Below are 56,384 nucleotides of genomic sequence, written 5' to 3'. Positions count from 1 at the left end.
CCGTCGATCCCGGCATTGTTGGACGCGATCGTCAGGTCCTTCACGCCGCTGTCGCGGATCGCGTCGATCAGACGCTCCGGTATCCCGCACAGGCCGAAACCGCCCGCGCAAATCTGCATGCCGTCGAACAACAACCCTTCAAGCGCCGAGGACGCGTCGGAATAAAGCTTTTTCACCATATCAGCACCTCTTCCTGCGGCGCCAGTCTGACCGAGGGAATTGATTATTTCTAATGATTTGTTTTTTGCTATAATCATCACCGATGGCTATCAATCGCGTTGCCCTTTATCATATCGAGACGCTGCTGTGGATCGACCGGCTGGGCACCTATGCCGCCGCCGCCGCGCGGCTGAACACCACCCAGCCTGCGATTTCGGCCCGCATCCGCGAGCTGGAGGCGCATGTCGGCGCGGAGCTGTTCCGCCGCGAAGGGCGCAGCATGTCGCTGACCCCCGCCGGGCGGCAGCTGGTGCGCGAATGCGGGCGTCTGTGGGGCGACCTGCAAAGCGCGCTGCTGGCATGCGGCGGCTTCGGCGAGGTCAGCGGCGTGATCCGCATCGGCACGGGGGAGATCGTCGCGGCGAGCTGCCTGCCCGCCTTCCTCTCGCAGCTCAAGGCGGACATGCCGCAGGTGACGCTGGAGCTGGAGATCGACCTGACCGCGAACCTGATCCAGCAATTGCTGACCGGCCGCACCGACATCGCCTTCGCCGCCGGGCCGGTGACGCACCCCGCGCTCAAATTCCGCTCGATCGGCGCGGTGTCGCTGGTCTGGCTCGCCAATCCGGAGGTCGCCGCCGCATTCCGCGAGGCCGCGCCCGACCGCATGGTGCCGATCTGGTCGCTGGCCAGCCATTCGCCCATCCATGGCCGCATGCGCGACGCGATCGCCACCTCGGCCCTTCCCAACCGGCCGCTCAACCTGTGCAACAACGCCCAGATGATGATCGACATCGCCAAGGCGGGCGGGGGGATAGGCATCTTCCCCGAATCGATGGTCCGCGAGGACATGGCGAGCGGCGCGCTGGTCGCACTGGACGGTATGCCGCCGCTGGAGCCGGTGATGTTCCATGTCGCGATGCGCGCGGCCGACAATGAGCCGGTGACGACCGAGATATTCCATCGCGCGGGCGCGCTGCGGCTGGACGCGCGGGGCGCTCAGCCCTCGAAGCTTTTCTTTTCGTAGACCGTCCGGATCGCGCCGCCGTCCCACACATAGCAGAGATGCCGTTCCTGCCGGCAGTTGGACAGCAGCCGGGGCCGGAAAACAGCGGCGCACTCGCCCCCGTCATGGCGGACGCTGCAATAGACGATGCCGTCCGCCCCGGCGTCCCGCACCTGCCCGGCGAAGCGTTGCGAGGCGGCATAGCTGTCCGGGTCGTAGAGATCCGGCCGCCCGGCACGCAGCGCCCGGATATCGTGGAGATCGGCGGCGAGATCGACCGCATAGACGCGCATGTCGATTTCCTGCGCCGGTTCGTCGGTGGCTTGCAGGAAGGCGGCGCGGTGATATTTCGTCTCCTCGATCGCGGTTTCGAACGCGCGGGCGGCGTAGAAGGCGCCGAAGCTGCCGTCGGTGAAGCGGTCGCCGTCCGGGTTGGGATGGGTGAAGGCCGCCATGATCGGCGTGGTGCCGGGGCCGGAGATGCGGTCCTCCGGCGGAACGAGCGCCAGTTCGCCTGCCTCCTCGCGCAGCCGGTCGTTGGTCATCGCCTCCACCTGGAACACCGCTTCGAGGTCGGCGGAATCGGCCACCTTCTCGAACAGGCCGATCGGCGGGAAGCGGCTGGGGATGATGCGATAGCCGGGCGTCCAGGCCACGGCGGTCACGGGCACGTCCATGGGCATGGGCATGGGCATGGGCATGGTTCAGCCGCGCTGGCTGTCGACATATTGCCGCACGACGAAAAGGTCGGCGACATTGCCCGAAACCATGCGGTCGAGCGCCGACCGGCCGCCGAACAGGCGCGCCTTGTTGGGTTTCCTGACCCATTCGTCGGCGGTCTTGGGCAGCAGGATATGCAGGCCCTTGTAGATGCCGAGGATGTAGGAAATGCGTTCCAGCGCATCCTTGGAGATGCTCGACACCGCGCCCCGCTTCCAGTTTTGCAGCGTCGAGCGGCTGTCGAGGCCGAGGATCTGCATCTGCTCGCCCTCGGTCAGCCGCCATGCGTCGGCGATGCGGAAGAAGGTCCGTAGCGCGGGGCCGGTCAGGCTCTTGCGGTCGAGCGCCTTTGCGGGTGCGGATGCTGCCATGCGATATGTCTCCTGCCCGCAATATGGGCCTTATATAAACAATAATCAATAAATGATCCTGAAAAGAACTACCAGATCGGATCAAGCCCTCCCGACCGATAATATAACCTGATTGACTAACATGATAGTTAGCCATACTCCTTCGCCGGCAGGGGCAGGAGAGTGGGGATGGACGGCATGACGGCATCGCGCGGGCGGGAGGCGCCCGGCTATCTTCCGCTCACCCTGCTGGTCGGCGGGGTGCAGATGATCCTGACCATGGATCTGGTCACGATGGGCATATTGCTGCCGTCGATCGGCCGCGACTTCGCCGCCGGGCCGGTGATGCTGAGCGGCCTCGTCAGCTTTTCCTCGCTCGTCTTCGCCAGCATGATGCTGGTCGGCGGGCGGCTGGCCGACATGATCGGTCAGCGCGGCTGCATCGCAGCGGGTCTGGCGATCGGGGCGGGCGGGGCGCTGGTCGCGGGCATCGCCCCGCATTTCGCGCTGCTGGTCACGGGCAGGCTGCTGTTCGGGCTGGGCGCGGCGATCATGATCCCGGCCAATTTCTCGGTCATCAACACCGTCCTTCCCGAAGGACCCGCCCGGCACCGCGCCTATGGCATTTTCGGCATGGTGCAGGGCATCGCGCTGTTCCTCGGCCCCGGCCTCGGCGGCCTGCTGGCGGGCGAATTCGGCTGGCGATCGGTGTTCCTCGCCACTGCGGCGATCATGCTCCTGCTGCTGGGCGCAAGCCGCATGCTCGTGCCCCATGGCGCGGGGGAGGCGGCGCGCCAGCGCTTCGACCTTACAGGCGCACTGCTGTTCGTGCCGGGGATCATCGCGCTGGTGCTCGCGATTTCCGGCGGTTCGGGCCTGCTGGCCGATGCGGGCGCGCGCCTCGCGCTGGGCGCGGCGGGCCTTGCGCTGCTGGGCCTGTTCCGGCGCGGCCAGTCGCGCGCCGCCTCGCCGCTGCTGCCACCCGACGTGCTGCACCGCAGCGGCACGGTGCCGGGCATCATCGGCATGACGGCGATCATGGCCGCGTCCTCGGCGCTGTTCCTGCTGCCCGCGCTGGTGATGCAGCGGGCGATGGGGTGGACGCCCGCCCAGTCCGGCATGGGCATGATGCCGCACGCCGTCGCCGTCATCCTGACGGGGCAGATGCTGGGCCGGATCATGGGCCGCTATCCGCTCCGCCGCGCGCTGCTCGGCGCCGCCATATTGCTGATCGCCGGGCTGGCCCTCAACGGCTTCATGCGGCCGGACCGGGGCTATGCGATGAACGTGATGGCGCCGATGCTGCTGGGCGCGGCGGGCAGCATCGCGCTGCTCACCGTGCTGATGGCGATGCTCGCGGCGCGGCAGCCCGCCGGGCGGCAGGGCGTGATTTCCGCCGCGATGTTCACCAGCCAGCAGATCGGCGTGTCGCTCGGCGCGGTGGCGCTCCTGTCGGTGGCGGCGAGCGATCCCGATCCGTTCACCGCGCTCAACCGCGCCTTTCTCGCCGCGGCGGCGATCGCGCTGGGCGGGGTGCTGGTGCTGCTGCGGGGCATGAGGGAGAAGGCCGCGCCACCGCTCACCGGGGTCGCCAGCCCGGCCCCTTAGGACATCGCGCTGCATCTCCCCTCTTGCGTTCCGGCCATAGCTCAACACAATAGGGGGTATGGACAGCATGAACGACAAACTGATGTCCGCCCTTGTCGGCGGAGGCACGGGCCTTGCCGTCGCCCTGCTGGTGGTGGCCTTTCACAACCGCACGAGGCTGGACGCGGGCGATGTGATGGGGTTCCTCGGCGCGCTGTGCGGCACCGGCCTCGCCGTTGCGGGAGCGGTCTGGATCGAGGACCGCAAGCGCAAGGCCGATGCGGCCGAAAAGGCGGAGCCGGTGCTGCACGCGCTGCTGACGCTCGAAACCGCGTCGCGGCCTTTCTTCGGCGATCCCGAGCGCCGCCGGGAAACGGCCGAGCATATCGACCTCGCGCTGCACCGCCTCGACCTGCTGCTGGAGCATTATCCGCCCCAGCGGGTGAACCTGATCGCCCTGTTCGGCGAATTGCGGCTGGGCGCGGATATACTGACCGGCGAGCATTTTCTGGAGGAAAACGAAAAGGCCCCGATGGTCGCGTGCCCCGAACGGTCGAATGTCGAGCGAAAGCTCGAATATTTCGACAGGCCGCTCAAAAAGCTCATCATCGCCTATAGCCGCATCGTCGACCCGAAGTCGGACCGGGCGGTCCCGCACCTCAAGCTGCCCGACCTCTGATCCGCGCCGCGCCCTTCAGCCGGGGGAGGCGGAGGGCACGGGCGGCTCCAGCCCGTTGTCGAGCGCATCCTCGACCTTTTCCAGCCAGATGAACTCCAGCCTGTCGCGCGCGCTGGCGGGAATGTCGTCATAATCCCGCCTGTTGCGCGCGGGCAGCATCACGCGGGTGATGCCCGCGCCCGCCGCCGCGACGACCTTTTCCTTGATCCCGCCCACCGGCAGCACGAGGCCGCGCAGCGATATCTCGCCGGTCATCGACGTGTCGCTACGCACCGTGCGGCCGGTCAGCAGCGACACCAGCGCCATGAACATCGCGACGCCCGCGCTCGGCCCGTCCTTGGGCGTCGCGCCTGCGGGCACATGGACATGGATGTCGTTCTTCTCGAACAGCCCGGCATCGACGCCCAGCGCCCCGGCCCGGCTCTTCACCAGACTGAGCGCGGCCTGCGCGCTTTCCTTCATCACGTCGCCCAATTGGCCGGTCAGGATCAGCCGGCCGTTGCCGGGCATCCTGGTCGCCTCGATGAACAATATGTCGCCGCCCACCGGCGTCCACGCCATGCCGGTGGCGACGCCGGGCACGCTGGTGCGCTGCGCCACCTCATTTTCGAAGATGCGGCCGCCCAATATCTCGTGCAGGTCTGCTTCGGCGATCGCGACATGGGCGGCCGATCCCTCGGCGATGCGCACGGCGGCATGGCGGATGGTCTTGCCGATCTCCCGCTCCAGATTCCGCACGCCCGCCTCGCGGGTGTAGAAGCGGATGATCGCCTCCAGCGCTGCGTCGTCGATCTCGACCTGCTCCGCCGTCACGCCATTGGCCTCCAGCTGCCGCCGCACCAGATAGCGCCGCGCGATGGCGAGCTTCTCCTCCTCGGTATAGCCGGGCAGGCTGATGATCTCCATCCGGTCGCGCAGCGGGCCGGGAATGGTGTCGAGCATGTTCGCGGTGGCGATGAACACGACGCGGCTGAGGTCGAACGGCACGGCGAGATAATTGTCGCGGAAGGTGCCGTTCTGCTCCGGATCCAGCACCTCCAGCATCGCGGCGGAGGGGTCGCCGTGCACGCCCTGGCCCAGCTTGTCGATCTCGTCCAGCATCATCACGCAGTCGCGCGTGCCCGCCTTGCGGATCGCCTGGATGATGGTGCCGGGCAGCGCACCGATATAGGTGCGGCGGTGGCCGCGTATCTCCGCCTCGTCGTGCACGCCGCCGAGGCTGACGCGCACGAACGGCCGGTTCATCGCCCGCGCGATCGACTGGCCGAGCGAGGTCTTGCCGACGCCCGGAGGTCCCGCGAAGCAGAGGATCGGCGCCTTGCCCTCCGGCGCCAGCTTGCGCACGGCGAGATATTCGACGATCCGCCGCTTGATCTTGTCGAGGCCGTAATGGTCGGCGTCGAGTATGCCCCGCGCCTCGGCGATGTCGATCGGCTTTTCCTCCGGCAGCCGCCATGGCAGCTCGGTCAGCCAGTCGAGATAGGTGCGGATGATGCCATGCTCGGCCGCGCCGTCGGGCATGCGCTCAAGGCGGCGCAATTCCTTGCGCGCCTGCTCCTCGACCTCGGCGGGCATGTGCGCCTGCTCGATCTTTTCGGTCAATTCGGCGATCTCGGCGGTCTTGCCGTCATCCTCGCCCAGCTGGCGCTGGATCGCCGCCATATGCTCGCGCAGCAGGGCTTCGCGCTGGCGCGAGCCCAGCGTTTCCTGCACGTCGCGGCCGATCTCCGCCGACAGGCGCAGCACCTCCAGCCGCTCGCCCAGCAGGCGCGACACCCGGTCGAGCCGCGCGTCGAGCGCGATGGTTTCGAGGATCTCCTGCTTCTGGTCGGCGGTGATGTCGAGATAGGCGGCGACCATGTCCGCGAGGGTGGCGGCGGAGGAAATGGTGCGGATCGCCTCGGCCAGCCCCTGCGGCGCCTGCGGCAGCAGCTCGACCGTTTCCAGCGCCTGCCGCCGCAGGTTGATGAGCCGCGCCTCGATCTCCGGGCCGGTCGCCTCCGGCTCCTCGATCCGCGTGATGCGGGCGACGAGGAAGGGCCAGCCGTCGAGGAACTCGACGATGCGAAAGCGCGTCTCGCCCTGCACGATCAGATGGTTGGTGTCGTCGGGCGCCGTCACATAGCGCAGCACATTGCCGATCGTGCCGACGCGGTGCAGATCATTGGCGGTCGGGTCGTTGACGGCGGCGTCGCGCTGCGCCAGCACGCCGACCGGCAGGCTGCGCCGCACCGCCGCCTGCGCCGCATTGATCGATCCGGGCCGCCCGATCGTCAGCGGCATCACCACATCGGGGAACAGCACGAAATTGCGCACCGGCACGATGATGATCGCATCCTCCGGCAGGTCGGGCAGCGCGGGGGCCGGGTCCGGGGCCGCGCTTTCCCGCGCGACGTCCTGCGCTTCGGTCGGGAGCGGAGTGTCCATCACCATTGCCCTCCGCCATCGGCCTTGTGCAGCGACACCAGCAGGCAGCCGTTGACGCTCGACCGCCGCACATCCTGATAGCGCCCGGCGGGGAGGGACAGGCGCCGCTCGAACCGGCCCTGCGGCAGCTCCAGCCGGTGGATGCGCGCGGTGCGGATTTCCGGCGGCAGCACGCGCTGGCCGCGCACCACCAGCACGCCGTCCTCGATGAACGCCTCGGCATGCTCGGGGTCGACGCCGGGCAGGGAGACGAGCACCAGCACCTCATGATCGGTCTCGATGATGTCCACCGGCGGCTCCCAGCTCGCCATGCCGCCCCCGGCGCGGGCAGGGGAATAGCCCTGCTGGTGCAGCCGCTCCATCCTGTCGATCAGGCCGACTGCGTCCGCCCACATCCATCGCCGCGATCGTCCCGAATTCATGTCCTCACCTCGCTTTTCAGCCGGCCCGGTCGATGCCGGCGGGCGCTGCTCTAGACTATAAGGAAGTTTGCCGGGCGCTTTTCAAGGTGGCAAGTCGCAAATGACGGCCGACCGGTCCGGCAGGCGGGCGGGCGGGCGGGCGGGCGGACCATGCATTCGGGCCGTCGATGCATGGCTATCGATATAATCGGTGTGACCGCCGCCCGTCCTTTGTCTAGCCCGGACCGGAAATGAACACGCGCGCAAAAGGACAAAGGGCATGACCGACAGGACTTTCCTCGTGATAGGGGGCGGCGTCGGCGGCATGTCGGCGGCGATCTCGCTGCGGCAGGCGGGGGCGGCGGTCGACCTGATCGACATCGACCCGCACTGGCGCGCGCTGGGCGCGGGGATGACCATCACCGGGCCGACGCTGCGCGCCTTCGATCGGCTCGGCGTGCTCGACGGCGTGCGGCGCAAGGGCTATCTTTCCGACCGGACCCGCTTCTTTTCCGCCGACGGCACCTTCCAGCGCGAGATACTGGCGCCTTCGCTGGAGGAGAATCTGCCGCAGGCGGGCGGCATATTGCGGCCGGACCTGCACGCGATCTTCTCGGCGCGGGTCACCGAGATGGGCGCGCACGTCCGACTGGGCGTCACCGTCGCGGAGTTGGAGCAGGAGCCGGACGGGGTGAGCGTGCGCTTCAGCAACGGCGAGACGGGGCGCTATGACGGCGTCGTCGGCGCCGACGGCTTCCATTCGGCCACCCGCGCGCTGATCCGCCCCGATGCGCCCAGGGCCCGCTTCACCGGGCAGGGGTGCTGGCGCCTGCTCGCCGACCGTCCGGCCCATGTGACCTGCCCGGAAATCTATTTCGGGCGCGACTTCAAGGTCGGCATCAACCCCTGCTCGCCCGACAAGATGTATCTGTTCGCGAATGTCAGGATGCCGGGCAACCCCTTTATTCCCGAGGAGGAGCTGATCCCCCGGATGATCGACCTGCTGGAGCCGATCGGCGGAAACATCCGGCTGGTCCGCAATGGGATCGGCCCGCATTCATCGGTGGTCTACCGCCCGCTGGAGGCGCTGCTCGTCCCGCTGCCCTGGCATGCCGGGCGGGTCGGCCTGATCGGCGACGCGGTGCACGCGACGACCCCGCACCTCGCCTCTGGGGCGGGGCTGTCGGTCGAGGACGGGCTGCTCGTCGGGCAGATGCTGGGCGATGCCGACGACATCGAGCAGGCGTGGAAAGCCTTCGGCGAGCGCCGCTGGCACCGCAGCCGCGTGGTGGTCGAAAACAGCGTGCTGATCGGCGATCTGGAGCAGCAAGGCGGCAATGACGAGCGCATCGCCGCGATCATGGGCGAAAGCGTGGTGGAGCTGTCCAAGCCCTGGTGAAGGCGGGGAGGGGGAGGACCCGCCCGTCAGTAGCGATCGGGATAATGGTTCCTGACCGGTTCCGACAGGCTGTCGGGCGGATAGGGCAGCATCCCCCGTTCCCAATCGGCATGCAGCGCCTTCAGTTCCTCCAGCAGCGCGGGATGCTCGCCGGAACGTTCCGCCCGCTCGCGCGGATCGTCCTTCAGGTTGAAGAGATGCTCCTTCCCGCCCAGCTTCAGATATTTCCAGTCCCCCCGGCGCACCGCCGCCTGTCCGCTCGCCTTGAAGCGCCAGAACAGCGTGCGCTCGCGCGGCGGCTCCCGCCCCAGCAGCACGGGCAACAGATTATCCCCGTCGAACCGGCCCGCCTTGTCCGGCTCGCCGCCCGCCGCGCCCAGCAGCGTGGGGAGGAAATCCATCGACGCCATCACCTGGCCGGAGCGCGCGCCCGCCTTCAGGCGGCTCGGCCAGCGCATCAGCAACGGCACCCTGATGCCGCCTTCCAGCAACTCCCCCTTCACGCCGGTGAAGGGCCATGTGTCGGAAAAGCGCTCGCCGCCATTGTCGCTGGTGAAGACGACGATGCAATTGTCCGCCCGGCCGCTGCGGCGCAGCGCGGCCAGCACCTCGCCGATCGCGCCGTCCATCGCCTCGACCATCCGGGCATAGGTTGCGAGCGAGCCGCCGGACCAGTGGCTGATCGATGTGAGCGACCGCGACACCGCCTCGTCCTCCGGTCCTTCCCACGGATAATGCGGCGCGGTGAAATGCAGGCTGAGGAACAGCGGGCGCGGGTCGCGCGCCTCGATGACGCGGACGGCCTCCTTGCCGAGCAGCTCCGTCATATATCCGGCGGCCTCGACGGGCCGGTCGTCGCGGTGCAGCCCGTCCCCCGGCGCCTGCCGGTCGAGAGCGTAGCGATGCCGGAAATAATCGGCGGCCCCGCCCAGCAGCCCGAAATAGCTTTCATATCCATGTTGCAACGGTCCGTGGAGGGGCGGGAGGCCCATATGCCATTTGCCGACCAGCGCGGTGCGATAGCCCCGGTCGCGCAGGACCGAGGCGATGGTCGGGCGGTCGGCGGGCAGGCCGAGATGGTCCTTGCGGCCCGACAGCGGCTCCTCCAGCCCGACGGCGAAGCGCCCCTGATAGCATCCCGTCGCCAGCGCCACACGCGTGGGCGTGCAGCTTGCCGAGCTGGAATAGCCCTCGGTCAGCAGCAGGCCGTCCTTCGCCAGGCTGTCGATATGCGGGGTGCGGATATGCCGCGCGCCATAGACCCCGATATCGGCGATGCCTAGGTCGTCGGCCATGATGAACACGATATCGGGGGCGGCCGCGCGGCCGGAACCGATCTTCGCCCCCAGCGGCGCGGCGGCGAGGCCCGCCGCCAGCCCGCCGATGAAATGCCTTCTGCGCATTGAGCCGAACCCTCCCGTCCTTGCGTTGCGGGCCGCCGCCGATGCAGTGGCCCGCCCGTGCGTCAGAACGCGAATTTCAGCGTCGCGCCGAATTCGCGCGGCCGACCGAGATCGTATTGGGCCGTGCCCGTCGCCGCGTTCGAATAATCGTTGCCGCCGATATAATAGACCTTGTCCGTCAGGTTGGTGACGAACAGGCCGAGCGAAAGGCCGCTGTCCTTGTGCGACAGGTCGACCCTCGCGTTCAGCACGCCATAGGCCGGGATCACCGGCTGGATGGGCACGCTGGGCGCGCTGTATTGCTTGGCCTGATAGCTCCAGTTCAGCGTGGCGCGGGCATGGATGGCGTCGCCGACATCGGCATCATAGGTCGCGCCGAGCGAATAGGTGACCTTCGGCGCGCGCACGAACTTGGTGTCGAGCGTGATCGCCGAAATCGGGCCTATGCTGGTATATTTGGTATCCAGCAGCGACAGTGCGCCGAACAGGCGAAGCTGCCGCGTCGCCGCAAGCTGCGCTTCCAGCTCGAAGCCCTGGCTGCGCGCGCTCGCCGCGTTGTCGACATAGATTTGCGCGCCGCCGGAACCGGTGGAGGGCACGACGCGCTGCACCTGAATATCCTTCCACCGCGTATGGAACAGGGTCGGATTGAGGCGCAGCACGCGGTCGAACAGGTCGATACGCGCGCCGACCTCATAGTTGGTGGCGGTTTCCGGCTCGAAGCTGTCGAGGATCGGGCTGGCATTGTTGATCTTGCCCACGCCGCCGGCGCGGAAGCCGCGCGAGATCGTCGCATAGGTCATCGCCTGCGGCGTCCATTGCATCTGCACGCCCGCGCGCCAGGTCGTGCTGGGGAATTTGTCGTCGATCGTGGCGATCGTCGCGCCCGCCGCGGAGCGGACGATGGCGCGCTTCTTGTCGACGCTGTAGCGGATGCCGCCCAGCGCGGTGAAACGGTCGGTGACCTTGAAGGTGGCATCGAAGAACGCCGCCTTGGTCTTGGTCCAGCCGGTGAGAAGCGCCTGCGGTATCGTGCTGCCGAGATTGGTCTGGTTGCCGTATTTCGGCGGAAGGTCGACATGCTTCTCGTCATAATAATAGCCGCCGAAAACGGTGTTCAGGCGCCCGTCGAGAAAATCGCCGTTCAGTTGCAGTTCCTGCGAGAAGGCGCGGTCGGTGCCGCTGCTGACGCTGTCGGAAATGGGCAGCGGCGACGCGTCGAGATCCTTGATGTAGCTGCTCTCGACCTTCTGCCAGCCGGTCAGCGACTTGACCGAGAAGCTGTCGGACAGGGTCCACGCGATCGATCCGGTCACGCTCTTGTAGGTGCCGTCGGACATTTCGCGCCGGTTGGTGCCCGCCTGGCAATAATCGCATTCCGACGCATAGCGGTCGTCATAGGGCCTCGCCGCGCCGTTGGCCGATCGGTTCCACGCGCCCGGCAGGCCGATCGACGTGTTGACCGGACGGGGCACATAATAGGGGAAGCCGTCTATCTCGCTCTCGGTATATTGACCGGCGAGGTTGATCTCCAGCGTCTCGGTCGGCGCGACGCGCAGTTGGCCGCGCACCAGATCGGTTTTGGTCGCGCCCGCGTCCTTTCCTCCGTTCTGCTGGTGGACATAGCCGTCGGTGCGCAGGCGGCCGCCGGTCATCCGTATCGCCACCTTGTCGGACAGCGCGACATTCAGGCTGCCGGTGAGGTCGAAACGGTCATAGCTGCCGACCGTCCCCTGCACATAGCCGGTCGTTTCCTTGAAATCCGGCTTCTTGGTGGTGTAGCGGATCGCGCCGCCGATGGTGTTGCGCCCGAACAGCGTGCCCTGCGGCCCGCGCAGCACCTCGACCTGCTGGAGATCGAGGATCGCAAAGACCGATCCGTGCAGCGAGGGGTAGTAGAAATCGTCGACATAGATGCCGACCGCCGGGCTGGTGCCGTTCGCCGAGCGCTGCTGCCCCATGCCGCGCAGGAAGTAGGTGGCCGATCCGCCGCTGTTCCCGGCCGTCTGGGTGTTGACCTGAAGGCCCGGCGTCACCTGCATCAGGTCGCGGGCGGACTGGATGTTGCGCGTTTCCAGCTCCGCCGGGGACAGCGCCGTGATGGCGATCGGCGTGCGCTGGAGATTGTCCTCGCGGCGCTGCGCGGTGACGACGATATCCTCCAGGCCTATATTGGCATTGGCATTGGCACCGCCCTGCGCCCAGGCCGGGCCGCTCAGCGCGGTCGAAGCCAGCAGGCCCCCGGTCAGCATCATGGTCATTCCAGATGAAACAGACATCCTTTTTCCTCCCCGTTATACTGGTCCGTTATATTGGCGCGCGACTGCACGTCGCGCTTCGCATCATTCTGTTAGCCCCGCCTTCCCGCCGCTTTCAGTATGGCAGAATGATTTCGGCGATAGCGTTTCAGCATAGCGCCTCCTCCGGTTCCTCCCGCCGGGCGACCAGCCCCGCCGCCGCCCGGCGCAGCATGTCGCTGAAATATTCCGCCGCCGGGGTCAGCGGCAGGCGCGCGCGCCGGATGAGGCAGATGGACGGGCCGGGCAGCTCCTCCCGGATCGGGATGCAGGTCAGCATCTCCCGCGTGATCGGCGCGTTGAGCCATTGTTCGGGCAGCATCATCAGCAGGTCGGAATGGGCCGTCGCGACGGTCATGCTCAGCGCCGAGGGCGCATGCATGCCGATGCGCGGCGGCGGCAGGCCGTGGCGCTCGAACACCGGCACCAGCTCGGCGGTGTCGAAGGAGGTCACCTTGGTCGATATCCATATCGCATCGGCCAGCTCGGCGAGCGACCGGGCCTGCGCCAGCGGATGGCCCTTGCGGCAGAAGACGCGGCGCGTGTTGGAAAACAGCTTCTCGACCAGAAATTCCTGCGCGGGCGGCGTTTCGGCCATCGGCCCGACATAGAAATCCAGCCCCCCGTCCTTCAGGCTCTTTTCCAGCGCCGTGAACAGCCCCTCGTTGATCCGCAGCAATATATCCGGGAAGCGGCGGCGGAACGGTTCGATCGCGCGGGGCAGCAGGGACAGCAGCGACGCGGTGGAAAGGCCCGCCGACACGGTGCCGGTGCCGACCCCGCGATGCTGGTCGATCTCCTCGCACGCCTGCCGCAGCTCATGCTGCGCGGCGCGGGCGCGGCGCACGAACAACTCCCCCATCGGCGTCAGGATGACGCCCCGCGCGCTGCGCTCGAACAGCGTCACGCCCAGCTCATGCTCCAGCTCGCGGATGCTGCGCGACACGGCGGGCTGGGCCAGGCCGAGATGGCGGGCGGCGGCGCGCAGGCTGCCATGTTCCACTACGGCGGTGACATCGCGGATGTGCGAAAGCTTCATTGCTATGCCCGTTTCATATCACTGGAACGATCTTGCCATCCTCTCCTCCCCTTCGGCCGAAGCTAGGAGAGGGCGGCGGGAACCGGCGGGTCCGGGGCCCGCCAGCGACTGAGGAGGTTGAATGACGGATGCGATTGCAACGCGGGTATTGATCGCCGGGGCCGGGCCTGCCGGCCTTGCGCTGGCCATAGAGCTTGGTTCCCGGTCGATTCCCTGCCTTCTGATCGAGCAGAACGACCGGGTCGGCTATGCGCCCCGCGCCAAGACCACGCATATCCGCACGCGCGAGCATCTGCGCCGCTGGGGCATCGCCGATGCGCTCGCGGCGGCGTCGCCCTTCGGCTGCGACTATCCGTCGGACGTGGTGTTCGCGACGCGGCTGGGCGGGCGGCTGCTTACCCGCATTCCCAACGCGTTCAACTGCGACCCGGCGCCCGACCCCCGCTATTCCGAACATGCGCAATGGATCCCGCAATATCTGCTGGAGGAGGTGCTGCGCCGTCACGTCGCGACCCTGCCCACGGTCGAGGTGCGCTTCCGCCACGCGTTCGAGGGCTTTGCCCGGCGGGAGGACAAGGTCGTCAGCACCGTGCGCGATCTGGCGTCCGACACCGTCCTCACGGTCGAAAGCGAGTATCTGGTCGGCGCCGATGGCGCGCGCAGCCTTGTGCGCGAGTTGATCGGCGCGCGGTTCGAGGGCGAATACGGGCTGTCGCGCAACTATAATGTGGTGTTCCGCGCGCCCGGCCTCGCCGCCGCGCACAATCTCGGCCCCGCGATCATGTACTGGCAGGTCAATGCCGACACGCCGAGCCTGATCGGCCCGATGGACAGCGGCGACCGCTGGTTCTTCATGCCGACGGCGGTGAAGGAGGGGATGCGGCTCAGCAACGAGGAAGCCGCCGCGCTGATCCGCGCCGCGACCGGCATCGATCTGCCCTATGAGATATTGAGCACCGACGAATGGGTGGCCAGCCAGTTCATCGCCGACCGCTATCGCGACGGGCGGGTGTTTCTGGTCGGGGATGCGTGCCATCTGCATCCGCCCTTCGGCGGCTACGGCATGAACATGGGCATCGCCGATTCCGTCGACCTCGGCTGGAAGCTGGCCGCCGTGCTGCAAGGCTGGGGCGGGGACGCGCTGCTCGACAGCTATCAGGGCGAGCGTCGCCCGCTGCACCGGCAGGTGATCGACGAGGCGGTCGAGAACCACAAGACGCTCGGCAACCAGCTCTACCGCCCCGGCATAGAGGATGAAGGCGCCGAGGGCGACAGGCTGCGCGCCGAGCTGGGCGAGACGATCGCGCGCGCCAAGCGCCGCGAATTCAAGAGCCTCGGCGTCGTGCTCGGCTATTGCTATGCGGGCTCCCCGGTGATCGCGGCGGAAGGAACCGCGCCCCTGCCGCTGGCGGCCGACTATGTGCCTTCGGCCCGGCCGGGCTGCGTCGCGCCGCATGCCTGGCTGGCCGACGGCCGCTCCCTCTACGATCGCTTCGGGCAGGGGTTCACGCTGCTGAACTTCGGCGAGGGGCTGGAGGAAGAGGCGGCGCGCGCGACGCGGGATGCGGAGGAAACCGGCGTGCCGATCGAAATCGTGTCGATCCCGGATCCCGCGCTCGCCGCTCTCTACGAGGCGCCGCTGGCGCTGGTCCGCACCGACCAGCATGTCGCGTGGCGCGGATCGCGCTGGCCGGGGGCGGAGCTGCTCCATCTGGTGAGCGGCCGGAGCGGCGAAGGGCGCGCCACCCTGCGCGCCGCCGGATAGGACGCCGCCGGAGGGGGCGCGATCGGCGGCAGGCGTGGATGGGGCGCTATCGACCATTCACGCCTCCTCCTCCCCGACGGCCTCATAATTGTGCACGAAGTCGTGCGGGACGGGCGGGCCCCAATTGGCGAGGCTGTCCTCCATCGGATAGTTGGTCGGCGTCCAGGCCGAATAATCCTCGATAAAATCGATGTCCGAATAATATTCGAACCATGATCCCCAGGGGTCCTGGATATAGTGGAAGAAGTTCGACCCGATCGTATGGCGGCCGAAGCCCCAGTCGCCCTTGCCCGCCTGCTCCACGAGCGCGCGGCCGCCACGGCCGACCTCGTCCGGGTCCGCCACCTGAAAGCTGGCATGGTGGAAGCCGATGCCCGGCGATTTGGCGAAGGCCACCACATGATGGTCGCTTCCCTGCCGGGTGCAGCAGAAGGCGATCACGTCCTGCGCCCGGTCGGCCAGCCCCATGCCGAGCGCTTCGGTCATGAAGAGGACGCTGACGGGAACGTCCGGGCTGAAGAGCAGGACATGCCCCAGCCGCAGCGGCCTGACCGGGCCATAGCTCGCCTGCGGCAGCATCGCGGAGCGGTTGCTGCGCACGATGTCGCCCGGCCCGTTGACGGCGAACCGGGGGCGCGCGGCCAGTGGCGCATCGGGCGCGCAATCGATCAGATGGATCAGCATGCCGTGCGGATCGCGCACCCACAGCCCGCCATCCTCGAATCCGGCGGGCGCGGCCACCACCGTGCCGCCCTGCGCCGGAACCGCCTTCGCGATCGCCTCCAGCCCGTCCGCCCGCAGCGTGACATGGTGCAACCGCTTGCGCGCCGCGCCGCCGCGCAGGACGATCGAAGCCCGGTCCTGCCCCTCGCAGCGCAAATGCGCCTGCCGGCCCTCGACGCTGGCGACGAGGCCCGCCGCCGCATAGAAATCCAGCCCCGGCGCGATATCGGGGACATCCAGCGTGACCGACATTACATTCAAAACCGCCATCCGCCTCTCTCCCTCTTCCCCGTCAGGCCGCCGCGGGCAGCCCCCATTGGTCGCGCCACAAGGCCCAGGCGCGGCCGATCTGGCCGTTGGTCGTCGCGTCGCAGGCCGCCGCCTCCTCGTCGGTGAGGAACAGCGGCTCGCCCAGCATCCGGGCCTCCCGCTCGATCCGGCAATTGCGCGCGGTGTAGACGGCGCGGAACGTCGCCTGCTCGATGGTTTCGCCCACCGCCGTGAAGCCGTGCCCGCGCATCGGCACCACCGCCTTGTCAGCGAGATGGCGGGCCAGCGCCGCGCCCGTGGCCGATTCCCGGATCAGCAGGTCGGTGCCCGGCCCCGCATGATCGGCGACGTCGAAGGGCGCGGGCGTCCCCGCCAGAAAGCCGCAAATATGGCATATCGGCCGCATCCGCGCCGTCGGCACCACGGTGAAGGGCAGCACGTCCGGGCTATGGCTGTGCACTACCGCACCCACATCGGCGCGCAACCGGTAGAGTTCGGCATGGATGAACCGTTCGAGGAAGGGCCGCGCCGCCGGATCGGAAACGCAGTTGCCGTCGAGGTCCAGTTCGATGACGTCGCCCGGCCCGACCAGCGCAGGCGCCAGCGAGCGCGACATCAGGAAGCGGTCGGCCCGGCCGGGCGAGCGGACGCTGACATGGCCGAAGGCATCGAGAATGCCGAGGCCCGCGAGGATCCGGCTCGCATCGGCGATCCCGGCGCGCAACGCCTCTCCGGCCGCTTCGCCGGTCATTGCCCGCCCGCGAGATGCCGGTCGAAAAAGCCATGGGTCGCGGCATCGGCGCGGTCGGCGCAGGCCGGATCGCACGTCGGCGCGCCGCGCCGGGCGAAGGCGTGCCCTGCGCCCGGATATTCCTCGATCCTCACCCGGTCGGCCAGCGGCGCGAAACCGGCGCGGATCGCGTCCTGCGCTTCGGGCGGGCAGAGAGTGTCCTCCAGCGCCAGATGCAGCAGCAGCGGGCAGGCCACCTCCGCCGCCTTGTCGAGCGAGGCATGGATGCCGGTGCCGTAATAGGAAACCGCGGCGTCCACCGCCCCGATGGTCGAGACGAGATAGGCCAGCTTGCCGCCGAGGCAATAGCCGACCGCCCCGACCTTGCCCGACGCGCCGGGCAGGCCGCGCGCATGGGCCGCGACGGCGGCAATGTCGCGCAGGGCGGCGGGCGCGTCGAAACGCTGCATCAGCCCCATCGCGCGGTCGCGCGAGGCGGGATCGGAGGGATCGAGATCGACGCCCGGCTCCAGCCGCCAGAACAGATCGGGCGCGATCGCGATGAAGCCCCGCGCCGCATAGCCATCCGCGATCGCGCGGATATTGGCGTTCACGCCGAATATCTCCTGCAGCACGATGATGGCGGCGGCGGGCGCCTTGCCGGGGGAAGGCAGCGCGCAATGGGCGGGAATGGCTCCCCCGTCGGAAACCGGGATCGATAGGGTCGATGAAGTCACGGCAGGAAGGCTCCTTTTTCTTCGTCTGGTCAATCGTCGAGGGAGGCGAACCATTGCTCCGCCCAGTCGGCGGCGGCATCCTCCGGATAGACGCCGCTGCGCGAGTCATGCTCGAAGCGCTCGCCGATCCGCCGCGCGCCGAGCGAGGAGAGGAGGGCGTCGAACTTGCGCCCGCCGAAGCAGAAGGTCTGCGGATAGACGCTGTCGCCCAGCGCCACCACGCCGTAGCGCACGCCCGACAGGTCGGGCCTGCCGGCCTCCAGCGCACCGTAAAGCGCCGCGCCATTATCCGGCACGTCGCCGGTGCCATAGGTGGAGGAGCAGATGAGGAGCGGCCCTTCCGCATCCTTCAGCGTACCGATATCGGCTTTTTCCATGCGAAGGATGCGCGCCTGCGCGCCCGCATCCTCCAGACGCCCCGCGATTTCGTCGGCGACCATTTCGGCGGTGCCGCTCATCGTCGCAACCAGGATGGTGATATCGGTCATGCTGTCTCTCGTGCTGGCAGAAGCCGCCGCAGCGGCGTGTCGGGATCGGCGAGCGCCTGCGGGTCCAGTTGCAGGGTCGGCAGCGCGAGCATCCGGCGGATCATCGGCATGTCCTTGCCGCGATTGACGGTCACGCCGCCCACCAGCTGCCCGTCCTGAAACTGGAAGAGGGTGATGCCGCCCTCGCCATCGGGGTCGCCGCGCATCACCACGGTGTCGACCCGTTCCGGCGCGCCCGCGACCTGAAGGTTGAGATCGCCCTGATCGGACCAGAGCCATGGAATCTCGGCGCTGACCGTCGGCACGCCCACCATCGACCGCCCGGCCGCCTCCGCCTGGACATTGGCGTTCTGCCAGGATTCCAGCCGGATATGCCGACAGAGCAGCGGATGGCGATGGCGCGTCACGTCACCGGCCGCGAAAATCGCCGGATCGGACGTGCGCCCATATTCATCGACGATGATGCCGTCGTCGCATTCCAGCCCGGCGGCCTCGGCCAGCGCGGTGTCGGGGGACACGCCGATCCCGGCGACGATTACTGTCGCGGGAACGGAACTGCCGTCGGAGAGTTCCAGCGCCTGCCCGTCACCGTGCTTCACCGTCGTCGCCAGACGGATATCGATGCCCGCACGGCGATGATGGGCGAGGACCATGGCGCTCGCTTCCGGGCAGCCCAGTCGCGGCAGCAGGCGGTCGGCGGCCTCCACCACCGTCACCCGGCACCCCAGCTTCGCGGCGCTGGCCGCGACCTCCAGCCCGATGAAGCCGCCGCCGACGACCGCGATGTCCGACCCGGCGGCGAGCCGCTCGCGCAGCAGCCGGGCATCGTCGAGCGTGCGCAACGTCATGATCGATTGCGGCGGCACGCCGTCGATCGCCAGCGGGCGCACCCGGCTTCCCGTCGCCAGCAGCAGCCTGTCCCAGCCGAGGCGTTCCCCATCGGCCAGCACCACCTCGCGCGCGGCGCGGTCGATGGCGGCGACCGCACGGCCGGCGCGCATGTCCAGATCCAGCGCCGCGCAATCCGCCCCGGTCAGCACCGAGGGCGCCTGCGCCGCCGGATCGAGCAGCACCGCCTTGGAAAGGGCGGGCCGCTCATAGGGCAGGTGCTCTTCCTCGCCGATCAGGACGACGCGGCCGGAATAGCCCGCCGCGCGCACGGCTTTCGCGGCGCGGCCGCCCGCCTGACCGGCACCGACGATGATGACGCTATGGATATCCTCCATCCGGCCTCTCCCTCTTTCGGATATTATTTATGACAATGTTTTGTCATAAAGACAAATATAAGTCAATCATGCGGATGGCGATTCAGGAGAGGCCCGTTTCCTGAAAATAGCGGAGCGCGCCGGGATGGAGGGGAACGCTGGTCCGCGCCATTTTCGCCGGGTCGAGCGGATAGCTGAGCGGGCTGCGCTGCGGCGGCAGGTGCCGATATTGCCGCTCCATCCCCTCGCGCCGCTCGACAAGGCACCAGGTCAGCAGGTGCGCGACGTCCTCCGGCATGTCGCTGCGGACGAGGACGAGGAAATCGGAGAAATCGAGCGCATCGAGCGGCCCCTCAATCGTGCTCCAATAGCCGGAGGGCAAGGGGTTGGCGGGCAGGCCCAGCGCCTCCAGCCGGGCCAATGCGTCCTTTTCGGCGGGCAGCGGGATCGCGCGGCGCTGCTCGACCAGTTCGGTCCAGCCGGGCGACATCACCGCTTCCTGCAACAGCCCGTCCACCTCGCCCCGCAGCATCCGCCCGATCGAATCCATCGGGTGGGTGTCGTAGACGAAATCGCCGCCCCACCGGTTCAGCGTATCGCGGCCGATGCCGTGCGCTTCCGAGAACAGGCGCGCCACATGGCCGATGAAATTGGTGTCGTCATCGGGCGAGGTGGCGATGCGCAGCGCCGGGCGCCGGGCGCGCAGCTCCTCGAAGCTGGAAATGCCCAGCGCCGGATCGAGCGCCAGGATCATCCGGTCGTTCTGCGGCATGGCGACCAGCGCGCGCAGATCGGGCGCGGGCCGCTTTTCGAAGATCAGCCGTCCGTCGAGCGCGGCGGGCATCAGCATCGCGGGGGTGACGATGCACAGATCGGCCTCGCCATCCTGAACCTGATCGATCGCCTCTATGCCGCCTTCCCGAATATTCCAGATCGCCACCCGGCTGCGCGCGCCCGCGCGGCGGCAGAATTCCTGCGACAGCCAGGAACAGACGCGATGGAAATTCGCCTGCCCCCAGTCGCCGACGAAATGCAGCGTCAGCGATCGATCGATCCGGGGTTCCGTGCCAGCCATGAAAATGTCTCCTCTCTTCTCGTGAAGAGAGAATGACAAACTATTGTCATTATGACAATGATTTTCACACAGGCGAAATCACTCGCCCTCTTCCTCCTCGGCGACCACCGCCTCGGCCAGCCGCGTCAGCAGGCGCGTGCCTTCCTTCAGCTCCGCCTCCGAAAAGGGGGAGGCCAGCTCGCTCACCCAGCGCCGCTGCCGCGACGTGATTTCGCGATAGATATCCGCGCCCGCCTGCGTATGGCGGACGAGCTTGGCCCGGCGATGATCGGGATTGTGGATCAGCTCGACCAGCCCGTCCTTGACCATCGCCTGCACCACCCAGAGGATGCCCTGCCGCGTCAGCTCGTTCTGGCGCGCGATCTGCGCGATCGTCCTGGGCTGGCTGGCGATCGCGCCCAGCACCTGCCAGCGCGCCGATGTCAGGTTCAGGTCGCGCGACAGCGCATCGCCCGCGCGGTTGAGGCGCCCGCTGACGCGGAAGATGGTCAGGATCAGGTCGTTGAGCGCCTCGCCCTGGGCGGTGCGCTCGACGACGGCTTGCGGTTCGACCGGATTCGATTTCATCGCACATTCTCCGCATCCGGCCACATTTCTTCGATGGCCTTCCGCCCTTTACGAACGCGCGCGCCGCAAGTCACCCCAGAATTCCAGCAAGACCGCCGCGACGAGCGCGATCGCCGCCGGGATGAGGGCGATCATGAACGACCGGCCCGATCCCTGGAACAGCCCGATCAACGCGCCCGCCGCGATCGGCGTCGCTATCGCGCCCGCGCGGCCGATGCCGGTGGCGAAGCCCGATGCGGTCGCCCGGATCGCGCCGGGATAGGCCTGCGCCACCACCGCGCTGAGGCAGAATTGCGAGCCGACCACCACCACGCCCGAAACCATGAGCGCGAGATAGAAGGCGATGCCCGCGCCGACGCCGACCGCCAGCGCGCTGGTGGCGGCGATCGCCAGCAGATAGGCTGCGGCCAGCACCCGCACCGGCCCCAGCCGGGGCAGCAGGAAGGCCAGCGCCAGCGCGCCGACCGCGCCGCTGGCGCTGAACAGCGAGGTCGCGAGGATCGCGTCCCGCGCCGTCAGCCCGCTGGCGACGATCAGCGACGGCAACCAGCTGAAGAAGAAATAGACCAGCGCGACATTGCCGAGGTTCATCATCCACAACAGCGAGGTGAGCCGCCGCCGCTCCGGCGCGAAGATGGCGGCGATGCGCGCGCGGAAGCCCTCGATCGCCTCTACCTTGCGGTGCAGGCTCTCCGCCGGGATGCGGCGGCCGAGGCGGGCGAGAACCCGCTCCAGCTCCACCGCCCGGCCCGGACGATGCGCGAGGAAGGACGGCGATTCCGGCAGGAACAGCGCGCACAGCAGCAGGGCGATCGTCGTGCCCGCGCCGCCGACGAAGAAAACCGCCGCATGCCCATGCGCCGGCACCAGCGCGCTCGCGAAGGCGCCGCCCAGCGCGGACCCCAGCGGATAACCGCAGCTGACGATGACCACCGCGAAGGTGTGGACGCGGCGCGGCATCAGTTCCATCGCCATCGCCAGCACATTGGGCAGCGCAAGGCCCAGGCCCAGCCCGGCAACGAGGCGCGTCACCGCCAGCCAGCGGAAATCGGGCGCCAGCGCGCCCGTCCCGGTGCCGATCGCGGCGATGAACAGACCGAGGAGGATGGCCGGCCGCCGCCCCAGGCTGTCGCCCAGCGGCGAGAGCAGGAAGCTGCCGAGCACAAGGCCGATGGCGGAAATCGACAGCAGCGCGCCGATCTGGTTGAAGCCCAGCCCCCAGCCCGCCTTGACCAGCGGCGCGGCGAGAGCCATCGCCTGCACGTCATAGCCTTCGGTCGCCCCCACGAACAGGCACAGCGCCAGCATGGTGGCGGCATAGGCCGTGATCGGTGTGCGGTCGCGTTCTTCCGGCCCGTCCATGGCCTCGCCATTCATCATCGCCATGCGGCGTCCTCCCCGTCCTTGATTTTGCCTTGTTCTGTCGTCGTCACGCATGCGGCGCGCGGCCGCGGGCGATGGCTCAGCCCGCTTCCCCGGCCTGTTCCAGATCCCGTATGGCTTCCCACCCCCGCTGCGCGATCCGGGAGTTGCGGACATATCGGCTCCAGCCCCAGATGGCGATCGGGAACTCCGGGTTGACATGGCCGCACGCCTTGCAGGTGCGCGCTTCGGCCGAGGCATTGAGCTGGGCCACCGCCTGCTCGTTCATCAGGTTGGACGGCAGCGCTCCATAGCGGGGGCCTTCCCCGTCATGCGCCATGTTGACCCGGTGATGCAGCAGCTCCGCATTGCATTTCTCGCACTGGAAGCTGACCTCTTCGGGCTGCTCCCCGTCCTCCAGCTGCCGCTGCGTCACCACGCCGACGCGGAAGAAGGCGGCGGTCGAGCCGCCGCCGCCCACGCCGTGGGAGCGGGGACCGACGACGACCTCGCCGGTGCGCTGCGGCCCGTTGGACGCCAGCGTGACGGCGATCTCGTCCACGCTGTTGGTATGCACGAAATAGCCGATATTCCGTCCGCTGCCGTCGGTTTCGAACGCCACGCTGCACGGCACGATCGCCCCGCGATGGACATAGGGGAAGAGCGGCAGCAGCTGGGTGCTCGACCGCTGGGTCATATCGAAGGCGTTCGCCTTCATCGGAACCACTTCGGAACTCATGACGAAAACTCCCGGTCTGGCGGGCGGGGCATGATCCCTCGCCGCAATATTGACAAATTCTGTCTTATAGACAAATATCTGTCAAGTGAGCATGGAATGTCCGCGTACCGGATCGGTCCCCGGCGCATATCCGGCGTTGAGACTGGAGGGAAAGCATGACGCAACCGGTACGCACCCGGCGCAAGAACAAGTTCAATTTCATCAAGGAGGCCGAGCGGCTCGAATCCTTCGATGAATTTCCTATGCTGCGGCCGGAGGTCGACCCCCAGTTGCATGTCAGCCGCAACTCGGTCGACCAGCCCTTCTACCTGCGCTGCGCGAAGGATTCGGTGATCGCCCAGCCCACCGGCGCGTCGCGGGTCGAGTTCGTCGACGGCCCGGTGCGCCATTTCGACACGGAGCCGGGGGATTATGTCTATGTTCCCGCCGGTTATGCGCACCGGGTGCGGACGATCCGCAACGGCATCCTGCTGCGCTACAAGGCACGGGATCATGGCGGCGAGACGGTCGAATGGCGATGCGAGGGCTGCGGCGAAACGCTCCATTCCCGCCATATCGCCGAAGGCCCGGTTCAGGCGGGCTATGCCGCCGCCTGCGCGGAATTCAATGGATCGGAGGAAAAGCGCCGCTGCAAGCAATGCGGGGCGGTTCATCCGGCGATCGACCTGTCGCCGTTCCGCTGGGCGGAGGTGGCGAAGGCGATAGAGGCCGAGGCCGCGGACGCGGCGGAAGGCTGATCCGCGCCCGGCGGGCGCCTCACCCCCGCTTCGGCGCGCGGCTCAGTTCGTTGTTGGCCTCGATCGCCTTGCGCAGCAGACGCGTCAACCGGGCCGCCTCCTCGCCGGAGAGGCCCCGCACCATCAGCGCCTGCGCCGCGTTGACGGCGGGCGCGATGCGGTCGAGCATCGCCTGACCTTCCGGCGTGACGGCAAGTTCCCGCGCGCGCCGGTCCTTCGCATTCACCTGTCGCGTGATCAGCCCCTTGCTTTCCAGCCGGTCGACCACGCCGGTAGTGGTCGTGCGATCGAGCGCGATCTCGCCCGCCAGCGTGATCTGGTCGATCCGGGGACGGCCGCGAATCGCGACCAGCGCCGCATATTGGACCGGCGTCAGGTCGCACCCCGCCGCACCCACTTCGGACTGGAAGATGGCGACGGCGATCTGCTGGAAACGGCGCGCCAGATGGCCCGGCATCTCCTCATTGCCCCGGATGTAGTCGTCCATTGATGCCTCGCGATTGACAGGTCGAAAATTAATAAGTATGCATTCTATCAGTATGCTGAATTTATAGACCGTGGGCGTCGAAGGCAATAGCGATGCCGATGCCGCCGGCGGTTTCCGCGCCAAAGCCTGCAAATGCCAAAATCCGCAAATGATGGAGAAGCCTGATGCAATTTCATTCCAACGGGTTCCGTACCGGCGATCCCGACCTCCAGCCCGCCTCGCCGCGCGGCGAGGCACGGGCGCATGAGGCGGGTCCGCCCGCCGAGGTCGATGTGCTGATCGTGGGCTGCGGCCCGGCCGGCCTGACGCTGGCCGCCCAGCTCGCCGCCTTTCCGGAGATCGAAACCTGCATCGTCGAGCAGAAGCCGGGGCCGCTCGAACTGGGGCAGGCCGATGGCGTGGCCTGCCGCACGGTGGAGATGTTCAACGCCTTCGGCTTTGCCGAGCGGGTGCTGCGCGAGGCCTATTGGGTCAACGAGACGAGCTTCTGGCGCACCGACGCGGACCCGGCCAAGGGCATTTTCCGCGGCGGCCGCGTGCAGGATACCGAGGACGGCCTGTCCGAATTCCCGCATGTCATCATCAATCAGGCGCGCGTCCATCAATTCTATCTGGACGTGATGCGCCAGTCCCCCAACCGGATGGAGCCGTGGTACGGCCGCAGGCTGGTCGACCTGCATATCGATCCCGCCGCCGACCGCCCGGTCACCGCGCGCTTCGAGGTCGATCTGCCGGGCGGCGGCGTGGCGAGCGAGACGGTGCGGGCGCGCTACGCGGTCGGCTGCGACGGCGCGCGCAGCGCGGTGCGGGCCTCGCTCGGCCTGAAGCTGGAAGGGGATTCGGCCAATCAGGCCTGGGGCGTGATGGACGTGCTGGCCGTTACCGATTTCCCGGATATCCGGCTCAAATCCGTCATCAACTCGGCCAATGGCGGCAGCGTCGTCCTCATTCCGCGCGAAGGGGGCCATCTCGTCCGCATCTATGTGGAAATGGACAAGCTGGGCGAGCATGAGCGGGTGACGGCGCGGAACATCACCGTGGACGACGTGATCGCCGCCGCCAACCGGGTGTTCCACCCCTATCATATCGATGTGAAGGAAGTGGCCTGGTGGTCGGTCTACGAGATCGGCCAGCGCCTCTGCCACCGGTTCGACGACGTGCCGGAGGAAGAGGCCGGAACGCGCCTGCCCCATGTGTTCATCGCGGGCGACGCCTGCCACACGCACAGCCCGAAGGCCGGGCAGGGCATGAACGTGTCGATGCAGGACAGCTTCAACCTGGGCTGGAAGCTCGCGGCGGTGCTGAGGGGGCAGGCCGAGCCGAAGCTGCTGCGGACCTATTCGGAGGAACGGCGCGCGATCGCCAAGGAACTGATCGACTTCGACCGCGAATGGGCGGCGTTGCTGAGCGCCGCGACGAAGCAGGTCGACGCGGCCGAGGTCCAGTCCTATTTCGTGCGGCACGGCCATTATACGGCGGGAACGGCTACCCGCTACCTGCCTTCGACGCTGACCGGCAGGGGCGAGCACCAGCATCTCGCCACCGGCTTCCCGATCGGCAAGCGGTTCCATTCCGCGCCGGTGATCCGCCTTGCCGATGCGAAGCCGATGCAGCTGGGCCATGCCGCCCGCGCCGACGGGCGCTGGCGCCTGTACCTGTTCGCGCGGGCGGGGGATGCGGAGGCATCGCTGGCGAGCATCGCGCCGCTCTGCCGCCGTCTGGCCGAGGATCCCGCCTCGCCGCTGCGGCGCTATGCGCCGGAGGGGGCGGACGTGGATGCCGTCATCGATGTCCGCGCGGTGTTACCGGTGCCGCATCGCACCTTCGATATCGCCACCCTGCCGGAGCTGCTGCTGCCCGCGACGGGGCGGCTGGGCCTGCGCGATTACGAGAAAGCCTTCTGCACCGATCCGCGCGCCGACATCTATGCGATGCGGGGCGTGGACGCGGCCGAAGGCTGCGCGATCCTCGTGAGGCCGGACCAATATGTCAGCCAGATAGTGCCGCTCGACGCCTTCGACGAACTATCGGCCTTTTTCGCGGACATATTGATACCGGCGGCCTGAGGTCGCCGGACAAAACGAGCCCCGCCGGAGCGAACTCTACGGCGGGGCCAAGGTTCAGGGAGGTGTCACTAAGGGGGAAGTGACAAGACATATCTAGGCGGCGCCGATCCATTTTCAATATGGAACATGAAGATTGATCCGAAAACGGATCTTGTTGAACGGAAAAGCGAATATTCGCATCAGTTCGGCGCGAAAAATCACGCGGGCGGCGCGCCGGGGCCATCCATGGTTGCATGCGCGGGGCCGAACCCCCATAGACCGGTTATGACCATAGCTCTTCAGACCATCATTCAGAGCGTGCTGGAACGGGCCCCGCACTGGATACGCCATGACTTCGCGTCGAAGGACGCCTCCGTCCGGCAGCGGGCGGAAGAAACGCTGGCGGCGATGATCGCCAACGCGCTGGAAGGCGACGGCCGGGCCGGCGACCACGGCTGAACGCCGGGCGCGCGGGCGCTCAGGACCGGCAACTTTTCGGGATTGCCGGGATGGTCGGCCGGAATGGCGGCCCCCGGAATGATCCGGAAGGCCGCCGATATCCGAAAGCTCAGGCCTTTTCGGCGGCCGGTGCCGGGGCCTTGCTCCCGCTTGCCGCGGAAGCGGAGGGGGACGCCCTGTCTGCCGTCTTGTCTTCCTTCGGGATCTTCAGGCTCAGCTTCTTGCGCGCGGCTTTGGGCGCGGCGGCCTTGCTGGCCTTGGCGGCGTCCGGCTTGGGGGCCTTCGCGCCGCCATCGGCCTTCGCCTTGCCCGATGCCTTGGCGGCCGGCGCGGGGGCGCTGGCCATGAGGGTGCTGGCTTTGGGCGCACTGGCTTTCGGCGCGCTCGCCTTGGGCGGGGCGGATTTCTTCGCGGCGGGCTGCTTCGCCGCCTTGGCGGAGGGCGCCGCCTTGGCCATGCTCGAAGCGCGATCGGCCTGCCGGGCCGGAGCCGCCTTCTCCGCCGTCGCGGCGGCTTGCGGCTTGGCGGCCTGAGCTGCGGGCGCCGGAGTGGAAGCGGCGGGCCTGGGCGCCTGCTGCGGCGCGGCGGATGCCTTGGTCGGGGCAGCGGCGGGCTTCTTCGCGGCAGGCGCGGCGTTCACCGCCTTGGCAGCTGTAGCGCCGGGCTTGCGAGCGGCGGGCTTTTTCGCGGGCTGGGCAGGGGCCTTCTCCACCGCTTTCGCGGCAGGGGCGGGATTGGAGGCGGGCTTCGCGGCGGGCGCGGGCCTGACGGCCTTGCGCTCGACCGGCTTTGCAGCGGGCGCCTTCACCGCCTGCTGCGGCGCGGCCGGTTCGGCGGGCTTGGCCGTATGGCCCAGACCCATGCGGCGCGCCACGTCCCGGCGCAGTTCGGCATAGGCGGGCGCGACCAGCGGATAGCTTTCGGGCAGGCCGTAGCGCGCGCGATATTGTTCGGGGCTCAGCCCATGATGGGCGAGATGCCGCCGCAGCATCTTATAGGGCCGCCCGTCGATCAGGCTGATGATATGCTCCCTGGAGGCAAGGCTGTCCTCCACGCTGACGGCGGGCTTGAATTCCGGCTCGGACCCTCCGGCCCCATCGCCGACAAGGGCGGCCCGCGTCGACTGGATAAGCGTGGCAAGGTCCCCGCTGTCGACTTTGTTGTTGGCGACATAGGCGCTCAACAACTGGACAGTCAAAGTCGTGTAATCGGGTTGCTCGATCTCGGCCATGGTTCATCCTTCGACAGCGCAATGGGTGCCCATCATCGACACGGGGTGAGGGCGATCAGGCGGATCTACTGCCTTGTTCCGCGCGATAAGTCAAAGACTGTAAGAGTTTTCGGGCGATAATCAGTCCTCGAACGGGACGGTCTTTGCCGGTGAGGAAGAATTTGGCCAGTCCCGACAGACATTTGCAATGCAGGAGGGCCGGGATCCGTCGCGGCCGACCATTGCCCGTAGTGACACTTTACCGGGAGGGGTAAAGTGTCACTATTGTCGCGGAAGGAACCAGACTCCATCCTCGCCGCCATCCGCCTTGCCACAGGCGCTTCCGGCCTTATCGGGCGTTTGCAACGATCCCGCGCACCCGGCCCGCCGCTCAGGGTAAAGTGTCATGTACGGAAAAAACGACAGGCGGTGAATTTGGGGGATTCACAGGGAATCCGGATTTGCTAGATTCCCCATATGTTCCACCAACCCGATCTTTTCGAACAGAGCAAGCAGGCGGCATCGACGCTGGACAGGACGGCGCTGGACATGGCCGGGCTGATCGAGAGGATTTCCAACGTCTCGACCCGGCCCCGCTATGCGTTCATGGTGCTGACGCTGATCGCCAAGGCGGCGGGGAAGGGGCAGCAGGTCGGCCCCTATGTGGTCGAGGGGAACAGGCATATACCGGTCCGTGACTGGTTGAGCGACGCGCTGATCCCGCTGGCCCAGCGGGACCGGCGGCGGCATGCGATCATCGAGACGGTGCAGGCGGAGCTGAGCGCGAAGGGGGAGTTGCCGGAGGACCCGGCGCTGGCCGAAGGCGCGGTCGAGCAGGAGGTGCGCAACCGCGTCCGCCGCTCGGCCCGGTGCAATGTCAGCCGCGCGGTGTCCGATCTGGTGAAGGCGGGGCTGCTGCGCCGCCATTATCAGGGCTACCGCGTCGACCATCATAATCGCGGCGCGCAGCGGCAGGCGGTCTATACCCTTGCTTCAGGAGTGCGGCGCGCCTTGCCGAATTGAGTATCTGCGGGTCCGGCCGCCGAGGGCCGGGTTGCAGTGAGGACTGACATAGCCCACGCGTCAGTTTGAACTCGTTTCAGCATCCATCAAGCCCAACAGACCGTTGGCCGATCCGGCGAAACGGACCCTGAGCCGAAGGCCAGCGCAGCTAACCAGGTTCAGGGCGACGGTAAAGGCAAGGTCAGCTTTCAGCCCAAAACGATCGTCCACTCGGACCATCGGTAAAAAGGGCGGGGAAGGGGTGACCCCTTCCTCCCTGTCGTCGGGAAGACAGGGCCGGGGCCGGGCGAACCCGCCCCCGCCGCCCGGCCTTTTTAGAAATCGATCGCGGCACGCAGCCCATATTCGCGTGGGGCGCCGTAGAATTCGTTGCTGCCGAACTGCCCGCTGACATAGCGCCTGTTGGTAAGGTTGGTGCCATAGGCCTCCAGCCGCCATTGCTCCAGTTGCAGGGTCAGCAGCGCCGACAGCAGCGTGCGGGACGGCAACCGGTCGCTGACCGGCGAATAGCCGAGATAGGTATATTGCGCGCCCACATAGGAGAGGTTGACGCGCGGCGTCAGCGTCGCTCCGCCCAGGTCGATGCGATAGTCCACGCCGATATTGTAGGTCCATTCCGGCGCGTAGAGATTGGGGCCGTTGCCGGTCGTCTGGATATAGGGCGCATAGTCGAAGCAGACCGGCGGGCTGGACGGCGTGCCCGCCGGGCATTGCGGTCCCAGCGTGCCGCCGGGCAGGTTGCGCGTGTTGACGAAGGTGACGCTCGCCAGCTTCGAATCGACATAGGCGACGCTGCCGTCCAGCCCCAGCCCGCCGAAACGCGCCTGCATCTGCGCCTCGAACCCCTTGATCGTGACCGAGGAGATATTCTCCACGCCGTTGAAGCCGGTGCTCGGTTCTATGACGTTGAACTGGAAGTTCGAGTAGCGGTTGTAGAAGGCGTTGATCTGCGTGCGAATCTTCCGGTCGAGGAAGCTCGACTTCCAGCCGATTTCATAGCTGGTGACGGTTTCCGGGTCGAATTCCGAAGTCGTGGAACTGAAGCCGCCCGGCTTGTACCCGCGCGCGACGAAACCGTAGAGCAGGTTGTCGCCGTCGACCTTCCAGTTGATCGCCGCCTTGCCGGTGAAGCGGGAATCCTTGTGCGATCCCGACAGGTCGGACACGGGCAGGCCGTCGGGCGGGAAGCCCGGAATGCCCCGGCCGATGCGCACCTCGCCCGATCCGGTCGCCTTGTAGGTGGAATAGCGCCCGCCGATCTGCACCTCGACGCCCGGCGACACCTCGTAATTGCCCTGCGCGAACAGGCCGGTGGTGGTTCGCTGGTTGTCCGGCGTTATGTCGGTCGGGAAGCCGCCCTGCACTTCGTAGATGCGCACCGTGATGTCGTTGCGCTGGAAATAGCCGCCCAATATCCAGTCGAACGGGCCGTCGGTCGGCGAAATGATGTTGATTTCCTGGCTATACTGCTTTTCCCCGGCGAAATAATCCTGCGTTACGTCGCCGCCCGCCGCCAGGGGCGCCTGGGATCCGTCGACGTCGTAGAGGTTCTTGATCCGCTTGTTCTGATAGCCGGAGAGCGAGCGCAGCGTGATGCCGCCCGCCAGTTCCTTGCGCAGCTCCAGGCTGGCCATGAAGGCGAGGTCGCGATTGCCGGTCAGCGCATCGAAGCTGAGCGTGCGGATGTCGCCCACGCGATAATTGCCGTACAGCGCACCCGGTATCGGGCGATAGGCATAGCCGCCGGTGTCGCGGTCGTTGATCTGCACCTTGGCGATCGCCTGAAAGCCCTCCGGCTTCCACATCAGCGTGATGCGGCCGCCCTTTTCGTTGAGCTTGCCCGCCTTGTTCGCGAACGGGCCGATATCGGTGAAATAGCTGTCATGCGCGCGATAGAAACCCGCGACGCGCACGCCCAGCTCCTCGTTCATCGGCAGGTTGAGCGCGCCTTCCAGAGCGACATTGTCGTAATTGCCGTAGCCCGCCTGCGCATAGCCGCCGACGCCGCCGTCGAGATCCGGGTTGCGGCTGTTGATGAAGATCGCGCCGCCGGTCGAGTTGCTGCCCACCAGCGTACCCTGCGGCCCGCGCAGCACCTCTATGCCCGCAAGGTCGTAGAAGCTGTTGGCCTGCACGATCGGCGGCTGGAACAGCCCATCCACATAGGTCGCGACCCCGGCGGTGACATTGGGAGAATCGCTGGCAAGGCCGATGCCGCGGATGTTGACGTTCTGGATGATGCCGCCGTCGGAGATGGAGAGCGCAGGCGTGGCCGTCTGAAGGTCGGCGAGCGACGTCACCGCCTTGGCGGCGAGACCCGCCCCGTCGAGCGCGGTGGCGGAGATGGGGACGTCCTGCAACCGCTCGGTGCGGCGCTGGGCGGTGACGATGATGTCGCCCAGCCCGTCTTCCTGCGGGGCCTGCTGCGCCATCGCCGGAGCGGCGAGGCACAGCGCGATGGCGGTGGCGGCGAGCCTGTGGATATGAGCCGTTTTCATATGATCCTCCCTGTTCTGTCCATGCGTCCGATTGCCGTTCGACGGCGGGCGCGGCCGTCCGTCAGCGCGGCGTCCATTGCGAGGCGGCGGCGAGAAAGGCCGCGGTTTCCTCGGACACGGTCTGGTCCTCCGGCGGGAAATAGCTCAGCTTCACCACCACGGTGCGGGTCGAGGGATCGACGAATACATATTGCCCCTGAAGGCCGATGGCCGAATAGGCGGGGCCGCCGGGCATGGTCCACCACTGGAACCCGTATCCGCCCCGCTTGCCGTCCTCGGCGCCGGCGGGCGCGGTGGAAAGCTTCACCCAGTCCTCGGAAACCACACGGCGGCCATTGGCGACGCCCCCGTCCAGCATCATCTGGCCGAAGCGGGCGAAGTCGCGCAGCGTCGCGTTGAAGCCCGCACCGCTGAACTCGCGCCCGACGCCGGGCGGGCCGTCCATGATGTAGAAGCCGTCCGCCTCCGCGCCCAGCGGCTCCCACAGATGCTGCGCGGTATAGGCGGCGACGGTGGTGCCCGACACGCGCTCGATCAGCCAGCCGAGCACGGCGGTGTCGATTGTCTTGTACTGGAACACCTCGCCGGGCTTGTGCACGCGGCCGATGGTGCGCGCGGCGTCGGCGAAGCGGGCGACATTCTTCACCAGCGCGGCGATATGGTTGCGCGCCGCCGTGCCGGGCTTGTCGAAATCATAGCGTTCCTCATAATCGACGCCGGAGCGCATCTGGAGGATCTGGCGGATGGTGACGCCCGCATAGCCGCCGTCCTTCAGCTCGGGCAGGTAGCGCTCGATCGGATCGTCGAGCGACCTGATGCGCCCCTCGGCCAGCGCGGCGCCGACCAGCACCGAGGTGATCGACTTGGTCATCGACCAGGCCATGAAGCGGGTGCGCTCGTCACTGGCGTTGCGATAGATCTCGCTGACGATGCGCCCGTCCTTCATCACCAGCAGCGCGTTGGTGTAGCTGCGCTCCAGAAACTCCTCGGCCTTGTAGGTCTTGCCCGCGAAGCTGTAGGTGAAGTCCATCGCCTTCTCGGTCTTGGGCAGATGCCACACCGCGCCCGACCGGGGCACGGAGCGCGTCGTGAACAGCGTGTCCATGCTGCGGAACATCAGGCTGTTGACCCGCCCGTCCAGCATCATCCAGCGCAGATTCTGCACCGCCACCGGCACGTCGGAGGCGGGCGCGCCCTGCAACGGGGCGGGCAGCGCCTGCTGCGCCAGCGCCGCCGGGGCCGGGGCGAGGGCGGAGGCCGCCAGCAAGGCGGAAAGGAGGATCGTCGGCTGTTTCTTCATCTGGCACCTGCTCCTGATACCGGCGCAGGCGGGCGATGCGGGACCAGCCCTTTCCTCCCCCTGCGACCGGCTGTGTTGACCGGTTGCGCCGGGCCGCGCGCTTCGCGGTTCCCGGCCTCGTCACCCCGTCTTAGGGAGCGGAAGGAAAGGGCGCATATCCCATTTGGTATATAGGCGCGGGTGTTGGGGGACGGCAGGCACCAAAGGCGGGGTTGGGGGCGGGGAACGAATGTCCCAAACCCGTTCGGGCTGAGCTTGTCGAGGGATTCAGGGCGAACGGTTCTCTTATGGTGGGGAATTGGGAGAAACCGGCCACCATCCAGATTCGATTGGCTACCCTATTCCAGACCGCTACCCCGTCAGGGGAGTCCGCATCAGCGTCTGGGCGCTGATCGATCCGCACAGCTGGCGCACCATATTGGCCTGCCGGTCCGCCTGCATCTTCGCCAGCACCTGCTTCATCTGGATGCGGGCGGTGCCGATGCTCACCCCGCGCTGGCGGGAATAGTCGGCCAGCGACAGTCCCTGCGCGATCGCGGCGGCAAGGCGCGCCTCGGCCGGGGACAGATCGAACAGCGCGGCGATATCCCCGGCGGAGAAATCCGGCGCGCGCGAAGGCTCGGACATCAGCAGCGCCAGCATCGCCCCCGGCGTTTCCGGCACGCCCGCGGGCGGCGCGAATTGGCCCGGCACGGCCATGACCTGCAGCGGATTGTCCTCACGCCGCCCCACCACCGTCAGCCATTGGCCGGATGGTCCCCCGGCGAGCGCCTCCCTCACCAGTTCGCGCAGCTCCGCCCCGTCCTCCGCCCGGACGCAGCGCAACTGCCCCCCGGCCAGCGTCACGTGGACGGAGCGGCCGATCATCGCGCGGGCCGCCTCGTTCATCCAGTGGACGCGCAGGTCGCGATTGCAGAACGCGACGCCGGTTCTCAGCTGGTCGATCGCGTCGTGCAGCATCCGGTTGCTGGCGGCGAAGCCCGATATCTTCATGAAGAGCCGGGCCGCCTGCTGCACATGGGGCAGCAGCGCGCGCAGCAGCGCTTCCTCTTCCTCGCCGAAATCGCGATCGTCCCCTTCCTTGCGGTGCAGGATGAGCGAGAAATGATGATGCCGCGAGAGCGGCAGCACCGCGCAGATCGCCTGCCCCAGCCCGGCGAGCTTCAGCTTCTGTTGCAGGTCCGAAAAGCGGCTGTGGCTGCGCAGCCGGTAATCGGTGTCGCGCACGATCATCGCGCTGTCGGCCCGCTCCAGCAGGTCCTTGCCGAGGCGCGGATTGTCGGCATTGTTGAGGAAGGTGTCGTGCCGGTCCGCCTGCATCTGGGAGAAGGTGTCGCGCATCTGCCAGCGGCAATGATATTGCCGGGGGCCTTCCTCCAATATCTGGACCACGGCGTTGCCCGCGCCCAGGCGGCGGCCGATCTGGTCGAGCACCGGCACCCAGCGGCCCTCATCCTCCGCCGTGGCGTAGATTTCCGGCAGGATCGCGTCATCCAGCGCCATCATGCACCATCCCCTCTCTGTGCCGGCATCATCGCCGATCTTCTGCGGGCCAATGCTGCACGATTCAGTCCGATTAGGGAAGAGGGCAGGCGCGCGGGTAGAAAGCCGCGACGTTCCTCGGTTGACCCGGCATTCCAGTCGCCTACTATAAATGGCGTTGAGGCACGCCACGGCAGAGGGCGCGCCGCAAGAGGAGTGCAAAGGGATGGGCAATATCGCGCAGGTCGATATGCGCGACCTCAGCCCCAACGAACGGCTCGTGCGTTGGGGGGAGGTAATCAGTTCTGGGCGCAACAGGGTATCGGTGCAGACCGACGACAGCCTCGCCTTTTCCGGCACCATCAGCGTCGGGACGCTGGGGCCGGTGCGGATGCTGCGCGTGGAGGCCGGGCCGCACCGGCTGGAACGCCCGCCCGGCAATGGCGGGCCGGAGATCATCCCTATCCTGATCCAGGCGCGCGGTGCGGCGGTCATGAGCCAGGACGGCATGGACGTGCACCTGACGCCGGGCTGCTGGACCGCCTGGACGGCCAACCGCGCGCATGCGATCACCAGCCTTACCGATGTGGAACAATATGCGGTACTGGTCCCCGCGCCATGGCTGGGCCTGCGCCCGCATGAGATCCGCGCGATGTGCGGGCGCGCCTATGGCGGCCAGCCTGGGCTGGCCAATTTGGTGTTCCATTATATCTTCCAGCTGTTCCAGCAATATGAGGGGCTCGACACCTCGGTGCATTCCGACATGGCCGACATCATCGGCCATCTGGTGCGGCTGGCGATGAACGAGGCGCAGATGCAGCGGCAGCCGGTGCCGATGCGCGACACGCTGCGCGGCCGCGTCATCGACTATGTGCGCCACCGCCTGCGCGACCCCGATCTTTCGATCGACGCGATCGCCGAAAAATTCGGCTGCACCAAGCGCCATCTCCACAAGGTCTTCAGCGACGAGGCGGTGACGCTCAGCCAGTTCATCTGGCAGGAACGGCTGGAACGCTGCCGCGAGGCGCTGGTCGACCCGGCCCATGGCGGAAAGTCGGTAACGGAGATAGCCTTCATGTGGGGCTTCAACAACTCCAGCCATTTCAGCAAGATATTCAAGGATCGCTTCGGCATGCCGCCTGGCCAATGGCGCCTGACCGCGCTGGCCGGGCGGGACGTGGCGCTGCCGGCGCCGCTGTCCTGAACCATGAGGCGCGAGGGACCGGTGGCCCGGCCACCGTTCCCTTTCATGGCATCCGGCAGTTCCCCGCCATAAATGCGGCCCGTTCCCGCCGGCCTATGCTGTTCTCCTGATTTCAAGTCGAAGAGCGTCGTCAGAGCGCCGAGGGGAGAATAGCATGATTTCTGATAGTTCCGGTCTTTTGAAACTGGCGGGCATGCGCGCGCTGCATATGGTCGGCGTCTCGCTGCTGGCGCTGGCGCCCGCCCATGCGCAGGACGGCTCAGGCGCAGCGGGGACGGGGGCGGCGGAAGAGGCCGCGGCGCCCTCCGGCGGCGACATCGTCGTCACCGCCTCCCGCGTCAACCGAGAGGGCTATAACGCGCCCACCCCGACCACCATCGTCGGCGCCGACGCGCTGGCCGCACGCGGGGAAACCAATATCGGCGCGCTGCTGAACGAGCTGCCCGCGTTCAAGGCGTCCACCTCCGCCACCACCAACGGCGTGCGCTCGATCATGCCCGGCAGCGTCTATGCCGACCTGCGCGGCCTGGGACAGACACGGACGCTGGTGCTGGTGGACGGCAACCGCTTCGTGCCGCAGATCACCACCGGGCTGGGCACCTATCAGGTCGACCTCAACCAGGTGCCCTCGCTGATGGTCGAGCGGACCGAGATCGTCACCGGCGGCGCCTCGGCCCAATGGGGATCGGACGCGGTCGCGGGCGTGGTCAACATCATGCTGCGCAAGCGGTTCGAGGGGCTGGAGGCGGAAATCCAGCATGGCTTCTCCGAACTTGGGGACAATAAGGAATTGCGTCTCGGCCTGGTCGGCGGCTTCCGCATCGGCGACAGGGCGCACCTGACGGTCGGCATCGACTATGTCGACAACAAGGGGGTGAAGGACGTCTTCACCCGTGACTGGGGGCGCAAGGGCTATGGCATCCTCATCAACCCCTGTCCGCTGGCCGCTGCCGTTTCGGCCTCTTGCCCGACCGGCGGCAACGGGCAGGCGCAACAGCTGATCGTTCCCGACGTCCGCTTCTCGACCGCGACGCCGGGCGGCATGATCAACAATGTCAGCGGCCCCGCCGCCGCGCTGCGCGGCATAACCTTCGGGCCGGGCGGCACGATCGGCCGTTTCGGCTATGGAGATTATGCCGGGTCGCAATATATGCAGGGCGGCGGCAGCAATGCGCTCATCAACATCAACGACGGGGTCTATATAAAACCCGCCGGGCGCCGCCAGATCGCCTATGGCCGGTTCGATTACGACGTCGCCGACGCCGTGTCCTTCCACGCCGAGCTGTCGCACGCCTGGTCGCGGGGACAGAGCCAGACGCTGCCGCCCCGCAACGAGCAGGCGAACCCGATCGTGGTGCGGCTCGACAATCCGTTCATTCCCGATGCGCTGCGGACCGTCATCGACACCTATAACGCGGCCAATCCGGCCAGCCCGATCACCAGCTTCAACGTCGGCCGCTACAGCACCGACATCGGCCGGGGTCGCAGCGAGGTGACCAACAAGACCACGCGGGCCGTCGCCGGGTTCGACGGCGAGCTGGACGGCGGCTGGAACTGGAGCGCCAATTACATCCACGGCCGCAACGATTACCGCCAGCAGGTCGAGAACAACCGGATTCTGGCGAATTTCAACTATGCCGCCGACGTGACGACCGACGCGAACGGCGTGCCGGTCTGCCGCGGGGTGCTGAACGGCGTCGCGGCGGCGGCGGGATGCGTGCCGCTCAACATATTCGGGGTGGGCGCGCCGAGCGCCGATGCGATCGATTATGTCACCGGCACGCTGTACAGCCGTACGCTCTATGTGCAGAACGCGGCCAATTTCAACGTGACGGGGGAGCCTTTCTCCACCTGGGCAGGGCCGGTGTCGCTGGCCTTCGGCGTCGAATGGCGGCATGAGAAACAGCGCACCTCGGTCGATCCCATCGCGGAGGCGGCGGGCTATGAAACCACCAATGCGCGCTCGCTGCGGGGCAGCTTCTCCGTCAAGGAGGCCTATGTCGAGACGGTGGTGCCGGTCGCGCGCGACATGGCGTTCGCGCAATCGCTCGATCTCAACGGCGCGGTGCGCGTGGCCGACTACAGCACGGCCGCCGGGACGCAGGTGACGTGGAAGGCGGGCGCGACCTGGAACCCGGTCGACGACATATTGGTCCGCGTGGCGCGCTCGCGCGATATCCGCGCGCCCAACATCTTCGAAATGGTCACGCCGCCGGTCAGCACCATCCGCAACCTCGCCTTCGCCAACGGCGTGGACGGCGGCCCGGCGGGCAATTTGCCGACACAGCAACTGATCGGCGGCAACCCGGACCTGAAGCCGGAAAAGGCGGACACCTTCACCGCCGGGGTCGCGCTGACGCCGCGCGCCGTGCCGGGCCTGTCGCTGTCGGTCGATTACTACAACATCACGGTGAAGGATGCGATCGTCGCCCTCAACAGCGACATCGTGACCAACAGCTGCGCGGTCAACAACGATCCCTATTTCTGCTCCTTCATCTCGCGGGCGCCGGCGGGATCGGCGGCCACCTACATATTGGACACGCCCTATCAGAATCTGGCCAAGCAGCAGCGCACGGGCCTGGATTTCAGCGCCACCTATCGCCTGCCGCTGGAGAATATCGCTTCCAGCCTCGACGGCGCGCTGACCTTGCGGGTCGCGGCGAACCACGTCATCCACTATCGCGAGGATGCGGTCGGCACCGGTTATATCGAGCGCGCGGGCGAGACGTCCGCGTCCGGTTCACCGCGCTGGTTCACCAACAGCTCGCTGTCGCTGGACGTCGGCCCGGCCTTTGCCATGCTCCAGATGCGGACGATCAGCGCGGGCAAATATAACAAGCTGTTCGTCGAAGGCGTGAATATCAACGAGAACGATGTGGAAGGCCGAACCTATTTCGACCTGTCGGGCTCCTACAAGCTGACGTCCCGATTTCAGCTGTTCGCGGCGGTCGACAATCTGTTCGATCGCGATCCGCCCATGGCCCCGGCGAACTTCGCCTTCCCCACCAGTCCGATCTATTTCGACATGATCGGGCGCAGCTTCCGCCTTGGCCTGCGGGTGAAGATGTGATGGTGGACCGGCGGATGCTGCTCGCATTGGCCGGAACACTTCCCCTGCTCTGGCCGGGCGGGGTGGCGGGGCGGACGGCGGATGACGCCGCCCGCCCCGGCGCGCGTCCGGCGCCGGGGGGCGTGACCGCCGCCATCGCCGACTGGGCGCGGCAGCTGCGCTATGAGGATCTGCCCGCCGCCGTGGTGCATGAGGCGCGGCGCTATCTGCTCGACGCGCTGGGCTGCGCGATCGCGGGGTGGAACAGCGACAAGGGCCGCATCGCGGCCGGCGCGATGCAGGGCCTGGGCGGCCAGGGGGAGGCCGCGCTACTGGGAACCGGCGACCGTCTTCCCGCGCCCGCCGCCGCCTTCGCCAATGCGGAGTTGATGAACGCGCTCGATCATGATGCGATACCGCATGTGCCGCCCGTCACCCTGCCCGCGCTGATGGCGGTGGCGGAACGCGAAAGGCTTTCCGGGCGGGCGCTGATAACCGGGATCGTCGTCGCCCATGAAATCGCCGTGCGGCTGAGCGCAGCGTCGAGCCAGATGATCTCCTCCCTGATCGAAACGGGGGAAACGCCCGATATATTCGGCATCAACCATGAGGGGATCATTGCCGCCGCCGCCGCCATCGGCGCGATGCTGGGGTTCGACCCGGACCGGATGAGCCATGCCATCGGCCTTGCGGGCTATTATTGCCCGCCGCAGGGCAGCCACAACTGGGAAACCCTCTCGCCCAAGACGCATGTCAAATATACACCGGTCGGCTGGATCTGCCAGGGCGCGGTGACGGCCGCGTTGCTCGCGGGGCAGGGCTTCACCGCCAATCCTGCGATCTTCGACGGTCCGGCTGCCTTCCCGCAATTCTACGGCTGGGCGGGGTGGAAGCCGGAGGTGGCAATGTCGGGCTATGGCGAGAGCTGGCGCATCCTGTCGATCGACTACAAGCCCCACGCCGCCTGCCGCTTCACCCATAGCCAGATCGACTGCATGCAGCGGCTGGTCGCCCGCCACCGCGTTGCCCCGCAGGATATCGAGGCGATCGAGACGCTGGGCGTCCCCTTCGTCGCCAACCCCGACCCGCTCAACGTCCGCACGCAGGAGGACGGGCAATTCTCGACACCCTATGTCGTCGCCCTCGCCGCGCACGGCATTCCGCTCGACGCCCATGCCTATGACGCGCGGTTCCTCCGGGACCCGGCGATCCGGGCGACGATGGCGCGCATCCGCTGGGGCGTGCACCCGGATGCGACGGCGGCGAAGAAGCAGGACCGCCGGTCCTATATCGCGCGGGTAACGGTCAGGATGAAGGACGGCCGCGTGTTGACCGAGGAGGCGCTGTTCCCCCGCGGCGTTGGCAGCCTGCCGGAGCATCGGCTGAGCGATCGGGAACTGGAAGCGAAGTTCCTCGCCAATGCGCGGCTGCGGCTGACCGAAGCGGAGGCGCGGCGGCTGGCGGACCGGCTGTGGACGCTCGACCGGATCGACGACGTCGCGGGGTTGACGGGCTGAACGGGTTGCGGCCGATGGCAGGCGGGTCGGGGTGGACGACTGTTTTCGGCTGATAGCTGACATGGCCAGCCAAGCAGATGGTGAGCACACGGAGACGCGGAGAGGGATCGCGCCGCAGGCTCTTTGCCTCCATGCCACCTTGGTTCCAGTTGCCAGCATGAGCAGCAATGCTTCGCGATAATCTTCTTCGCGTCTCCGCGCCTCCGCGTGAACTCATCGTTCCAACGCTTGATCTCCGCTTCCCACCCTAACCCGCCATCCCTATCGCGTCATGCCAGCGAAGGCTGGCATCTCAGGAGGTAGCGCGCGACATCGCTTACGACCGGCCTGCGCTGGGGGACGGTAAGGGCGGAGGTCCGTTCTCCACCCCAGCCCGGCCTCCAGCGCTCCTATCCAACCGCCCAAATAAAGGCGGCCCCTAAAGGCCGCCTTCCTCCCCGCCCTCGTTCAACACCGGGTTGCCGGGCGCCGGTACGGTGGGCGGGGGCGGTGCAGGCGGCGGGGTCAGTCCGCCGGGGCGCATGTCCGGCTTCACGGTGAAGGGCGAGCGCATATAATAGGGTGTCTGCACGAAGATCGCCTCGATCGCGGTGATGATACCCTTGCGCACCTTGAACAATTCCATCACGCCCCAGCTCTGCGGTTCGCGGAAGATGGAGCGGGTGGCCGTGCCGTCCGTCAGCCTGTAATCGTCCAGCCGCCCCTTATGGTCGATATAGGCGCGCGCCATCGCAACGCCGCGCACCTCGTCCACCAGGAAATAGTCGCGGTCCCGCACCCGCTCGTTGAAATGATAGCGGCCGAGGCGGAAGCCCTTCTCGACCTCCGGGAATTTCATGCCGTTTTCGAAGCGGGTGGTGTCGGGCAGGAAGCGGACGCCGCCGCGCAGGCTGCCGTCATTATTCTCCAGCGTGGAGAAATAGCCGTCCGCCTGCGCGATCAGTTCCGCCCGGCTGTTGCGCTCGGCAGGCGGGATCGGCCGCGCTATGTCGGGATCATGGGTGAAACCGTGCACGTCGCCGATCGGCGTGGGCGGAGCGGAAAGGTTCCGCCTCGTGGATATGATATGCTCGACCTCGGTTATCCGGCGGTTCTTCACCTTCAGGCGAATGGCGAGGAAGCCCGGCACGTCGTTCTGCATGATCGAGGTGAACACCGCGACATTCCCGGTGCGCGGGTCGGACAGGGTGAGGGCGGGGCCGATTTCCTGTGTTACCGTATCCCAGGTGCCGTCCGGCAGGCGCAGCTCCACATTATTCTCGACGAAGCGCACCTTGCGGTCGAGCGGCGCCTTGCCGGGATCGTGCGCCAGATAGGCGGCGCGATATTGCGCCGCCGTGGTTTCGAGGCATGCCTTGTCGCATCCCCGCGCCGAGGCCGACAAGGGCGTTCCCGCCGCTGCCAGCGAAAGGCCACCGATGACCATCAAAGAAAGGCCGCGCATCTCAGTTCTTCTCCACGTCCCAGCCGGTGCCGGTCTTGTAGACATTGCCGTTGAGAAACACGCCCTGCACCCGCGTTATGCCGCCGTCGCGGAACTTGAACGCCTCACCCAGCAGATTTTCGTTGGGAAACTGCATGCCGTAGAAATAGGAATAATGCTTCCCCTTATAGTCGATGCCCTGGATTTTCCCGGCGCGGCGGAAATTGAACTGGGCGAACACCACCTGCCGCTCCTCGTCGATCACCGGGAAGCGGGCATTGTTGTAGCTGGTGATGAAGCTGTAGACGCCGGTGTCGATCTGCGGGCCGCAGCCGATGCGCAGCGTGTCGGCGATGATGTTGAGCCAGTTGTCGGTGCCGTCGTTGCTGGGCGTCGGTCCGGGCGGCGTATCGCCGGGGGCGAGCGCCATGACCGAGGAATTTTCGAAGCGGATGCAGCTTTTCTCGTTGAAGCGGACATGGCGGCTGTCATTTTCCGCGACGGCCTTCATATAGCCTTCCGCGCCCCGCGCCAACTCTTCCCGGCTGAGACGCGAGGACGCCGGTTCGATTTCCTCCCAGATCGGGTCGGGCGGCAGCATCGCCGCCGCGTTCTTGTTGTTGCGATTGAGCACCGTCTCGATCTCGGTGAGGACACCGCCCTCCACCCGCAACCGCACGGACATGATGCCGGGCTTGTCGTTTTCGACAAAGGTGACGACCGAGGCGATCTGCCCCGCCCCCGTATCCACATAGTCGGACCGGTAGGAGCCGAGCGCGGTGATGGTGTACCAGAGCGCCTCGCCCAGCGGGATCGCCACGCCGTTCTCGGTGAAACGCGTGCGCGGCGAGGTGGGCAGGCGCGACGGGTCCTTCGCGGCCAGCGCCTCCAGATAGCGGGTCATATACCCTTTGAGACAGGCCCTATCGCATGGCTGCGCCGTGCGCGCGTCCGTCGCCGCAGCGCTGGCGGGCGGGGCGATGCCCATCATTCCAATCCCTGCCAGAGCCAGCGCCATGCCTGTCAGCGCCGCGCCCCTGATCCTGCTCCTCATATATTTCCTCCGCCTTCGGTTCTTCGATGCGGTGAAACTGGTTTAATCCGTCCCGGAAGGCCAGATGCAAAGGCGCGCTGTTCCCGTCCAGCAAAAGCCCCAGTTCCCTGATGGCGGAGCGGTTGCGCGCCGGTTGCGCGACAAGAAGGATGAGGGTCGCCGGGTCGGCCCGACTGTCAGGAATCCGGGATACGATAATGGTCAACAGCACGCCCATGGCGAGAGGGTTTTTCGCACCGCAGCGTTTCGAAGCAGATGTCTATGATTGCGAGGTCGTCGGTACGATACCGCAGGGCCTGAACGGCGCGTTCGTGCGCGTAGGCGGGGACTGGGCCTATCCGGCCAGGCATGCCGACGACTCCATCTTCAACCAGGACGGCTATATCAGCCGCTTCCGCTTCCGCGACGGGCGAGTGGATTACAAGGGCCGCTGGGTCAGGACGCCGCGTTTCCTCAACAACGCCAAGGCGGGGCGGCAGCTCTACGGCTATTATCGCAACCCTTATGATTGCGACCCCTCGGTGCGCAATGTCGACCGGCCCTATCTCAACACCGTCATCAACACGGCGGTGGAGGCCCATGCCGGGATGCTGTTCGCGCTGAAGGAGGATTCGCGGCCTTATCGCATGGATCCGGTCACGCTGGAAACGCTGGGGCCATGGGACTTCGGCGGCAAGTACAGCAGCCAGACCTTCACCGCCCATCCCAAGATCGACCCGGAAACCGGCGAATTGCTGACCTTCGGCTTCGAGGCGACGGGCCTCGCGAGCGACGACCTGTTCTTCTACGTCATCGACAAGGCCGGGCAGGTCAGCCGCGAGGTAAAGCTGAAGGTGCCCTATGTCAGCATGATCCACGACTGGGCGATCACCCGCAAGCATGTGATCTTCCCGGTGTTCGGCTACACCACCAGCCTGGAGCGCCTGAAGCAGGGCAAGATCCACTGGACCTGGGACCGCAACGCCCCGACGATGTTCGGCATCCTGCCGCGCGACGGCGAGGCGCGCGACATCCGCTGGTTCCGGGGGCCGGAACGCGGCATCGTCCACACCTTCAACGCACGGACGGAAGGCGACAAGGTCATATTGGAAGCGCCGATCTTCGACACCAATCCCTTCCCTTTCTTTCCCTATGCGGACGGATCGAAATGGGACCCGAAGAAGAGCCAGGCGCTGATCCGCCGCATCACCTTCGACCTCAATTCCCGCGACGACGGCTATGTCGAGGAGATTTTATATCCCGACCTGCCGGTGGTCGATCTGGGCCGCATCGACGAGCGCTTCATGGGGCGCGACATGCGCTATGCCTATACCAGCTATGGTGACCGCACCCGCCCCTTCGACACGGAGCGCGCGGGCAATTTCGGCGGCCGCGTCACCAATTGCTATGGCGTGTTCGACATGAAGGACAGGACGATGCGCAGCTATTTCGCCGGGCCGACGCACAGCCTTGCCGAGGTGACCTTCGTACCACGCCGCCCGGATGCCGAAGAAGGCGACGGCTGGCTGATCGGCACCGCCAATAATTATGCGGACATGTGCACAGAACTGGTGATCGCCGACGCGCAGCGGCCGGAGGAAGGCGACGTCGCCCGCGTCATCCTGCCGTTCCGGTCCAATGTGCAGGTCCATGGCCGCTGGTATCCCGACAGCGCGCTGGATTTCGGTTGACGGGAGGAGGACGCGATGCGGGTGACGCGCAGGGCTTTGCTACGGCTATGCGGCGCCATGGGCGCGACGGCGGCGATGGGGGGATGGCCCCTGATGGCTGCTACGACCGCTACGGCGGGCGGGCGCGGCTTCACCGCGACCGCGCTGTTCCTCGACCAGCCCTATGGCGATGGAAACGGCCTCGGCACGGCCTATCGCCCACCCGCCGGGGCGAGGGGCATGGCGGCGCTCGCCAGCCGGGACGAGGCGCAGATCCGCTTCGTCCATTTCTATATCTGACCAAGGAATAAGGCGAAGGGCGAGTGGGGCGAGGGGCGACGGCGGCGGGCCGGCCGCCCCCTTTTCTTCATGCGGAAAAGAGCGCCCGTTCCGCCTCGAACGGATCGGCCTGCATCGCGATGCTGTTGCCCAGGCGAAGCATCTGCCCGCCCTCGCCATAGGCCGACCAGCCCACCCCCGGCGCGCCCGATGCGGCGAACGCGACCCAATGGTCGGCCATGCTGCGGGCCAGCGCTTCCGCGCCGCTGCCGTTGGCGACCAGCGGAGAGCCGAGCTGGCCGAACAGCAGCGGCGCCTCCAGCGTATGCGTCGCACCCAGCCTGCCGTCGAGCGCCGGGCTTTCCCAATCGAAATGATAGGCGAACACCGGCGCCGCGCCACCGTCCCGCTTGCGCGCCGCCTGCGTCAGCGTGGGCAGCAATATCTCCTCGTCGCTGATCGCCCGGATATAGCGCCGCGCGGCGGACAGTCGCGGATAGCGCGCGCGATAGTGGGCGATGACAGCCGGCGCGCGATTGCCGTGCCGGGCCGTCAGCCGCCTTTCCATTTCCGCCTCGTCCATGTCCAGCGCCGCGAGGTCCAGCCCCATGAAGAAGCTCATCTCGTCGGCATTGGACCCGATCAGCAGCGGCAGGCCGGCGGCCTGCGCCGGGGCGGCGGGGTCGAAGGGATGATGGGGCAGCAGTTCGGGGTCGATCACCGGCGCGAAACCGGTCAGCTCGGTGAAGCGCGCCGGGCGGTTGGCGGCGGCGACCTTGTGATAGGCGGCGAGCATCCGTTGCACCGGCACGCGGCGCAGATCGTCGATCCGGCTCAGCGGGAGGGCGAGTTCGGCCAGCAGCATCTCGGCGGCGCGGCTCGCGGCGTCCCGCTCCATCATCCGCAAGCCGGGGCCGCTCATGACGCCCGCCCGGCTGAACAGCCCGCGCGCGGCGGGACTGGCCATCAGCCAGGCCGTCTTCATGCCGCCGCCCGATTCGCCGAACACCATGATGCGATCGGGATCGCCGCCAAATCCCTCGATATTCTGCCGCACCCACTGCAATGCGGCGACGATGTCCAGCATCCCAAGATTGCCGCTATGGGCGAAATCCCGCCCCGCCAGATCGGCGAGATGGGTATAGCCGAAGGCGTTGAGCCGGTGGTTGATGCTGATCGTCACCACATCGCCGCGCGCGGCGAGGCGGCTGCCGTCGCCGCTCGCGCCGGAGCCACCATAGAAGAACCCGCCATGCAGCCAGAGCATGACCGGGCGTTTCGCGCTCCGGTCGAGGGAGCTGGTCCAGATGTTGAGGAACAGGCAATCCTCGCTTTCCTCGGCGGCAGGCGGTGGCGGGGCGTCCGCCGGGCGCGGCAGATGCGCCAGGATGACAGGCGGCGGGCCGGACGGGGCCGGATTGCTCTGCGGCGCGATGGCGCCATAGGCGGCCGCGTCGGCGACGCCCGCCACCGGCGCGGGCAGGCGTGGGGCCTCGAACCGGTCGGCGACCGCGTAGCGGATGCCGCGAAAAGCGAGGCAGCCGCCCTCCCTGCGGCCCCGGACCCTGCCGCCGGAGGTGTCCACCACCGGATCGATCGCCGCCGCCGTCGCTTCCTGTCCGACACCCATGATGATCGCGCATCCTCCCAGACCGTTCAGCACATCCCTGCGCCGCCAGACTATATCCGCCATTTTCCCGATTCCATCCTTTTGCCGATGGCATGCCCGGCGCAGCGTTGCCGGAGCATCCGGCGGCGGACAAGGGGCGAGGGGCCGCGTTCGCTGGCGATGATGGCGGGAGTTCGCCCTCATTCATGCCCCGCTGCGCCGGGACGATAGGACAGGGCAAGAGCCATCAGGCAAGATGGCCGCCGGTTCGGGAGAGGGAGGGAAACAGCGATGGAAGATCAATCCGCAAAGAGGAGCCGGCCGCGCCTGACGGTCGGGCTGTGCTTCCTCGTCGCCCTGCTGGAAGGATATGACATTCAGGCGGCGGGGGTCGCCGCACCGGGCCTGTCGCGGGCGCTGCGCCTGCCCGCCGATGCGCTGGGCCTGTTCTTCAGCGCCAGCACGGTCGGCATGCTGGCCGGGGCGTGGCTGGGCGGCTGGCTGGCCGACCACAAGGGGCGCAAGGCGGTCCTTCTCCTCTCGGTGGCGCTGTTCGGCATCTTCTCGCTCGCGACCGCCTGGTCCGCGTCCCTTTCCATGCTGATCCTGATGCGCCTGCTGACCGGGCTGGGGATGGGGGCGGCGCTGCCGGTGCTCATCACGCTGGCGGCGGAGAGCAATCCGCGCAGCGCGACGCGGGCGGTGGCGCTGATGTACGCGGGCACGCCGATCGGCGGGGCGATCGCCGGAATGTCCTCCATTCTGGCCGACAGATGGCAGACGATCTTCCTGTGGGGAGGACTGCTGCCGCTGCTCGTGCTGCCGCTGCTGGCGCTGGGCCTGAAGGCGGATGGGGCTTCCTCCCTTTCCTCTGGCAAGCCGGAGAACCCGGAACAGGTGGCCGCCCGCGACTCCTTCCTGCGCGGACGCTGGGCCCCTACGCTGCTGCTCTGGTGCGCTTTCCTTGCGGCCATGCTGGTATTTTACCTGATGCTGAACTGGACGCCGATGCTGCTTGCGCAAAAAGGGTTGAGCAAGGGGCAGATCGGCTTCTTTCAGGCGGTCGTCAATATTTCCGGCGCGCTGGCGCTGATCCTGCTGTCTCCGCTATTGTCGGGGCGGCACCAGATCAGGACGGCGATGGGCGCCTATCTGCTGATCATCGCCGGGTTGCTGACGACCGCATGGATGCCGCCCTTGACCCTGCTGGTGCTGGTGGCCGCGTCAATGCTGGGGGCGGGCCTGCTGACCGCCCAGTCGGTTCTTTATGCATCAGGCCCACGCCTCTATCCCACAGAAGTGCGCGCGACCGGAACCGGCGCGGCGATCGCCGTCGGCCGGGTCGGATCGGTGACGGGGCCGGTGGTCGCTGGCGCGGTGCTGTCGGTCGGCGTGTCGCCCGCCCTGTTGATGGTGCTGATCGTGCCGGTGGTCGTCATCGCCATGCTGGCCAATTTCGGCGTGCTGCGCTGGCAGGGATGAGGGTTGCGGCGCGCTACAGCCATAGGCTGACCGGCCCGATCAGCCCATAATCCTGGTAGCGGCGCGGGCCGCCGGGCAGATCGGCGCCGGGCTGCATTCCGGCCTTGCCCGCCGGGCCGTCCGCCAGATCGGGGTCCTCCTCCCCGCTGGACGGTGCGGGCGATGGCGCGGGCGCGGCGGGCGCATCGCCGTCCAGCGGCGGGGCGAAGGCCAGATCGGCGATATTTTCCGCGAGCAGGCGGTTGTTGAGCGGGGAGGCGACGATGATCTCGATCCGGTTGTCGCCCGGCTTCAGCAGAGGGCCGATGCGCGCCTGAAGCGAAAAGGGGTTCACAGCCGCGGCCGCCGATCCGTTGACGGCAACGGTGGCGGTTCCGCCCAGCTTGCCGAGGTCGAGCAGCGCGCCGGCGGGGATGTGCGGCGCGTCCACCCGGACATGGGCGATATAGCGCGCCGTCCCGGCCATGCCCTTGCGACCGGGCAAGGCCGACCATGGCGCCAGCGTGTCGAGATGCAGGCGGTCCTGCCGGATGACCGTCCGCGCCGGGCCATTGCCGGGGCGCCAGTCGTCGAAGATCACCTCCCAGCCGGACAGCCGGATTTCGCGCACGCTGGCCGGGTCCGCCGCGAGCGCGGGGAAGGGCGCCGTCGCCCGCAGGCTGTCCGACATGATCCAGACCGCCGGTTCGTCGGGCGCGAGGCGAAGGTCGATCTCGATCCGGCCATCGGGCAGGCGCCGGTGGGGCAGCGGCAGGATATCCCCGCTCCAGAGGTCGACCTGAAACGGCGCGCCCTTCGCGGCGACATCGACCGTCTGGCGGGAAGGGCGGTCCTGATCGTTCAGCAGGTAGAAAAGCTCGCCCTCCTCCATATGGCGGTGGAGCGCCATGATCCGGTCGGGCGAGGAAAAGCGGAGCAGGCTTTCCACCCCCAGCCCGGCCAGCGCCCGCGGCAGCTCCTTCTGCCGCGCGATCCGGCGGACGGTCGGCTGGGCGAGCAACTGCCCGATGAGCGAGTCGATCGCCCGGTCCCGCGCCTGCGCGTCGCGCCATCCCCGCCCGCGCCGGGGCGGCTCGCCGATCAGCACCACGGGCAGGCCCGCCCGCGCATGATCGAGCAGCCTGCGCGCGACCGTCAGGTCGATCGCGGGCAGCGCATTGAGGACGATCGCGCGATAGGCCGGGCCGTCCGGCATCAGCCTGCCGCCCTTCACCGCCATTTGCGGCCAGTCGAACAACTCCATCGCCGGATATTGGAAGGTGTAGCCCGCATGGAGCACGGCCTGGCTGCGCAGCGGCTCGCCCAGCACGGCAAGGTCGCAGCGCGTCCGCCCCTGCCGCAGCAAATGTTGCAGGCGGCCGAGATAGGCGGTGACGCCCGGCGCCATCGTCCAGTTGGGATCGCGCGGGCCCCAGTCATTGCCGATCGCGCGGCCGAAGGCGGAAAAGCCCGGCCAGCCCGCGCCCGGCGCGGTGGCATGGCTGTAGCCGTGCAGCATGATCTGGTTGGCGCCGCCCGCCATGTCCCGGTGCAGCATGTAGAGCAGGTCCCGCCAGGTCGCCACATGGGCGCTGCCCCGGACGAAGGTGCCCGCCTCGTCGGACAGGATTCTGTGCCCGCCAATATCCCGTCCCGCCGCGAGCATGCGCCAGCCGTGGATGTCGTTGCTGTTGTCGCCTTCGGGAACGGCCGCGACCGCCGCCGCCAGCCCGGAATTGATGTCGCTGCCGATCGCCTGCACGCGAAAGCGCATGCCGAGCCTTTCCGCCCAGCGGCTCAGCCCCCTCAGCCGATGCTCGATATACAGGTCCGACAGCATCGAATCATAGTCATGCCGCACCCGCTCCGCTTCCATGCCCTGCAACCGGAACAGCTGCGGCCTGCCGCCGCCGAGGATCATCTCGCCCATGGTCGGCTGGCGCGACACCAGCAGCGCCAGATGGGGAATCAGCCCATAGCCGCGCCGCTTTTCGAACTCCGCGAGGGCGGTCGGCGTCCACGGGCAGGCGGCGGCCATTTCGAGCGAATCCTCGAAGAAGCTGCCGCCCGTGCGGCGCATCAGCTCGCGCACGCGCGGGGTCAGCAGATGGCGGTCCCAATAGGCGGTGAGCGCCGTCACCGCCGCCGGGCCGTAAATGTCGAGGACATAGGGCGTCGGGCTTGCCAGCATCGACGCCTTGCGGTTCATGCCGAACATGTTCTGGATCTGCCCCGTCCCGCGCATCCAGAAGCTGAGCAGGATCCACTCGCCCGCATCGGGCGGGGTCCAATCGATCCGCCCGTCCCTTATGCGCGCGGACAGGTCGATCAGCGTGCGCGGGTCGAGCAGCGGAGCGGCCCCCTGCGGCGCCTCCACGATCCGCATCGCCTGAAGCGCAATCAGCACCGGCGTGACCGGCGGGTTCTCGTTCTGCACCGGCAGCGCGCCGGACGGCTTTTCCTGAAGCGGCGGGGGAACGGGGCCGCTATAGCGCCACCCGCCGGAGAGGCGGCGTTCGCCGTGCACCAGCTCCTTGGACGCGGCATCGTCATCGGGACGGACGCCGGGGATGCCGGTCGGCCAATGCGGGCCAAGGGTCAGCGAAGGCGCCAGCCCGCGCCGGTCGGCTTCCTCCAGCGCGGCCTCGACCCCGGCGATCCAGGCCGGGCTGGCCCAACCCAGGGTGGCGGGATCGATCGGCACCTCGATGCTGTCTCGCACGTCGGCGATCTCGAAGCCGCCGAAGCCGGCGGTGGCGATATCGGCGACCTCTGCGCGGATCGCCGCCGGATCGACCGCGCCGCCCGGCCACCACCAGCGGATCTGCGGGCGCGAGGCGAGCGGCGGATCGCGCAGCGCGTCGGAGAGCGGTGTGGCCTTCGCGGCCGTGCCGCGCACGGGCGCGCCCGATACCATGCCCGCCCGGACCGCAAGCGCGGCTCCGCCCGCCGATTGCAGAAACAGCCGCCGGTTCACCGTCATTCCTCTTCCCCGTCATCCTTATTGCGATCTGCTGCAACCGGTTGCACAAGCGGCGGGGAAATGGCGAATTGAAAGATTCGATAGCTGCCTATCAATGCCGTGGCAGGCGGCGGCCATTCCTTGCGGTCAGCCTATCCCTCCCAATAGTCGACGCCTTCCTCGTCCGTCCGCACGCCCGCCGGGCGGCGGGCGGTGGCGCGCACGATCAGCCTGCCCGGCAGGCGGACGGTTTCGTCGGGCAGGGGCTTGCCGTCTATCGCCTGCAACAGGCGGCTGATCATATTGTCCGTCATCTGCCGGACCGGCTGGGCATAGGTGGTCAGCGCGAAGGCGGGCCAGGCGGCGATGGCGACATTGTCGAAGCCGACGATCGAGATATCCCGCCCCGGCTCCCGCCCGGCGGTCCGCGCGGCCTGAACGGCGGCGAGCGCCATATGATCGTTGACGCAGAAGATCGCGTCGGGCGCATCCTTGCCGCGCAACAGCTCCAGCGTCGCGCGGGTCGCTCCCTCGAAACTGTATTCACCCGAAACCCGCGCGGGCTCCGGCAGGCCTGCGGCAGCGATCGTCTCGCGGAAGCTCGCGCAGCGCTCCATGCTGGTGGAGCTGTCCGCGATGCCGGTCACGATGGCGAAGCGGCGATGATCCCCGGCCAGCAGGAAGCGCGCGATCTGCGCCGCGCCCGCCGCATTGTCGGTGGTGACGCCGGGGGCGCGGCCCTGCGGATCGATATTGTTGAACATGATCACCGGCACGTTCGATTCGCGGCATTCCGTCGCCAGCTGCGCGGCAAGGCTGCTCGACGCCAGCACGATGCCGTCCAGCCGATAGCCCAGCAATTCGTCCAGCATCGGCTCCAGATCGGTCGCCCCCTGCGTGACGAACAGCACGAGGCGATATTTCTCCTCGCGCAGGCGATCGGAGATATGCTCGATCACCTCCGGATAGAACTGGTTGTCCAGATGGGTGATGGCGACGCCGATCAGCCCCGACCGATTCGTCGTCAGCGACCGCGCGGTCAGGCTGGGGCGATATTTGAGCAGGCGCGCCGCCTCGAATATCCGGGCGCGCGCGTCCTCCGACACCAGCCCGCCGTTGAACGCGCGCGATACCGCCGATTTGGAAACCCCGGCGGCGCGCGCGACGTCGGAACCGGTGGGCGGCCTTGCTATTCTGATCTGCGGTGCAACAGGCTTCATGCGCTTCTTTCTCTGCCTTCCCATAGTAGGCCGTCGCAGGTGCGAACCAATCCCACAGCATGGATAGATTCCATTTATTTTATGGATTTGACGATTCCACTCCGCCGGGCGGAACATAGCGGGCGAAATCACCCATAAAACACAGGTACAGGAGAGGATATGCGCAAGAGCCTTTTTTTATGTGCATCGGTGGGAGCGGTTGCAGTAGCATCTCCGGCGATGGCGCAGGCCGGACCGGGGCAAGGTCCGGAGCAGGCGGCGGCCGACGAACGGATCGGGCTGGCCGATATCGTCGTCACCGCGCAGAAGCGCGCCGAGGACGTGCAGAGCACGCCCATTTCCATCGGCGTCGTCACCGGCAGGGACATCGCGCTCAAGGCGCAGAACAATCTGGACGCGGTGCTGCGCGACGTGCCGAGCGTCGAGGTGCAGGGGCTGGCGCAGGGCGCGCAGCTCTATATCCGCGGCGTCGGCTCCTCGGTCGATCCCGGCTTTGCCGACCCGTCCGTCGCGCTGATGGTGGACGGCGCCTATAACGGCCGCACCGAATCGGTCACCTCCGGCTCCTACGACATCGACCGGGTGGAGGTGCTGCGCGGGCCGCAGGGGACGCTTTACGGACGCAACGCCTCGGGCGGCTCGGTCAACGTCATCACCGCCAATCCCCGGCTGGTAGAGGGCGTTTCCGGCCATCTGCGCGGGCAGCTGGGCAATTACGACCACCGGCGGATCGAGGGCGCGCTCAACCTCGGCGTCAACGAAAATCTGGCGTTCCGCGTCGCGGGCTTTCGCGAAAAGCGCGACGGCTATGTCGACGACGGCTCCTATAATTCCGACGCATGGGGGCTGCGCGCCAAGGCGCTGGTCCGGCCGGCGGACTGGCTCACCCTGCTGTTCAAGGCCGATATCTTCCGCGAAAAGGGGCTGGGCGCCAATACCGTGCCGGTGCCCGGTTCCGCCGGGAACCTCACCTTCCCGCCGCCCTATTTCTTCAGCAATTTCGACCCGACGATCGTCGGCGGCCCGCCCTTCACCGGCGGCGTGCCGATCCCCCGCTTCCCCGATGGCTGGGAACAGCGCGATCCGGGCAATCCGTGGTCGAACAATCCCGAGCACACGCCCGGTTCCATCGACCGCAAGGCGGAAACCTTCCAGCTGCAACTCGACGCGGATCTGGGCTTCGCCACGCTGACGGTGCTGCCCGCCTATTCCCGCAACCGGAATTTCCTGCAATCGAGCTTCCTGTTCGGATCCATCCTGCCGGGCGCCGGGCCGACCTACACGATCAATTCCAACTATGAGGCGCAGGCCGCCGACACCAAATACAAGTCGGTGGAGGTGCGGCTGGCCTCCAACGGCGGGGGGCCGTTCAAATATCTGCTGGGCTTCTATTATCTGAAGACCGACGGCGGCGCGCCGCTGAACGCGCAGACGATCACCACCAACAACGGCGACACGGGCAGCTTCGACCAGCAGATCCTGCCCGGCTCCACCATCGCGGGTTTCGGCCAGCTCACCTATGCGTTGACCGACCGGCTGCGCCTGACCGGCGGCCTGCGCGTCAGCCGCGACAAGAATGCGCAGGAATATGAGGTCGTGGTCGCCGGAACCTCGACCGGCGTCCAGACCTATTCCAGCTCCCAGTCGAGCACCCAGTACAAGCTGGGGATGGAATATGACGTGGCGGACCGCTCGATGCTCTATGCCCATGTCGCGACGGGCTTCAAGCAGGGCGGCATTGCCGCGACCGTCCCGCCTATCTCCTTCAAGCCGGAGCATCTGACCTCGTTCGAGGTGGGCATCAAGAACCGCTTCTGGGACAACCGGATCCAGCTCAACCTCGCCGCCTTCCATTATCATTACAAAAACTACCAGTTCAGCGTGTTTCAGGAGCTGCCGGTCGGCACGAGCGGCGCGACGGCCAATTTCCCGGTCATCAAGAATGCCGGTTCGACCGACATTCAGGGCGCGGAGATGGAACTGGACGCCGCGCCGTGGGCGCTGGGGCGGATCAAGGCGTCGCTTACCTGGCTCGACGCCAAATATGGCGACGCGGTGCTGCCCAACAGCCCGTTCGTCAACCAGGGCGATTTCCAGCTCGACGGGCTGCGCATCCAGAACGCGCCCAAATGGGCGGCCAATATCGGCGTCGAGCAGGGCGTGGACCTGATGGACGGCGTGCTGACCTTCGGCGTCAACACGCATCTGAGCACCGGCTATCACGTCTCGCCGGAGCAATATCTGCCCGGCGCCTATCAGAAGGGATTTAGCCGCACCGATCTCAGCGTCCGCTACGAGCGCGGCCCATGGTCGCTGGGCGCGGTGCTGCGCAATGTCGAGGACAAGGCGCAGACCACCTATGTCTTCCCCGCCTATCGCCGCTTCGTCACGGCGCCCCGCACCTTCATGGTGACGGCCGGTCTTAATTTTTGAGGAGAGAAGGAATGAAGGTCACGAAATTATTGCTTGCCTGCACCGCCCTCGGCCTTGCCGGGACGGGCGGGGTCGCCCAGGCCGCCCCGGCGAAGCCGGCGGCGCAGGCCCCCGCATCCGCCCCGGCGGGCAAGCGGCCCGTCATATCGGAAGGACAGCGCGCGCTCGACATGTGGCTGGTCCAGAACCTGATGAGCAAGCATGAATTCTACCACGCGGCGGGCATGAACCTGGAGGAGGTCGACGCCCTCTGGGTCGCCCGCAACGGCCCCAACGCCAAAACCGCGACCTTCGGCAGCCCGATGTGGGTGATGAACGGCATAGAGGTGATCCGCGGCGCCTATGGCGAGGAGAACCAGCGCAACCGCGAAAAGGCGCTGAAGGCGATTGCGGAGATCGACCCCGCCGTGAAGAACGAACCCGCCAATCTGGGCGCAGGCCATGAATGGGTGATGCATACCAGCACCACGCCGATCATCGAGATCGCGGGCGACGGCAAGACCGCCAAGGGCATCTGGTATTCGCCGGGCGTCGGCCTGATGGGCAAGTTCTCCGGCGGCAAGGTCGGCGTCGACGCGACGATGTTCTTCGAAAAATATGCGGGGGACTTCATCAAGGAAAATGGCGAATGGAAGATCTGGCACCTCCAGATGGCCTATGACTTCACGCCCGGCCTGCCCAAGGAAATGGTGGCCAAGGTGCTGGAGGCGCTGGGCGACAAGGCGCTGACCGGCGAACCGGCGCAGGCGATGGCGCAGGCGGGCGAGCGGGCCGACTTCAAGCTGCCCGAAGGCTTCACCAGGCCGGTCTATTCCTACCCGGTCTACAGCCCGCAGCGCCCCGGCATCCTCTGGCCGCCGCTGCCCGAACCCTATTACACGTTCGGCGAGACCTTCTCCTACTGCAATTGCGAGCAATAGGATCGGCAACAAGGGATGCGCGCGGGGCCTCTTCCGCCGAAAATGGCCCCGCACAGCACCGACAGGATGCAGGAGAGATCATCATGAAACAGCATTGGATGCTGCTGGCGGCGGGGGCCTGCCTGCTGGGCGGCTGCCAGAAGGAAAGCGCGGATGCCAACACCGCCGCGCAGAATGCCATGGCCGGGAACGCCGCCGCCTCGCCGACGGGTCCGGCGAAGAACCCGGACATGACGGAGTTCGCCAAGACCGTCGATGCCGACGGCGACGGGCATATGTCGCGCGCGGAGTGGCAGGCGCAGGGCCTGCCGCAAAGCTCGTTCGACATGTTCGAGAAAGGCCGGGGCTTCGTGACGCTGGACGATTACCGCGCCAACGCCGCTCCGCCCGGCATCGACCTGGACGGCGACGGCGTGCTGACCGTGGCGGAGTTCCGCGAATTCGACCGGCAGATGGCCGCGCGCATGGCCGCCGACGGCAAGGCCCCGCCGCCGCCACCTCCGCCATCACCCGCCGCGTCCCGGCCCTGAGGCATGGCGATGCCGTTGCGCCGATGGCACCGCTGGGCGGCCATTCCCGCCGGGCTGCTGCTGTTCTTCGTCGCGCTGACGGGGGTGCTGCTGCATCTCGACATGATCCGCCTCGGCCAGCAGCCGCCGGGGCACGGCACGCCGGTGCGGCAGGCGGCGCAACCCTTGCCCTCCAATGCCGAACTCGCCGCGATGGTGGCGCGCGTCGCCGACGCCGCGCGGGCGGATCCGGCGCTGGAGGTGCGGACCATCCAGATCGACCTTACAGGGCCGCGCATCACCGTTGGCGCGGGGGCAGGCGGGGCGCCGGGCGGCGCCCGGCTGCTGCTCGACGCGCGCACCGGCGAGAGGATCACTCCGCCCGCGCCGCCCGCCGATTATCATTATGTGCTGCAAGACCTGCACGCCGGATATTTCCTCGGCTGGACCGGCCGCATCCTCAGCATCCTGTGCGGCATTGCGCTCGCCATCCTGTCGGTGACGGGGGTGCAGCTGTGGTGGGACATGCGGCGGCGGGGCCGGAAAAAGGGCCTCTACTGGAAATGACCGCCCAGGCCGAACCGTTCGAAATTTCTTTTTCTTCAAAGGGAAGCCAATGACCCATCATCGCACCCCCGGTTTCATGACCGGTTTTTCGTTATTGCTGCCGGTGACGTTGTCGACGATGGCGATTGTGCTGCTGGCGCCGATCCTGCCGCAATTGCT

Annotated in this window: 47 protein-coding genes (1 of these 47 running past the window's edge); 19 read left to right on the top strand and 28 right to left on the bottom strand. The window is 67.4% G+C overall.

Annotated elements, in window-relative coordinates; all coding sequences use genetic code 11:
• A protein-coding gene (locus GGR43_RS07045) for a CoA transferase subunit A (RefSeq protein WP_188071264.1) crosses the window boundary here: on the bottom strand, positions 1 to 179 show its 5' portion. It extends 532 nt beyond the left edge of the window; the window shows 179 of its 711 coding nt (coding positions 1-179); the start codon lies at positions 177 to 179; its stop codon lies off the left edge, out of view.
• Between the two features lie 83 nt (positions 180 to 262).
• Here GGR43_RS07045 and GGR43_RS07040 point away from each other — a divergent pair, with 83 nt between their 5' ends.
• A complete protein-coding gene (locus tag GGR43_RS07040; RefSeq protein WP_188071263.1) occupies positions 263 to 1,186 on the top strand; it encodes a LysR family transcriptional regulator in 924 nt (307 codons plus the stop codon).
• Here GGR43_RS07040 and GGR43_RS07035 read toward each other — a convergent pair.
• Both GGR43_RS07035 and GGR43_RS07030 read right to left on the bottom strand, forming a co-directional pair.
• Positions 1,159 to 1,842: an RES family NAD+ phosphorylase gene (locus GGR43_RS07035; RefSeq protein ID WP_188071490.1), complete on the bottom strand. Its 684-nt coding sequence runs from the start codon at positions 1,840 to 1,842 to the stop codon at positions 1,159 to 1,161. The genes GGR43_RS07040 and GGR43_RS07035 overlap by 28 nt on opposite strands.
• A gap of 27 nt (positions 1,843 to 1,869) precedes the next feature.
• On the bottom strand, positions 1,870 to 2,256 hold the full coding sequence (locus GGR43_RS07030) for an antitoxin Xre-like helix-turn-helix domain-containing protein (RefSeq protein ID WP_188071262.1): 387 nt from the start codon (positions 2,254 to 2,256) through the stop codon (positions 1,870 to 1,872).
• Between the two features lie 168 nt (positions 2,257 to 2,424).
• On the opposite strand from GGR43_RS07030, the gene GGR43_RS07025 reads away from it, so the two are divergent.
• Together GGR43_RS07025 and GGR43_RS07020 are read left to right on the top strand one after the other, a co-directional pair.
• Positions 2,425 to 3,843 (top strand): MFS transporter, encoded by a 1,419-nt coding sequence (locus GGR43_RS07025; RefSeq protein ID WP_188071261.1) that lies wholly within the window; start codon positions 2,425 to 2,427, stop codon positions 3,841 to 3,843.
• A gap of 67 nt (positions 3,844 to 3,910) precedes the next feature.
• The gene (locus tag GGR43_RS07020) at positions 3,911 to 4,501 is read left to right on the top strand and encodes a hypothetical protein (protein ID WP_188071260.1); all 591 of its coding nucleotides are present in this window, start codon (positions 3,911 to 3,913) and stop codon (positions 4,499 to 4,501) included.
• A gap of 15 nt (positions 4,502 to 4,516) precedes the next feature.
• Here the strand turns inward: GGR43_RS07020 and lon are convergent, their stop codons facing one another.
• Together lon and GGR43_RS07010 are read right to left on the bottom strand one after the other, a co-directional pair.
• Positions 4,517 to 6,928 carry an endopeptidase La gene (lon, locus tag GGR43_RS07015; protein WP_188071259.1) on the bottom strand — a complete coding sequence of 804 codons (2,412 nt, stop codon included), beginning with the start codon at positions 6,926 to 6,928 and terminating at the stop codon, positions 4,517 to 4,519.
• Positions 6,928 to 7,323, bottom strand: coding sequence for an Hsp20/alpha crystallin family protein (locus tag GGR43_RS07010; RefSeq protein WP_246343411.1), 396 nt, complete (start codon positions 7,321 to 7,323; stop codon positions 6,928 to 6,930). Before GGR43_RS07010 ends, lon begins: the two co-directional genes overlap by 1 nt.
• Before the next feature lie 286 nt (positions 7,324 to 7,609).
• Here GGR43_RS07010 and GGR43_RS07005 point away from each other — a divergent pair, with 286 nt between their 5' ends.
• Positions 7,610 to 8,728 carry an FAD-dependent monooxygenase gene (locus tag GGR43_RS07005; protein ID WP_188071257.1) on the top strand — a complete coding sequence of 373 codons (1,119 nt, stop codon included), beginning with the start codon at positions 7,610 to 7,612 and terminating at the stop codon, positions 8,726 to 8,728.
• 26 nt (positions 8,729 to 8,754) lie between these two features.
• On the opposite strand, the gene GGR43_RS07000 is transcribed toward GGR43_RS07005, so the two are convergent.
• The 3 genes from GGR43_RS07000 to GGR43_RS06990 form a co-directional block, all read right to left on the bottom strand.
• Positions 8,755 to 10,131 carry a sulfatase-like hydrolase/transferase gene (locus GGR43_RS07000; protein ID WP_188071256.1) on the bottom strand — a complete coding sequence of 459 codons (1,377 nt, stop codon included), beginning with the start codon at positions 10,129 to 10,131 and terminating at the stop codon, positions 8,755 to 8,757.
• A 62-nt stretch (positions 10,132 to 10,193) separates the two neighbouring features.
• The gene (locus GGR43_RS06995) at positions 10,194 to 12,410 is read right to left on the bottom strand and encodes a TonB-dependent receptor (protein WP_188071255.1); all 2,217 of its coding nucleotides are present in this window, start codon (positions 12,408 to 12,410) and stop codon (positions 10,194 to 10,196) included.
• Positions 12,411 to 12,537: 127 nt separating this feature from the next.
• Positions 12,538 to 13,467 (bottom strand): LysR substrate-binding domain-containing protein, encoded by a 930-nt coding sequence (locus GGR43_RS06990; protein ID WP_188071254.1) that lies wholly within the window; start codon positions 13,465 to 13,467, stop codon positions 12,538 to 12,540.
• Between the two features lie 121 nt (positions 13,468 to 13,588).
• Between GGR43_RS06990 and GGR43_RS06985 the strand changes: the two genes are divergently transcribed.
• On the top strand, positions 13,589 to 15,232 hold the full coding sequence (locus GGR43_RS06985) for an FAD-dependent monooxygenase (protein WP_188071253.1): 1,644 nt from the start codon (positions 13,589 to 13,591) through the stop codon (positions 15,230 to 15,232).
• 57 nt (positions 15,233 to 15,289) lie between these two features.
• Here GGR43_RS06985 and GGR43_RS06980 read toward each other — a convergent pair whose 3' ends face one another.
• The 9 genes from GGR43_RS06980 to GGR43_RS06940 all read right to left on the bottom strand — a co-directional run bounded on the left by GGR43_RS06980 (position 15,290) and on the right by GGR43_RS06940 (position 23,128).
• On the bottom strand, positions 15,290 to 16,225 hold the full coding sequence (locus GGR43_RS06980; RefSeq protein ID WP_188071252.1) for a VOC family protein: 936 nt from the start codon (positions 16,223 to 16,225) through the stop codon (positions 15,290 to 15,292).
• 22 nt (positions 16,226 to 16,247) lie between these two features.
• A complete protein-coding gene (locus GGR43_RS06975) occupies positions 16,248 to 16,976 on the bottom strand; it encodes a class II aldolase/adducin family protein (RefSeq protein ID WP_188071251.1) in 729 nt (242 codons plus the stop codon).
• Positions 16,973 to 17,692, bottom strand: coding sequence for a dienelactone hydrolase family protein (locus tag GGR43_RS06970; protein ID WP_223177336.1), 720 nt, complete (start codon positions 17,690 to 17,692; stop codon positions 16,973 to 16,975). The genes GGR43_RS06975 and GGR43_RS06970 overlap by 4 nt, the downstream gene beginning before the upstream one ends.
• 29 nt (positions 17,693 to 17,721) lie before the next feature.
• Positions 17,722 to 18,180 carry a flavodoxin domain-containing protein gene (locus tag GGR43_RS06965; RefSeq protein WP_188071249.1) on the bottom strand — a complete coding sequence of 153 codons (459 nt, stop codon included), beginning with the start codon at positions 18,178 to 18,180 and terminating at the stop codon, positions 17,722 to 17,724.
• Positions 18,177 to 19,406: an NAD(P)/FAD-dependent oxidoreductase gene (locus GGR43_RS06960; protein WP_188071248.1), complete on the bottom strand. Its 1,230-nt coding sequence runs from the start codon at positions 19,404 to 19,406 to the stop codon at positions 18,177 to 18,179. Before GGR43_RS06960 ends, GGR43_RS06965 begins: the two co-directional genes overlap by 4 nt.
• Positions 19,407 to 19,488: 82 nt before the next feature.
• Positions 19,489 to 20,460 (bottom strand): TAXI family TRAP transporter solute-binding subunit, encoded by a 972-nt coding sequence (locus GGR43_RS06955; protein WP_188071247.1) that lies wholly within the window; start codon positions 20,458 to 20,460, stop codon positions 19,489 to 19,491.
• Between the two features lie 78 nt (positions 20,461 to 20,538).
• Positions 20,539 to 21,027 carry a MarR family winged helix-turn-helix transcriptional regulator gene (locus tag GGR43_RS06950; protein ID WP_188071246.1) on the bottom strand — a complete coding sequence of 163 codons (489 nt, stop codon included), beginning with the start codon at positions 21,025 to 21,027 and terminating at the stop codon, positions 20,539 to 20,541.
• Between the two features lie 48 nt (positions 21,028 to 21,075).
• The gene (locus tag GGR43_RS06945) at positions 21,076 to 22,413 is read right to left on the bottom strand and encodes an MFS transporter (protein WP_188071245.1); all 1,338 of its coding nucleotides are present in this window, start codon (positions 22,411 to 22,413) and stop codon (positions 21,076 to 21,078) included.
• A 76-nt stretch (positions 22,414 to 22,489) separates the two neighbouring features.
• The gene (locus GGR43_RS06940) at positions 22,490 to 23,128 is read right to left on the bottom strand and encodes a cupin domain-containing protein (RefSeq protein ID WP_188071244.1); all 639 of its coding nucleotides are present in this window, start codon (positions 23,126 to 23,128) and stop codon (positions 22,490 to 22,492) included.
• Between the two features lie 155 nt (positions 23,129 to 23,283).
• Here GGR43_RS06940 and GGR43_RS06935 point away from each other — a divergent pair, with 155 nt between their 5' ends.
• The gene (locus tag GGR43_RS06935; RefSeq protein WP_188071243.1) at positions 23,284 to 23,865 is read left to right on the top strand and encodes a cupin domain-containing protein; all 582 of its coding nucleotides are present in this window, start codon (positions 23,284 to 23,286) and stop codon (positions 23,863 to 23,865) included.
• Positions 23,866 to 23,884: 19 nt separating this feature from the next.
• Here GGR43_RS06935 and GGR43_RS06930 read toward each other — a convergent pair whose 3' ends face one another.
• The gene (locus GGR43_RS06930) at positions 23,885 to 24,352 is read right to left on the bottom strand and encodes a MarR family winged helix-turn-helix transcriptional regulator (protein ID WP_223177335.1); all 468 of its coding nucleotides are present in this window, start codon (positions 24,350 to 24,352) and stop codon (positions 23,885 to 23,887) included.
• Between the two features lie 164 nt (positions 24,353 to 24,516).
• Here GGR43_RS06930 and GGR43_RS06925 point away from each other — a divergent pair, with 164 nt between their 5' ends.
• Together GGR43_RS06925 and GGR43_RS06920 are read left to right on the top strand one after the other, a co-directional pair.
• Entirely contained in the window at positions 24,517 to 26,418 is a 1,902-nt protein-coding gene (locus GGR43_RS06925) for an FAD-binding monooxygenase (RefSeq protein ID WP_188071242.1), read from the top strand.
• Between the two features lie 126 nt (positions 26,419 to 26,544).
• Positions 26,545 to 26,856, top strand: a complete 312-nt coding sequence (locus tag GGR43_RS06920; protein WP_188071515.1) for a DUF6771 family protein — start codon at positions 26,545 to 26,547, stop codon at positions 26,854 to 26,856.
• Positions 26,857 to 26,965: 109 nt separating this feature from the next.
• On the opposite strand, the gene GGR43_RS06915 is transcribed toward GGR43_RS06920, so the two are convergent.
• Positions 26,966 to 28,087 (bottom strand): Ros/MucR family transcriptional regulator, encoded by a 1,122-nt coding sequence (locus tag GGR43_RS06915; protein WP_188071241.1) that lies wholly within the window; start codon positions 28,085 to 28,087, stop codon positions 26,966 to 26,968.
• 456 nt (positions 28,088 to 28,543) lie between these two features.
• Here GGR43_RS06915 and GGR43_RS06910 point away from each other — a divergent pair, with 456 nt between their 5' ends.
• The gene (locus tag GGR43_RS06910) at positions 28,544 to 29,089 is read left to right on the top strand and encodes a hypothetical protein (protein ID WP_188071240.1); all 546 of its coding nucleotides are present in this window, start codon (positions 28,544 to 28,546) and stop codon (positions 29,087 to 29,089) included.
• Positions 29,090 to 29,403: 314 nt separating this feature from the next.
• On the opposite strand, the gene GGR43_RS06905 is transcribed toward GGR43_RS06910, so the two are convergent.
• From GGR43_RS06905 to GGR43_RS06895, 3 genes are all read right to left on the bottom strand, one after another.
• On the bottom strand, positions 29,404 to 31,587 hold the full coding sequence (locus GGR43_RS06905) for a TonB-dependent receptor (protein ID WP_188071239.1): 2,184 nt from the start codon (positions 31,585 to 31,587) through the stop codon (positions 29,404 to 29,406).
• Positions 31,588 to 31,648: 61 nt separating this feature from the next.
• Complete coding sequence (locus GGR43_RS06900; protein ID WP_188071238.1) at positions 31,649 to 32,887, bottom strand: serine hydrolase domain-containing protein; 1,239 nt, start codon at positions 32,885 to 32,887, stop codon at positions 31,649 to 31,651.
• A 351-nt stretch (positions 32,888 to 33,238) separates the two neighbouring features.
• Positions 33,239 to 34,393, bottom strand: a complete 1,155-nt coding sequence (locus tag GGR43_RS06895; RefSeq protein WP_188071237.1) for a PAS domain-containing protein — start codon at positions 34,391 to 34,393, stop codon at positions 33,239 to 33,241.
• A 202-nt stretch (positions 34,394 to 34,595) separates the two neighbouring features.
• On the opposite strand from GGR43_RS06895, the gene GGR43_RS06890 reads away from it, so the two are divergent.
• From GGR43_RS06890 to GGR43_RS06880, 3 genes are all read left to right on the top strand, one after another.
• Positions 34,596 to 35,573: a helix-turn-helix domain-containing protein gene (locus GGR43_RS06890; protein WP_188071236.1), complete on the top strand. Its 978-nt coding sequence runs from the start codon at positions 34,596 to 34,598 to the stop codon at positions 35,571 to 35,573.
• Positions 35,574 to 35,727: 154 nt separating this feature from the next.
• The gene (locus GGR43_RS06885) at positions 35,728 to 38,643 is read left to right on the top strand and encodes a TonB-dependent receptor domain-containing protein (RefSeq protein ID WP_223177334.1); all 2,916 of its coding nucleotides are present in this window, start codon (positions 35,728 to 35,730) and stop codon (positions 38,641 to 38,643) included.
• Complete coding sequence (locus tag GGR43_RS06880) at positions 38,643 to 40,139, top strand: MmgE/PrpD family protein (RefSeq protein ID WP_188071234.1); 1,497 nt, start codon at positions 38,643 to 38,645, stop codon at positions 40,137 to 40,139. Before GGR43_RS06885 ends, GGR43_RS06880 begins: the two co-directional genes overlap by 1 nt.
• Positions 40,140 to 40,557: 418 nt before the next feature.
• On the opposite strand, the gene GGR43_RS06875 is transcribed toward GGR43_RS06880, so the two are convergent.
• From GGR43_RS06875 to GGR43_RS06865, 3 genes are read right to left on the bottom strand one after another with little or no spacing between them, the layout of a single operon-like run.
• Positions 40,558 to 41,583, bottom strand: coding sequence for a DUF8021 domain-containing protein (locus GGR43_RS06875; protein ID WP_188071233.1), 1,026 nt, complete (start codon positions 41,581 to 41,583; stop codon positions 40,558 to 40,560).
• 1 nt (position 41,584) lies between these two features.
• The gene (locus GGR43_RS06870) at positions 41,585 to 42,466 is read right to left on the bottom strand and encodes a DUF8021 domain-containing protein (RefSeq protein ID WP_188071232.1); all 882 of its coding nucleotides are present in this window, start codon (positions 42,464 to 42,466) and stop codon (positions 41,585 to 41,587) included.
• Positions 42,467 to 42,485: 19 nt separating this feature from the next.
• Positions 42,486 to 42,833 carry a hypothetical protein gene (locus GGR43_RS06865; RefSeq protein WP_188071231.1) on the bottom strand — a complete coding sequence of 116 codons (348 nt, stop codon included), beginning with the start codon at positions 42,831 to 42,833 and terminating at the stop codon, positions 42,486 to 42,488.
• Between GGR43_RS06865 and GGR43_RS06860 the strand changes: the two genes are divergently transcribed.
• A complete protein-coding gene (locus GGR43_RS06860; protein ID WP_188071230.1) occupies positions 42,832 to 44,286 on the top strand; it encodes a carotenoid oxygenase family protein in 1,455 nt (484 codons plus the stop codon). The genes GGR43_RS06865 and GGR43_RS06860 overlap by 2 nt on opposite strands.
• 93 nt (positions 44,287 to 44,379) lie before the next feature.
• The gene (locus GGR43_RS06855; protein WP_188071229.1) at positions 44,380 to 44,565 is read left to right on the top strand and encodes a hypothetical protein; all 186 of its coding nucleotides are present in this window, start codon (positions 44,380 to 44,382) and stop codon (positions 44,563 to 44,565) included.
• Positions 44,566 to 44,632: 67 nt separating this feature from the next.
• Here the strand turns inward: GGR43_RS06855 and GGR43_RS06850 are convergent, their stop codons facing one another.
• On the bottom strand, positions 44,633 to 46,237 hold the full coding sequence (locus GGR43_RS06850) for a carboxylesterase/lipase family protein (protein WP_188071228.1): 1,605 nt from the start codon (positions 46,235 to 46,237) through the stop codon (positions 44,633 to 44,635).
• Between the two features lie 207 nt (positions 46,238 to 46,444).
• On the opposite strand from GGR43_RS06850, the gene GGR43_RS06845 reads away from it, so the two are divergent.
• A complete protein-coding gene (locus GGR43_RS06845) occupies positions 46,445 to 47,635 on the top strand; it encodes an MFS transporter (RefSeq protein WP_188071227.1) in 1,191 nt (396 codons plus the stop codon).
• Positions 47,636 to 47,648: 13 nt separating this feature from the next.
• On the opposite strand, the gene GGR43_RS06840 is transcribed toward GGR43_RS06845, so the two are convergent.
• Both GGR43_RS06840 and GGR43_RS06835 read right to left on the bottom strand, forming a co-directional pair.
• On the bottom strand, positions 47,649 to 50,597 hold the full coding sequence (locus tag GGR43_RS06840; protein ID WP_188071226.1) for a glycosyl hydrolase: 2,949 nt from the start codon (positions 50,595 to 50,597) through the stop codon (positions 47,649 to 47,651).
• A gap of 131 nt (positions 50,598 to 50,728) precedes the next feature.
• A complete protein-coding gene (locus GGR43_RS06835; protein ID WP_188071225.1) occupies positions 50,729 to 51,796 on the bottom strand; it encodes a LacI family DNA-binding transcriptional regulator in 1,068 nt (355 codons plus the stop codon).
• 219 nt (positions 51,797 to 52,015) lie between these two features.
• Here GGR43_RS06835 and GGR43_RS06830 point away from each other — a divergent pair, with 219 nt between their 5' ends.
• The 4 genes from GGR43_RS06830 (at position 52,016) to GGR43_RS06815 (ending at position 56,225) form a co-directional block, all read left to right on the top strand.
• A complete protein-coding gene (locus GGR43_RS06830; protein ID WP_223177333.1) occupies positions 52,016 to 54,229 on the top strand; it encodes a TonB-dependent receptor in 2,214 nt (737 codons plus the stop codon).
• 11 nt (positions 54,230 to 54,240) lie between these two features.
• Positions 54,241 to 55,149, top strand: coding sequence for a nuclear transport factor 2 family protein (locus tag GGR43_RS06825; RefSeq protein ID WP_188071223.1), 909 nt, complete (start codon positions 54,241 to 54,243; stop codon positions 55,147 to 55,149).
• A gap of 83 nt (positions 55,150 to 55,232) precedes the next feature.
• The gene (locus GGR43_RS06820; protein WP_188071222.1) at positions 55,233 to 55,679 is read left to right on the top strand and encodes an EF-hand domain-containing protein; all 447 of its coding nucleotides are present in this window, start codon (positions 55,233 to 55,235) and stop codon (positions 55,677 to 55,679) included.
• Between the two features lie 9 nt (positions 55,680 to 55,688).
• The gene (locus GGR43_RS06815) at positions 55,689 to 56,225 is read left to right on the top strand and encodes a PepSY-associated TM helix domain-containing protein (protein WP_188071221.1); all 537 of its coding nucleotides are present in this window, start codon (positions 55,689 to 55,691) and stop codon (positions 56,223 to 56,225) included.
• The last annotated feature ends 159 nt before the right edge of the window (positions 56,226 to 56,384 follow it).

The organism is Sphingobium jiangsuense (assembly GCF_014196495.1).
Lineage (GTDB): Bacteria > Pseudomonadota > Alphaproteobacteria > Sphingomonadales > Sphingomonadaceae > Sphingobium > Sphingobium jiangsuense.
This window is presented reverse-complemented; position numbering and strand designations above follow the sequence as displayed.

What these genes read in the sequence shown, in the direction of transcription:
- GGR43_RS07040 (WP_188071263.1), top strand. Translation starts at nt 263, where the DNA reads ATGGCTATCAATCGCGTTGCCCTTTATCATATCGAGACGCTGCTGTGG.
- GGR43_RS07035 (WP_188071490.1), bottom strand. Translation starts at nt 1,842, where the DNA reads ATGGACGTGCCCGTGACCGCCGTGGCCTGGACGCCCGGCTATCGCATC.
- GGR43_RS07030 (WP_188071262.1), bottom strand. Translation starts at nt 2,256, where the DNA reads ATGGCAGCATCCGCACCCGCAAAGGCGCTCGACCGCAAGAGCCTGACC.
- GGR43_RS07025 (WP_188071261.1), top strand. Translation starts at nt 2,425, where the DNA reads ATGGACGGCATGACGGCATCGCGCGGGCGGGAGGCGCCCGGCTATCTT.
- GGR43_RS07020 (WP_188071260.1), top strand. Translation starts at nt 3,911, where the DNA reads ATGAACGACAAACTGATGTCCGCCCTTGTCGGCGGAGGCACGGGCCTT.
- lon (WP_188071259.1), bottom strand. Translation starts at nt 6,928, where the DNA reads ATGGACACTCCGCTCCCGACCGAAGCGCAGGACGTCGCGCGGGAAAGC.
- GGR43_RS07010 (WP_246343411.1), bottom strand. Translation starts at nt 7,323, where the DNA reads ATGTGGGCGGACGCAGTCGGCCTGATCGACAGGATGGAGCGGCTGCAC.
- GGR43_RS07005 (WP_188071257.1), top strand. Translation starts at nt 7,610, where the DNA reads ATGACCGACAGGACTTTCCTCGTGATAGGGGGCGGCGTCGGCGGCATG.
- GGR43_RS07000 (WP_188071256.1), bottom strand. Translation starts at nt 10,131, where the DNA reads ATGCGCAGAAGGCATTTCATCGGCGGGCTGGCGGCGGGCCTCGCCGCC.
- GGR43_RS06995 (WP_188071255.1), bottom strand. Translation starts at nt 12,410, where the DNA reads ATGTCTGTTTCATCTGGAATGACCATGATGCTGACCGGGGGCCTGCTG.
- GGR43_RS06990 (WP_188071254.1), bottom strand. Translation starts at nt 13,467, where the DNA reads ATGAAGCTTTCGCACATCCGCGATGTCACCGCCGTAGTGGAACATGGC.
- GGR43_RS06985 (WP_188071253.1), top strand. Translation starts at nt 13,589, where the DNA reads ATGACGGATGCGATTGCAACGCGGGTATTGATCGCCGGGGCCGGGCCT.
- GGR43_RS06980 (WP_188071252.1), bottom strand. Translation starts at nt 16,225, where the DNA reads ATGGCGGTTTTGAATGTAATGTCGGTCACGCTGGATGTCCCCGATATC.
- GGR43_RS06975 (WP_188071251.1), bottom strand. Translation starts at nt 16,976, where the DNA reads ATGACCGGCGAAGCGGCCGGAGAGGCGTTGCGCGCCGGGATCGCCGAT.
- GGR43_RS06965 (WP_188071249.1), bottom strand. Translation starts at nt 18,180, where the DNA reads ATGACCGATATCACCATCCTGGTTGCGACGATGAGCGGCACCGCCGAA.
- GGR43_RS06960 (WP_188071248.1), bottom strand. Translation starts at nt 19,406, where the DNA reads ATGGAGGATATCCATAGCGTCATCATCGTCGGTGCCGGTCAGGCGGGC.
- GGR43_RS06955 (WP_188071247.1), bottom strand. Translation starts at nt 20,460, where the DNA reads ATGGCTGGCACGGAACCCCGGATCGATCGATCGCTGACGCTGCATTTC.
- GGR43_RS06950 (WP_188071246.1), bottom strand. Translation starts at nt 21,027, where the DNA reads ATGAAATCGAATCCGGTCGAACCGCAAGCCGTCGTCGAGCGCACCGCC.
- GGR43_RS06945 (WP_188071245.1), bottom strand. Translation starts at nt 22,413, where the DNA reads ATGGCGATGATGAATGGCGAGGCCATGGACGGGCCGGAAGAACGCGAC.
- GGR43_RS06940 (WP_188071244.1), bottom strand. Translation starts at nt 23,128, where the DNA reads ATGAGTTCCGAAGTGGTTCCGATGAAGGCGAACGCCTTCGATATGACC.
- GGR43_RS06935 (WP_188071243.1), top strand. Translation starts at nt 23,284, where the DNA reads ATGACGCAACCGGTACGCACCCGGCGCAAGAACAAGTTCAATTTCATC.
- GGR43_RS06930 (WP_223177335.1), bottom strand. Translation starts at nt 24,352, where the DNA reads ATGGACGACTACATCCGGGGCAATGAGGAGATGCCGGGCCATCTGGCG.
- GGR43_RS06925 (WP_188071242.1), top strand. Translation starts at nt 24,517, where the DNA reads ATGCAATTTCATTCCAACGGGTTCCGTACCGGCGATCCCGACCTCCAG.
- GGR43_RS06920 (WP_188071515.1), top strand. Translation starts at nt 26,545, where the DNA reads ATGAAGATTGATCCGAAAACGGATCTTGTTGAACGGAAAAGCGAATAT.
- GGR43_RS06915 (WP_188071241.1), bottom strand. Translation starts at nt 28,087, where the DNA reads ATGGCCGAGATCGAGCAACCCGATTACACGACTTTGACTGTCCAGTTG.
- GGR43_RS06910 (WP_188071240.1), top strand. Translation starts at nt 28,544, where the DNA reads ATGTTCCACCAACCCGATCTTTTCGAACAGAGCAAGCAGGCGGCATCG.
- GGR43_RS06905 (WP_188071239.1), bottom strand. Translation starts at nt 31,587, where the DNA reads ATGAAAACGGCTCATATCCACAGGCTCGCCGCCACCGCCATCGCGCTG.
- GGR43_RS06900 (WP_188071238.1), bottom strand. Translation starts at nt 32,887, where the DNA reads ATGAAGAAACAGCCGACGATCCTCCTTTCCGCCTTGCTGGCGGCCTCC.
- GGR43_RS06895 (WP_188071237.1), bottom strand. Translation starts at nt 34,393, where the DNA reads ATGATGGCGCTGGATGACGCGATCCTGCCGGAAATCTACGCCACGGCG.
- GGR43_RS06890 (WP_188071236.1), top strand. Translation starts at nt 34,596, where the DNA reads ATGGGCAATATCGCGCAGGTCGATATGCGCGACCTCAGCCCCAACGAA.
- GGR43_RS06885 (WP_223177334.1), top strand. Translation starts at nt 35,728, where the DNA reads ATGATTTCTGATAGTTCCGGTCTTTTGAAACTGGCGGGCATGCGCGCG.
- GGR43_RS06880 (WP_188071234.1), top strand. Translation starts at nt 38,643, where the DNA reads ATGGTGGACCGGCGGATGCTGCTCGCATTGGCCGGAACACTTCCCCTG.
- GGR43_RS06875 (WP_188071233.1), bottom strand. Translation starts at nt 41,583, where the DNA reads ATGCGCGGCCTTTCTTTGATGGTCATCGGTGGCCTTTCGCTGGCAGCG.
- GGR43_RS06870 (WP_188071232.1), bottom strand. Translation starts at nt 42,466, where the DNA reads ATGACCCGCTATCTGGAGGCGCTGGCCGCGAAGGACCCGTCGCGCCTG.
- GGR43_RS06860 (WP_188071230.1), top strand. Translation starts at nt 42,832, where the DNA reads ATGGCGAGAGGGTTTTTCGCACCGCAGCGTTTCGAAGCAGATGTCTAT.
- GGR43_RS06865 (WP_188071231.1), bottom strand. Translation starts at nt 42,833, where the DNA reads ATGGGCGTGCTGTTGACCATTATCGTATCCCGGATTCCTGACAGTCGG.
- GGR43_RS06855 (WP_188071229.1), top strand. Translation starts at nt 44,380, where the DNA reads ATGGCTGCTACGACCGCTACGGCGGGCGGGCGCGGCTTCACCGCGACC.
- GGR43_RS06850 (WP_188071228.1), bottom strand. Translation starts at nt 46,237, where the DNA reads ATGGCGGATATAGTCTGGCGGCGCAGGGATGTGCTGAACGGTCTGGGA.
- GGR43_RS06845 (WP_188071227.1), top strand. Translation starts at nt 46,445, where the DNA reads ATGGAAGATCAATCCGCAAAGAGGAGCCGGCCGCGCCTGACGGTCGGG.
- GGR43_RS06840 (WP_188071226.1), bottom strand. Translation starts at nt 50,597, where the DNA reads ATGACGGTGAACCGGCGGCTGTTTCTGCAATCGGCGGGCGGAGCCGCG.
- GGR43_RS06835 (WP_188071225.1), bottom strand. Translation starts at nt 51,796, where the DNA reads ATGAAGCCTGTTGCACCGCAGATCAGAATAGCAAGGCCGCCCACCGGT.
- GGR43_RS06830 (WP_223177333.1), top strand. Translation starts at nt 52,016, where the DNA reads ATGGCGCAGGCCGGACCGGGGCAAGGTCCGGAGCAGGCGGCGGCCGAC.
- GGR43_RS06825 (WP_188071223.1), top strand. Translation starts at nt 54,241, where the DNA reads ATGAAGGTCACGAAATTATTGCTTGCCTGCACCGCCCTCGGCCTTGCC.
- GGR43_RS06820 (WP_188071222.1), top strand. Translation starts at nt 55,233, where the DNA reads ATGAAACAGCATTGGATGCTGCTGGCGGCGGGGGCCTGCCTGCTGGGC.
- GGR43_RS06815 (WP_188071221.1), top strand. Translation starts at nt 55,689, where the DNA reads ATGCCGTTGCGCCGATGGCACCGCTGGGCGGCCATTCCCGCCGGGCTG.